The 53,475-nt window shown below is 69.2% G+C and carries 60 protein-coding genes and 1 tRNA gene (2 of these 61 cut by a window edge); 34 read left to right on the forward strand and 27 right to left on the reverse strand.

The genetic code is table 11. The features are described 5' to 3' along the window. The 4 genes from ACYVIO_RS17730 to ACYVIO_RS17745 all read right to left on the reverse strand — a co-directional run. Window positions 1-732, reverse strand: the 5' portion of a protein-coding gene (locus tag ACYVIO_RS17730) for a GntR family transcriptional regulator (RefSeq protein WP_460651879.1). 24 nt of this gene lie to the left of the window's left edge; only the first 732 of its 756 coding nucleotides appear in the window; the start codon lies at window positions 730-732; its stop codon lies off the left edge, out of view. Between the two features lie 238 nt (window positions 733-970). Beyond that, window positions 971-1,135 carry a hypothetical protein gene (locus ACYVIO_RS17735; RefSeq protein WP_460651880.1) on the reverse strand — a complete coding sequence of 55 codons (165 nt, stop codon included), beginning with the start codon at window positions 1,133-1,135 and terminating at the stop codon, window positions 971-973. Between the two features lie 128 nt (window positions 1,136-1,263). After that, window positions 1,264-2,424, reverse strand: coding sequence for an NAD-dependent formate dehydrogenase (locus tag ACYVIO_RS17740; RefSeq protein WP_460651881.1), 1,161 nt, complete (start codon window positions 2,422-2,424; stop codon window positions 1,264-1,266). A gap of 103 nt (window positions 2,425-2,527) precedes the next feature. Next, window positions 2,528-3,481, reverse strand: coding sequence for a LysR family transcriptional regulator (locus ACYVIO_RS17745; protein ID WP_460651882.1), 954 nt, complete (start codon window positions 3,479-3,481; stop codon window positions 2,528-2,530). 209 nt (window positions 3,482-3,690) lie between these two features. Between ACYVIO_RS17745 and ACYVIO_RS17750 the strand changes: the two genes are divergently transcribed. Continuing rightward, window positions 3,691-4,461 carry an alpha/beta fold hydrolase gene (locus ACYVIO_RS17750; protein ID WP_460651883.1) on the forward strand — a complete coding sequence of 257 codons (771 nt, stop codon included), beginning with the start codon at window positions 3,691-3,693 and terminating at the stop codon, window positions 4,459-4,461. Between the two features lie 12 nt (window positions 4,462-4,473). On the opposite strand, the gene ACYVIO_RS17755 is transcribed toward ACYVIO_RS17750, so the two are convergent. Continuing rightward, window positions 4,474-4,857 (reverse strand): winged helix-turn-helix transcriptional regulator, encoded by a 384-nt coding sequence (locus ACYVIO_RS17755; protein ID WP_460651884.1) that lies wholly within the window; start codon window positions 4,855-4,857, stop codon window positions 4,474-4,476. A gap of 85 nt (window positions 4,858-4,942) precedes the next feature. On the opposite strand from ACYVIO_RS17755, the gene ACYVIO_RS17760 reads away from it, so the two are divergent. Genes ACYVIO_RS17760 through ACYVIO_RS17770 form a run of 3 tightly spaced genes read left to right on the forward strand, consistent with a single transcriptional unit; the run spans window position 4,943 to window position 7,378 of the window. Next, on the forward strand, window positions 4,943-5,332 hold the full coding sequence (locus ACYVIO_RS17760; protein ID WP_460651885.1) for a nuclear transport factor 2 family protein: 390 nt from the start codon (window positions 4,943-4,945) through the stop codon (window positions 5,330-5,332). A gap of 60 nt (window positions 5,333-5,392) precedes the next feature. Next, on the forward strand, window positions 5,393-6,769 hold the full coding sequence (locus ACYVIO_RS17765; protein ID WP_460651886.1) for an NB-ARC domain-containing protein: 1,377 nt from the start codon (window positions 5,393-5,395) through the stop codon (window positions 6,767-6,769). A gap of 12 nt (window positions 6,770-6,781) precedes the next feature. Further along, window positions 6,782-7,378 (forward strand): dihydrofolate reductase family protein, encoded by a 597-nt coding sequence (locus ACYVIO_RS17770; protein WP_460651887.1) that lies wholly within the window; start codon window positions 6,782-6,784, stop codon window positions 7,376-7,378. On the opposite strand, the gene ACYVIO_RS17775 is transcribed toward ACYVIO_RS17770, so the two are convergent. Then, window positions 7,344-8,042: a winged helix-turn-helix transcriptional regulator gene (locus tag ACYVIO_RS17775; RefSeq protein WP_460651888.1), complete on the reverse strand. Its 699-nt coding sequence runs from the start codon at window positions 8,040-8,042 to the stop codon at window positions 7,344-7,346. The genes ACYVIO_RS17770 and ACYVIO_RS17775 overlap by 35 nt on opposite strands. 112 nt (window positions 8,043-8,154) lie before the next feature. Here ACYVIO_RS17775 and ACYVIO_RS17780 point away from each other — a divergent pair, with 112 nt between their 5' ends. Beyond that, entirely contained in the window at window positions 8,155-9,012 is an 858-nt protein-coding gene (locus ACYVIO_RS17780; RefSeq protein ID WP_460651889.1) for a class I SAM-dependent methyltransferase, read from the forward strand. 46 nt (window positions 9,013-9,058) lie between these two features. Here the strand turns inward: ACYVIO_RS17780 and ACYVIO_RS17785 are convergent, their stop codons facing one another. Next, window positions 9,059-9,286, reverse strand: coding sequence for a hypothetical protein (locus ACYVIO_RS17785; protein WP_184793264.1), 228 nt, complete (start codon window positions 9,284-9,286; stop codon window positions 9,059-9,061). 129 nt (window positions 9,287-9,415) lie between these two features. Beyond that, the gene (locus ACYVIO_RS17790; protein WP_460651890.1) at window positions 9,416-10,633 is read right to left on the reverse strand and encodes a serine hydrolase domain-containing protein; all 1,218 of its coding nucleotides are present in this window, start codon (window positions 10,631-10,633) and stop codon (window positions 9,416-9,418) included. A 171-nt stretch (window positions 10,634-10,804) separates the two neighbouring features. Between ACYVIO_RS17790 and ACYVIO_RS17795 the strand changes: the two genes are divergently transcribed. Continuing rightward, window positions 10,805-11,206, forward strand: a complete 402-nt coding sequence (locus ACYVIO_RS17795) for a hypothetical protein (RefSeq protein ID WP_460651891.1) — start codon at window positions 10,805-10,807, stop codon at window positions 11,204-11,206. Next, on the forward strand, window positions 11,193-13,127 hold the full coding sequence (locus ACYVIO_RS17800; RefSeq protein WP_460651892.1) for a caspase, EACC1-associated type: 1,935 nt from the start codon (window positions 11,193-11,195) through the stop codon (window positions 13,125-13,127). Before ACYVIO_RS17795 ends, ACYVIO_RS17800 begins: the two co-directional genes overlap by 14 nt. A gap of 150 nt (window positions 13,128-13,277) precedes the next feature. Here ACYVIO_RS17800 and ACYVIO_RS17805 read toward each other — a convergent pair. Further along, a tRNA-Arg gene (locus ACYVIO_RS17805) sits at window positions 13,278-13,354 on the reverse strand. Window positions 13,355-13,545: 191 nt separating this feature from the next. Between ACYVIO_RS17805 and ACYVIO_RS17810 the strand changes: the two genes are divergently transcribed. From ACYVIO_RS17810 to ACYVIO_RS17820, 3 genes are all read left to right on the forward strand, one after another. Further along, window positions 13,546-15,219 carry a PrsW family intramembrane metalloprotease gene (locus ACYVIO_RS17810; RefSeq protein WP_460651893.1) on the forward strand — a complete coding sequence of 558 codons (1,674 nt, stop codon included), beginning with the start codon at window positions 13,546-13,548 and terminating at the stop codon, window positions 15,217-15,219. A 174-nt stretch (window positions 15,220-15,393) separates the two neighbouring features. Continuing rightward, window positions 15,394-18,843, forward strand: coding sequence for a GTPase domain-containing protein (locus tag ACYVIO_RS17815; RefSeq protein ID WP_460651894.1), 3,450 nt, complete (start codon window positions 15,394-15,396; stop codon window positions 18,841-18,843). After that, complete coding sequence (locus tag ACYVIO_RS17820; protein WP_460651895.1) at window positions 18,840-20,519, forward strand: GTPase; 1,680 nt, start codon at window positions 18,840-18,842, stop codon at window positions 20,517-20,519. The genes ACYVIO_RS17815 and ACYVIO_RS17820 overlap by 4 nt, the downstream gene beginning before the upstream one ends. A 60-nt stretch (window positions 20,520-20,579) precedes the next feature. Here ACYVIO_RS17820 and ACYVIO_RS17825 read toward each other — a convergent pair whose 3' ends face one another. After that, window positions 20,580-21,200, reverse strand: coding sequence for an SRPBCC family protein (locus tag ACYVIO_RS17825; RefSeq protein WP_460651896.1), 621 nt, complete (start codon window positions 21,198-21,200; stop codon window positions 20,580-20,582). Between the two features lie 173 nt (window positions 21,201-21,373). Between ACYVIO_RS17825 and ACYVIO_RS17830 the strand changes: the two genes are divergently transcribed. The 4 genes from ACYVIO_RS17830 (at window position 21,374) to ettA (ending at window position 24,958) form a co-directional block, all read left to right on the forward strand. Then, window positions 21,374-21,817, forward strand: coding sequence for a single-stranded DNA-binding protein (locus ACYVIO_RS17830; protein ID WP_460651897.1), 444 nt, complete (start codon window positions 21,374-21,376; stop codon window positions 21,815-21,817). 40 nt (window positions 21,818-21,857) lie between these two features. After that, on the forward strand, window positions 21,858-22,628 hold the full coding sequence (locus ACYVIO_RS17835) for a DinB family protein (protein ID WP_460651898.1): 771 nt from the start codon (window positions 21,858-21,860) through the stop codon (window positions 22,626-22,628). Then, window positions 22,609-23,202: a hypothetical protein gene (locus ACYVIO_RS17840; RefSeq protein WP_460651899.1), complete on the forward strand. Its 594-nt coding sequence runs from the start codon at window positions 22,609-22,611 to the stop codon at window positions 23,200-23,202. Before ACYVIO_RS17835 ends, ACYVIO_RS17840 begins: the two co-directional genes overlap by 20 nt. A gap of 73 nt (window positions 23,203-23,275) precedes the next feature. Then, window positions 23,276-24,958 carry an energy-dependent translational throttle protein EttA gene (gene ettA, locus ACYVIO_RS17845; RefSeq protein ID WP_460651900.1) on the forward strand — a complete coding sequence of 561 codons (1,683 nt, stop codon included), beginning with the start codon at window positions 23,276-23,278 and terminating at the stop codon, window positions 24,956-24,958. An 82-nt stretch (window positions 24,959-25,040) separates the two neighbouring features. On the opposite strand, the gene ACYVIO_RS17850 is transcribed toward ettA, so the two are convergent. After that, window positions 25,041-25,313: a hypothetical protein gene (locus ACYVIO_RS17850; protein WP_460651901.1), complete on the reverse strand. Its 273-nt coding sequence runs from the start codon at window positions 25,311-25,313 to the stop codon at window positions 25,041-25,043. 101 nt (window positions 25,314-25,414) lie between these two features. On the opposite strand from ACYVIO_RS17850, the gene ACYVIO_RS17855 reads away from it, so the two are divergent. Genes ACYVIO_RS17855 through ACYVIO_RS17865 form a run of 3 tightly spaced genes read left to right on the forward strand, consistent with a single transcriptional unit; the run spans window position 25,415 to window position 26,849 of the window. Then, window positions 25,415-25,753: an ArsR/SmtB family transcription factor gene (locus tag ACYVIO_RS17855; protein ID WP_460651902.1), complete on the forward strand. Its 339-nt coding sequence runs from the start codon at window positions 25,415-25,417 to the stop codon at window positions 25,751-25,753. Then, a complete protein-coding gene (locus tag ACYVIO_RS17860) occupies window positions 25,750-26,226 on the forward strand; it encodes an SRPBCC domain-containing protein (RefSeq protein WP_460651903.1) in 477 nt (158 codons plus the stop codon). The genes ACYVIO_RS17855 and ACYVIO_RS17860 overlap by 4 nt, the downstream gene beginning before the upstream one ends. Then, window positions 26,223-26,849, forward strand: coding sequence for a dihydrofolate reductase family protein (locus ACYVIO_RS17865; protein WP_460651904.1), 627 nt, complete (start codon window positions 26,223-26,225; stop codon window positions 26,847-26,849). Before ACYVIO_RS17860 ends, ACYVIO_RS17865 begins: the two co-directional genes overlap by 4 nt. 36 nt (window positions 26,850-26,885) lie before the next feature. Here ACYVIO_RS17865 and map read toward each other — a convergent pair whose 3' ends face one another. Then, window positions 26,886-27,656, reverse strand: coding sequence for a type I methionyl aminopeptidase (gene map / locus ACYVIO_RS17870; RefSeq protein WP_460651905.1), 771 nt, complete (start codon window positions 27,654-27,656; stop codon window positions 26,886-26,888). Between the two features lie 64 nt (window positions 27,657-27,720). Here map and ACYVIO_RS17875 point away from each other — a divergent pair, with 64 nt between their 5' ends. Further along, entirely contained in the window at window positions 27,721-28,014 is a 294-nt protein-coding gene (locus ACYVIO_RS17875; RefSeq protein WP_460651906.1) for a helix-turn-helix domain-containing protein, read from the forward strand. 3 nt (window positions 28,015-28,017) lie between these two features. Here ACYVIO_RS17875 and ACYVIO_RS17880 read toward each other — a convergent pair whose 3' ends face one another. Further along, entirely contained in the window at window positions 28,018-28,989 is a 972-nt protein-coding gene (locus ACYVIO_RS17880; protein WP_460651907.1) for a helix-turn-helix transcriptional regulator, read from the reverse strand. 97 nt (window positions 28,990-29,086) lie between these two features. Here ACYVIO_RS17880 and ACYVIO_RS17885 point away from each other — a divergent pair, with 97 nt between their 5' ends. Then, window positions 29,087-29,482, forward strand: a complete 396-nt coding sequence (locus tag ACYVIO_RS17885; RefSeq protein ID WP_460652091.1) for a RidA family protein — start codon at window positions 29,087-29,089, stop codon at window positions 29,480-29,482. Window positions 29,483-29,525: 43 nt separating this feature from the next. On the opposite strand, the gene ACYVIO_RS17890 is transcribed toward ACYVIO_RS17885, so the two are convergent. After that, window positions 29,526-29,867 (reverse strand): hypothetical protein, encoded by a 342-nt coding sequence (locus ACYVIO_RS17890; RefSeq protein WP_460651908.1) that lies wholly within the window; start codon window positions 29,865-29,867, stop codon window positions 29,526-29,528. Window positions 29,868-30,023: 156 nt separating this feature from the next. Between ACYVIO_RS17890 and ACYVIO_RS17895 the strand changes: the two genes are divergently transcribed. Beyond that, on the forward strand, window positions 30,024-30,707 hold the full coding sequence (locus tag ACYVIO_RS17895) for a class I SAM-dependent methyltransferase (protein WP_460651909.1): 684 nt from the start codon (window positions 30,024-30,026) through the stop codon (window positions 30,705-30,707). 252 nt (window positions 30,708-30,959) lie between these two features. Here ACYVIO_RS17895 and ACYVIO_RS17900 read toward each other — a convergent pair whose 3' ends face one another. Then, window positions 30,960-31,418, reverse strand: a complete 459-nt coding sequence (locus tag ACYVIO_RS17900; RefSeq protein WP_460652092.1) for a MarR family winged helix-turn-helix transcriptional regulator — start codon at window positions 31,416-31,418, stop codon at window positions 30,960-30,962. Between the two features lie 98 nt (window positions 31,419-31,516). Here ACYVIO_RS17900 and ACYVIO_RS17905 point away from each other — a divergent pair, with 98 nt between their 5' ends. Beyond that, on the forward strand, window positions 31,517-32,086 hold the full coding sequence (locus ACYVIO_RS17905) for a YceI family protein (RefSeq protein WP_460651910.1): 570 nt from the start codon (window positions 31,517-31,519) through the stop codon (window positions 32,084-32,086). 58 nt (window positions 32,087-32,144) lie between these two features. On the opposite strand, the gene ACYVIO_RS17910 is transcribed toward ACYVIO_RS17905, so the two are convergent. Continuing rightward, window positions 32,145-32,744: a TetR/AcrR family transcriptional regulator gene (locus tag ACYVIO_RS17910; RefSeq protein ID WP_460651911.1), complete on the reverse strand. Its 600-nt coding sequence runs from the start codon at window positions 32,742-32,744 to the stop codon at window positions 32,145-32,147. A gap of 108 nt (window positions 32,745-32,852) precedes the next feature. Here ACYVIO_RS17910 and ACYVIO_RS17915 point away from each other — a divergent pair, with 108 nt between their 5' ends. Genes ACYVIO_RS17915 through ACYVIO_RS17925 form a run of 3 tightly spaced genes read left to right on the forward strand, consistent with a single transcriptional unit; the run spans window position 32,853 to window position 36,004 of the window. Next, window positions 32,853-33,998 carry an acyl-CoA dehydrogenase family protein gene (locus ACYVIO_RS17915; RefSeq protein ID WP_460651912.1) on the forward strand — a complete coding sequence of 382 codons (1,146 nt, stop codon included), beginning with the start codon at window positions 32,853-32,855 and terminating at the stop codon, window positions 33,996-33,998. Between the two features lie 30 nt (window positions 33,999-34,028). After that, on the forward strand, window positions 34,029-35,249 hold the full coding sequence (locus ACYVIO_RS17920; protein WP_460651913.1) for an acetyl-CoA C-acetyltransferase: 1,221 nt from the start codon (window positions 34,029-34,031) through the stop codon (window positions 35,247-35,249). Continuing rightward, entirely contained in the window at window positions 35,249-36,004 is a 756-nt protein-coding gene (locus tag ACYVIO_RS17925; protein WP_460651914.1) for an SDR family oxidoreductase, read from the forward strand. The genes ACYVIO_RS17920 and ACYVIO_RS17925 overlap by 1 nt, the downstream gene beginning before the upstream one ends. Here ACYVIO_RS17925 and ACYVIO_RS17930 read toward each other — a convergent pair whose 3' ends face one another. The 6 genes from ACYVIO_RS17930 to ACYVIO_RS17955 all read right to left on the reverse strand — a co-directional run bounded on the left by ACYVIO_RS17930 (window position 36,005) and on the right by ACYVIO_RS17955 (window position 41,061). After that, complete coding sequence (locus ACYVIO_RS17930) at window positions 36,005-36,709, reverse strand: hypothetical protein (protein WP_460651915.1); 705 nt, start codon at window positions 36,707-36,709, stop codon at window positions 36,005-36,007. Between the two features lie 32 nt (window positions 36,710-36,741). Further along, window positions 36,742-37,278 carry a hypothetical protein gene (locus tag ACYVIO_RS17935; protein WP_460651916.1) on the reverse strand — a complete coding sequence of 179 codons (537 nt, stop codon included), beginning with the start codon at window positions 37,276-37,278 and terminating at the stop codon, window positions 36,742-36,744. 361 nt (window positions 37,279-37,639) lie between these two features. Further along, window positions 37,640-38,359 (reverse strand): ABC transporter permease, encoded by a 720-nt coding sequence (locus ACYVIO_RS17940; RefSeq protein WP_460651917.1) that lies wholly within the window; start codon window positions 38,357-38,359, stop codon window positions 37,640-37,642. Continuing rightward, on the reverse strand, window positions 38,359-39,273 hold the full coding sequence (locus ACYVIO_RS17945) for an ABC transporter ATP-binding protein (RefSeq protein ID WP_460651918.1): 915 nt from the start codon (window positions 39,271-39,273) through the stop codon (window positions 38,359-38,361). The genes ACYVIO_RS17940 and ACYVIO_RS17945 overlap by 1 nt, the downstream gene beginning before the upstream one ends. Continuing rightward, on the reverse strand, window positions 39,270-40,169 hold the full coding sequence (locus ACYVIO_RS17950) for an ABC transporter permease subunit (protein ID WP_460651919.1): 900 nt from the start codon (window positions 40,167-40,169) through the stop codon (window positions 39,270-39,272). Before ACYVIO_RS17950 ends, ACYVIO_RS17945 begins: the two co-directional genes overlap by 4 nt. Continuing rightward, a complete protein-coding gene (locus ACYVIO_RS17955) occupies window positions 40,162-41,061 on the reverse strand; it encodes an ABC transporter ATP-binding protein (protein WP_460651920.1) in 900 nt (299 codons plus the stop codon). Before ACYVIO_RS17955 ends, ACYVIO_RS17950 begins: the two co-directional genes overlap by 8 nt. A 106-nt stretch (window positions 41,062-41,167) precedes the next feature. On the opposite strand from ACYVIO_RS17955, the gene ACYVIO_RS17960 reads away from it, so the two are divergent. The 3 genes from ACYVIO_RS17960 to ACYVIO_RS17970 all read left to right on the forward strand — a co-directional run bounded on the left by ACYVIO_RS17960 (window position 41,168) and on the right by ACYVIO_RS17970 (window position 43,780). Then, window positions 41,168-42,061, forward strand: a complete 894-nt coding sequence (locus ACYVIO_RS17960; protein WP_460651921.1) for a GNAT family N-acetyltransferase — start codon at window positions 41,168-41,170, stop codon at window positions 42,059-42,061. A 118-nt stretch (window positions 42,062-42,179) separates the two neighbouring features. Continuing rightward, window positions 42,180-43,070: a GNAT family N-acetyltransferase gene (locus ACYVIO_RS17965; RefSeq protein ID WP_460651922.1), complete on the forward strand. Its 891-nt coding sequence runs from the start codon at window positions 42,180-42,182 to the stop codon at window positions 43,068-43,070. Beyond that, window positions 43,070-43,780, forward strand: a complete 711-nt coding sequence (locus ACYVIO_RS17970; RefSeq protein ID WP_460651923.1) for a Type 1 glutamine amidotransferase-like domain-containing protein — start codon at window positions 43,070-43,072, stop codon at window positions 43,778-43,780. Before ACYVIO_RS17965 ends, ACYVIO_RS17970 begins: the two co-directional genes overlap by 1 nt. Here ACYVIO_RS17970 and ACYVIO_RS17975 read toward each other — a convergent pair. Further along, a complete protein-coding gene (locus ACYVIO_RS17975) occupies window positions 43,766-44,221 on the reverse strand; it encodes a MaoC family dehydratase (RefSeq protein WP_460651924.1) in 456 nt (151 codons plus the stop codon). The two genes, ACYVIO_RS17970 and ACYVIO_RS17975, sit on opposite strands and share 15 nt — an antisense overlap. A gap of 14 nt (window positions 44,222-44,235) precedes the next feature. After that, window positions 44,236-44,994, reverse strand: coding sequence for an SDR family oxidoreductase (locus ACYVIO_RS17980; protein WP_460651925.1), 759 nt, complete (start codon window positions 44,992-44,994; stop codon window positions 44,236-44,238). Between the two features lie 89 nt (window positions 44,995-45,083). Between ACYVIO_RS17980 and ACYVIO_RS17985 the strand changes: the two genes are divergently transcribed. Genes ACYVIO_RS17985 through ACYVIO_RS18000 form a run of 4 tightly spaced genes read left to right on the forward strand, consistent with a single transcriptional unit; the run spans window position 45,084 to window position 46,805 of the window. After that, on the forward strand, window positions 45,084-45,509 hold the full coding sequence (locus ACYVIO_RS17985; protein ID WP_460651926.1) for an acyl-CoA thioesterase: 426 nt from the start codon (window positions 45,084-45,086) through the stop codon (window positions 45,507-45,509). Beyond that, a complete protein-coding gene (locus ACYVIO_RS17990) occupies window positions 45,506-45,922 on the forward strand; it encodes an acyl-CoA thioesterase (RefSeq protein ID WP_460651927.1) in 417 nt (138 codons plus the stop codon). Before ACYVIO_RS17985 ends, ACYVIO_RS17990 begins: the two co-directional genes overlap by 4 nt. A 13-nt stretch (window positions 45,923-45,935) precedes the next feature. Beyond that, a complete protein-coding gene (locus tag ACYVIO_RS17995) occupies window positions 45,936-46,355 on the forward strand; it encodes a globin (protein ID WP_184793380.1) in 420 nt (139 codons plus the stop codon). A 21-nt stretch (window positions 46,356-46,376) separates the two neighbouring features. Next, window positions 46,377-46,805, forward strand: a complete 429-nt coding sequence (locus ACYVIO_RS18000; RefSeq protein WP_460651928.1) for an OsmC family protein — start codon at window positions 46,377-46,379, stop codon at window positions 46,803-46,805. Window positions 46,806-46,877: 72 nt separating this feature from the next. Here ACYVIO_RS18000 and ACYVIO_RS18005 read toward each other — a convergent pair whose 3' ends face one another. Beyond that, window positions 46,878-47,462, reverse strand: a complete 585-nt coding sequence (locus tag ACYVIO_RS18005; RefSeq protein ID WP_460651929.1) for a hypothetical protein — start codon at window positions 47,460-47,462, stop codon at window positions 46,878-46,880. Between the two features lie 233 nt (window positions 47,463-47,695). After that, window positions 47,696-48,511, reverse strand: a complete 816-nt coding sequence (locus ACYVIO_RS18010; RefSeq protein WP_460651930.1) for a mechanosensitive ion channel family protein — start codon at window positions 48,509-48,511, stop codon at window positions 47,696-47,698. A 68-nt stretch (window positions 48,512-48,579) separates the two neighbouring features. Here ACYVIO_RS18010 and ACYVIO_RS18015 point away from each other — a divergent pair, with 68 nt between their 5' ends. Next, window positions 48,580-49,578, forward strand: a complete 999-nt coding sequence (locus ACYVIO_RS18015) for a hypothetical protein (RefSeq protein WP_460651931.1) — start codon at window positions 48,580-48,582, stop codon at window positions 49,576-49,578. After that, window positions 49,575-50,516 (forward strand): FAD-dependent oxidoreductase, encoded by a 942-nt coding sequence (locus ACYVIO_RS18020; RefSeq protein WP_460651932.1) that lies wholly within the window; start codon window positions 49,575-49,577, stop codon window positions 50,514-50,516. The genes ACYVIO_RS18015 and ACYVIO_RS18020 overlap by 4 nt, the downstream gene beginning before the upstream one ends. On the opposite strand, the gene ACYVIO_RS18025 is transcribed toward ACYVIO_RS18020, so the two are convergent. Continuing rightward, window positions 50,503-51,975, reverse strand: a complete 1,473-nt coding sequence (locus tag ACYVIO_RS18025; RefSeq protein WP_460651933.1) for a glycerophosphodiester phosphodiesterase — start codon at window positions 51,973-51,975, stop codon at window positions 50,503-50,505. The genes ACYVIO_RS18020 and ACYVIO_RS18025 overlap by 14 nt on opposite strands. Window positions 51,976-52,123: 148 nt before the next feature. Between ACYVIO_RS18025 and malQ the strand changes: the two genes are divergently transcribed. Next, window positions 52,124-53,475, forward strand: partial view of a 4-alpha-glucanotransferase gene (gene malQ / locus ACYVIO_RS18030; RefSeq protein ID WP_460651934.1) — the 5' portion only. It continues 763 nt past the right edge of the window; the window shows 1,352 of its 2,115 coding nt (coding positions 1-1,352); it begins with the start codon at window positions 52,124-52,126; the stop codon falls past the right edge of the window.

The following is a 53,475-nucleotide window of genomic DNA, read 5'->3' on the forward strand; positions in this document are numbered from 1 at the left end:
TGTCGCGGGCTTCTTCTCCGGGGCCGGCGTGGGGGCCTGGCCGGACTGGAGCTCGTGGTACGCCGTACGGGTGTGTTCGGTGTGCTCGCGCATGATCTGGGCGGCCTTGTCCTCGTCGGCCTCGCTGATCGCCTTGACCAGGCGGGCGTGCTCGCGCCAGGAGGCGGCGCCGCGGACGGGGGCGACGGGCGTGTAGTACCAGCGGACGCGGCGGTCGACCTGGCCGGCGAAGTCGACCAGGAAGCGGTTGCCGGACATCTCGGTGATCATCGAGTGCAGCTCGCCGTTGGTGCGGACCGCGCCGTCGATGTCACCGGACTCCTGGAACGCCGTACCGACCTTGCAGAGCTCCCTGAGCTGCGCGACCGCCTCCTTGGTGGCGTGCCGGGCCGCGAGCCGCGCCGACTCCGACTCCAGCGCGGCGCGGGCGGCCAGGAGCTGGTCGACCTCGTCCTCGGCCGGGACGTGGACCATCGCGCCGAAACCGGGGCGCAGGTCCACCCAGCCCTCGTTGTTGAGCCGCTGGAGGGCTTCGCGGACGGGCTGGCGGGAGACGCCGAGCATGCCGGCCAGCTCCACCTCGACCAGGTGCCGGCCGCGCTCCAGCGTCCCGTCGATGATCATCTCGGTCAGGGCCTCGTAGACCGACTCGCGCAGCGGTGTCGGCCGCTTGACGTGCCGTACGCCGGGGGAGTCGGCGGAGGAGTCCGGGCCCGCGCTGATGGTGGTCATGAGGTCCTTCCCGAAAAACGTAATGGCACTTGGTAGACAGTCTACCAAGTGCCAGGTCTGTTGCCACGCTCTTCGTTGAGCTAGCAGTTTCTTTTTGTTCGAGCCTGAGGGTTTCGCCCTGCTCCCGGTGCTCCGGATCCATGGATCGTGTCCCGCGGGGAGTCCGCCGCCGCGGTCCGGATCCAGGTGCCGGCGGATGCCGGTCATCCGTGTCCGGAGCACCGATTCGGGGTGTCGGTCAGGCTGCCGTCGTCTCGCGTACGGGCTGCTGGTGCTCGTCGTCGCGCCGGGTCTCGTCGGTCCGGTCGAGGTCGACGTCGAGGTTCAGTTCCCGCTGCAGCTCCGGGGAGTCCGGGAACTGCCGGCGAGCCGCAAGAGCGCCGAACCTACGGGTGAAGATCATTTCTGCCTCTCTGTTTCTCGGGGGTAATACTGCCTACTGCATACATTCAACCAGGCGTACTGACCGGTTATGCCCACGTCTCACGTGATCCCGCTAACACACGGTGCCCACGAGTACGCAAAGTACTGCTACGACTTCGCCGAGTAGGAGTGGGCGCCGGTCCCGGCCAGGCGGCCGCCGTCGACGATCAGGTACTCGTCCCGGATCGGCGCCTGCGCGAACCACGACTCGAGGATCTCGCGCGTCCCCGCGGCGTACCGGGCCTGCGCCGACAGCGACGAGCCGGAGATGTGTGGCGTCATGCCGTGGTTGGGCATGGTCCGCCACGGGTGGTCGGCCGGAGCGGGCTGCGGGTACCAGACGTCCCCGGCGTACCCGGCGAGCTGACCGCTCTCCAGGGCCCGTACGACGGCGTCCAGGTCGACGATCTTCGCCCGGGCGGTGTTGATCAGGTACGCGCCGCGCTTCATCGTCCCGAGCAGCTTGTCGTCGAACAGTCCCTCGGTCTCCGGATGCAGCGGCGCGTTGATCGTGACCACATCGCAGTGCGGCACCATGCTCGCGGTGTCGGGGTGGAACGTGAGGTTGAGCTCGCGCTCGACCGACTCCGGCAGCCGGTGCCGGTCGGTGTAGTGCAGCTTCATGTCGAACGGCGCGAGCCGGCGCAGCACGGCCAGGCCGATCCGGCCGGCGGCGACCGTACCGACGTGCATGCCCTCGACGTCGTACGAGCGAGCGACGCAGTCCGCGATGTTCCAGCCGCCGTCGACGACGACCTGGTACGACGGGAGGTAGTTGCGGACCAGGCCGAGCGTCATCATCACCACGTGCTCGGCGACGCTGATGCTGTTGGAGTAGGTGACCTCGGCAACGGTCACGCCGGCCGCGATCGCGGCGTCCAGGTCGACGTGGTCCGAGCCGATGCCGGCGGTGATCGCCAGCTTCAGGTTCGGCGCCTTCGCGATCCGCTCGGCGGTCAGGTACGCGGGCCAGAACGGCTGCGAGATGACGATGTCGGTGTCGGGCAGCTCCCGGTCGAGCACCGAGTCGTCGCCCTCCTTGGACGAGGTGACGACCAACGTGTGGCCCTGGCTCTCCAAGAAGTTCCGCAGGCCGAGCTCACCGGACACGCTGCCGAGCAGCGCGCCGGGCTGGAAGTCGATCGCCTTCGGGGACGGCGCGGTCTGTCCGCCCGGGTAGGACTCGATGACCGGTACGTCGTCACGCGCGTACGACGTCGGGTAGCCGTCGGTCGGGTCGTCGTACAGCACGCAGAGGACCTTCGCCATGGTGAGCAACTCCTTGTTCTGAAGGGGTTTCCGTCCCCTTCAGCCTGGCGGTGACAGCGTCGCCAGGTCCAAGACTTGCTCGCTATGTCGGGATAGTGGGCAACTATCCGGCCAGCTCCGGCGAATAGCCGGAACCCATCAGGTGCACGTCCAGCAGTTCGTCGAGAGCGGTGTGTACGCCGGCCTGCCGTGCGACGTCGAGCAGTGCGCGAGCGAGCACCGGCTCAGGGCTGCGGGCGGCGATCACCAGTCCCACCCGCGGGCCGTGCGCCGGACTCTTCAGCGGTACGACGCGCATCCCGTCCGGTACGCCGAACATGTGCAGCCAGGCGTGCGAGATGACGGTCGACCAGTGGTTGCCGTGCAGGTGGCTGTAGAGCCCGGAGACGGTGTCGCTCTCGATCGCGGGCTCGGCGCTGACGCCGTCGTCGGTGAAGTAGCCGTTCATGATCCGGCGGTTGCGCATCTGCGGCGAGAGCAGGCACAGCGGCTGCTCGGCGACCTGCGCCCAGGTGGCGACCGGCAGGTTGGCCAGCTCGCTCTCCTGCGGCGTGAGCAGCAGGTAGCGCTCCTCGTACAAGGGCGTCTTGCGCACGCTGCCGAGGGTGTCGTCGTCCAGGTAAGTCATCGCGACGTCGAGCTCGAAGCCGGCCAGCTTCTGGGTGATGTCGCGGGACGACAGCGACTCCAGCGTCACCCGGGCCTGGTCGTGCCGCTCGCAGAACGGCGTCGTCAGCAGGGAGACGACCGGCATCGCGGTCGGGATCGCGCCGAGCCGCAGCGTGCCGGTGAGGCCGCCGCGCATCACCGACAGCTCGTGCCGGAGGGCGTCGCGTTCGGCGAGGATGCGCTGGGCCCAGAGCAGGACGCGATCGCCCTCGGGGGTGAGGCCTTCGAAGCGGCGGCCGCGGCGCACGATCGGGACGTCGAGCTCCTGCTCGAGCTTGCGAATGGCGGCCGACAGCGACGGCTGCGAGACGTAGCAGGCGTCGGCGGCCCGGGCGAAGTGGCGTTCCCGGGCGAGGGCGACGAGGTACTCGAGCTGGCGGAGCAACATGGATCAGCCTCGTTCCGGCCGGACGGAATACCGATCGCTTGTATACATAATCCAGTATTACACGCAGGTGAAGTGGGCTGGAAGACCGAGGATGCCGCCGAGTGAGCGGGTAATGTGACCTGGATCACACCTCGTGCGATGTCTGCCCGGCAGCACTCTGTACGACGCGTTGGTACAGGCACCAGTCAGGCGACGCAAAGGACAGCGACATGGACAAGGTCATCTCCTCCGACGGCACCGAGATCGCGTACGACATGGTTGGCTCCGGCCCCGCTCTGGTCCTGGTGGCCGGCGCGATGACCAACCGTTCGTCGTACGGGCCGAGGGCGGCTGTGCTCGGTGAGCACTTCACGGTTGTCACCTACGACCGGCGGGGACGCGGCGACTCGGGCGATCAGCCGGAGTACGCGGTCGAGCGGGAGGTCGAGGACCTGGAGGCGGTCCGGGCGGCCACCGGTGCGACGTACGGGTCCGCTGATTCCTCGGGGGTGATGGTGCTGCTCCGGGCGGCCGCGGCCGGATCGTCGTTCGACAAGCTGTCGATCATGGAGCCGCCGTTCCGCGTGGAGGGCGCGCCGCCGGTCCCGCACCGGTACCTCGAGCGGTTGCAGGAGTTCGTCGCGGCGGGCAATCCCGGCGGAGCCGCGGAGCTGTTCATGGTCGAGGCGGTGGGGCAGCCGCAGGAGATGGTCGACGAGATGAAGTCCGCGCCGTTCTGGGCGGGGCTCGAGGCGATCGCGCCGACGCTGGTCTACGACGCGCTGCAGCTGGACGGCGAGCTGCCGAAGGATCTGCTCGCGACGGTCGCGCAGCCAACGCTGGCGATCCACAGTACGTCCAGCCCGGACTGGCTTCAGCGGGCTACGGCGGCGGCTGCTGAGGCGCTGCCGAACAGCACGCTGGTCGGGCTCGAGGGGAGCTTCCACGATGTCGCGCCGGAGGTGCTGGCGCAGGCGTTGGTGAAGCACTTCTTGGGATAGTCACAGGTTTGGTTAGCGGTCGTCGTACGCGTCTCTGGCCGCGAGGACCTCGGGAATGTGCTGCTCGGCCCAGCGGACCAGGATGCTGACGGGCTCGATCAGGGTGCGGCCGAGCGCAGTGAGTTCGTACTCGACGCGCGGCGGGATCTCGGCGTACGCCGTGCGCGTCAGCATGCCGTCGCGTTCGAGGTCGCGCAGGGTCTCGGTGAGGACCTTGCCGCTGACGCCGTCGAGGGCGGTCCGCAGGTCGCCGAAGCGCTGCGGGCCGTCGGCGAGCACGGTGACGACCATCGCGGTCCACTTGTTGGCGATCCTGGCCAGCGAGGTGCGGGACGGGCAGGTCCGGTACAGGACGCTCCAGTCGCGGCCGGGCGGCGGTTCGTACTTCGTTGCCATGATCTCCATTAGTTACGTTGAGGTTATTGGTCACTAATCGTAAGTATTGGAGCCAGCAACAGCAAACGAGCCGAGGGAGAGCACGATGAGCGACGCCGTGAAGATCGTCCAGGAGTACTTCGACGCGCTGGCCGCCAAGGACTTCGCCAAGGTCGGCGGGTACCTGGCCGACGGGATCGTCTGGCACCAGCCGGGCGCCAACCAGCTGTCCGGGGTGAAGGAGGGCGCCGGCGCGGTGAACGCGATGATCGGCCGGATGATGGAGATCAGTCAGGGCAGCTTCGAGCTCGTGCTGACCGCCCCGCCGATGGGCAACGGCGACCTGGTGGCCGCGAGCATCCACTTCAGCGCGCGCCGCGAGGGTGCGGTGCTGGACCAGGACGGCGTCGACCTGCTGAAGGTCGCCGACGGACAGATCGTCGAGGCCTGGCTGTTCTCGTCCGACCAGCCGGGTGAAGACAACTTCTGGGGCTGAACTTTTTCGGTACGGCGGGCGTCCAACCTCGGCTGACCAGTCCTTGCCGGGGAGGTTGAGGTGCGCGTTCTTGCCGTGGGCTCGCCCCCGGATCCGGGGGAGGCGGGCACGCTCGCGGAGTTGGTCGAGCGGTTGCGGGCGCTGAAGGTCTGGGCCGGCGACCCGTCGTACGACGTGATCACGACGCGGATCAACGCTGCCTGGCAGGCCGACGGGAAGCCCGCGGGCGAGCTGGCTCGCCGTACGACGGTCGCCGACTGCTTCCGGCAGGGACGCCGCCGGGTGAACACCGAGCTGGTCGCCGCCATCGTCAGGGCCCTGCACCCGGACCCGGGTGCGATGGCGCACTGGCGGCAGGCGCTGCGGGTGATCACCGGTGAGGTCGAGGCGGCGGCGCAGGTCCGGGTGCAGGACGAGCTGCCGGGCCAGCTGGCCGAGTTCACCGGGCGTACGGCGGAGCTGGACCGGCTGGCCAAGCTGCTGACCCGTCCGGAGCCGGTGGCGATCGTGGGGATGGCTGGAGTCGGCAAGAGCCAGCTGGCGACGCGGACCGGGCATCTGCTGCGGGGGACGGTCGAGCGGGTGCTGTTCGTGAACCTGCGGGGCTTCCACGCGGACGAGAGCCAGCCGCCTGCCGAGCCGGGCGCCGTACTGGACGGCTTCCTCCGGCTGCTCGGCGTACCGGGTCACAAGGTGCCGCACGGACTCGTCGAGCGAGCTGAGCTCTACCGGCAGCGGCTGCAGGACCGCAGCACGCTGGTGATCCTGGACAACGCGGCCGACGAACTGCAGATCGAGTACCTGCTGCCGGCTGTGCCCAGCAGCCGCACTCTGGTCACCAGCAGGCGTGATCTGAACTTCCGGAGCTCTGTCACGGTCGACAGCTTCAGTCCGGCCGAAGCAGCCGAGTACCTGGCGCTCGCTGTGCCAGGTGTCGAGGTCGGCTCGGACCCGGACGCTGCCGAGCGCATTGCTCGCCGGTGCGGACACCTGCCGCTGGCACTCGGTCTGGTGGCCGGCCACATGCGGAGCATGGCTGGCTGGACCCTGACCGATCACGCGGACCGGCTGGACGAGCGGCACGGCGACCGGCGGCTCGACACCGAGGTGACGCTGGCGCTCGACCTGTCGTACCGGCGGCTGCCGGACGGGCTGCAGCGGCTGCTGCGGTTGCTGGCTCTGCATCCCGGGCTGGACTTCGACCTGTACGACGCTGCCGCGCTGGGTGATCTGGATCCTGATGGGGCCTCGTCGGCCTTGGAGGAGCTGCGCCGGAACCACTTGCTGGAGGCCGCTGGGCCTGGTCGCTACAGGTACCACAGTCTCGTGCTGGCGTACGCCCACCTGCGGGCGGCCGATCTGGACCCGCCACGGCTCCGGCGGGCTGCGCTCGGGCGTCTTTCGGCCGCTTCCGGGACGGCCGTAAAGAAGTCGTAAGCGGGTCGGGCGATGCTTCTCGACATCAACTCGATCCGTTCGAAAGGCACTCCGATGCGCAAGCTCAAGCTCCAGGTCCAGACCACCGTCGACGGCTTCATGGCCGGCCCGAACCACGAGATGGACTGGATGCGCTTTCCCTGGACCGACGACCTGAGCGCGTACGTCGACGCGCTGACCACGCCGGTCGACACGATCGTGCTCGGCCGCAAGCTGGCCGAGGGCTTCATCCCGGCCTGGGCCTCGCGCCCGGAGCACGAGGACGAGGCGTCGATCGACTGGATGAACAACACCCCCAAGGTGGTCGTCAGCCAGAGCCTGACCGAGTCGCCGTGGGACAACGCCGTCGTCGCGAACGACCTGGTCAAGGCCGTCACCGAGCTCAAGTCCCGGCCGGGCGGCGACCTGATCGCGTACGGCGGCAGCACGCTGGTCACCGGGCTGATCGCCGAGGGCCTGGTCGACGACATCTACCTCTTCGTCAACCCGACCGCGATCGGCGCCGGGCTGCCGGTGTTCCCGGTCGGTGCTCAGCCGCTGGAGCTGGTCGAGGCCGTCGGGTTCGAGTGCGGGATCACGGCACTGCACTTCGTACCGCAGAAGGCCTAGCCCGTACGGCGGGAGCGAACGGGCTCCACAGGAACCAGGTCGGCAGCGCACGCAGGAGACGAGGCGGCCCTGCCAGTACGACACTGCCCTCAGCTGTCGCCTGGGCCAGCGTGACGATGCCGGCGAAGACGCGCATCAGCGCGACCGGCTCGGTGGTGATGACGACGTCGGACACGAAGCCCGGGTGCTCGGTGCAGACCGAGGCCTCCCGCTGGTCGAGGACCAGCCAGATCCGTGTCGGGTCGTCGCCGCGGTAGTCGAACTCGATGTTCACGCGCTGACTGGGCAGCTCCTGCTCGTCGATCCGGCGCGACATCCACCACGTCAGCGTGACCGGGTCGACCTCGCGCGGCTCCGGCTCGGTGAACATCCACCGCACGGCCCACTCGCCGATCGCCATGATCACCGTCTCGAGATCGCGGCCGGCGGGGGTGAGCTGGTACTCGTGACCGCGCGCGACCGGTACGCGGTCCAGCACGCCCTTGCGCTCCAGATGTTCGAGGCGCTGCTTGAGCAGTGTGCGCGAGATGCCGGGCAGGCCGCGGTCGATGTCGTTGAACCGGCGGCTGCCGAGGACGAGCTCGCGCACGATCAGCGGCATCCACCGATCGGCGAGCACAGCGCTGGCCAGTGCCACCGGGCAGTACTGGGCGTACTCGCGCATGGCTCATTGTGCGCTCGGTCCAGGCTTTGTACCACTGAGGTCCAGAAGCTGTACTAGGAGCGGCGTTCTCGTTGCTGGTGGTCTGGAACCCTCATCGAACAAGGGGGACATCATGACCGTCGCATTCGACCCGATCGTGTTCAAGAGGACCACGCGGGCCCAGTGGGAGGACGCCGCCGAGGCGTGGCACCGGTGGGGACCGGCGATCGAGAACTGGCTGGGCGACGCCACCGCGACCATGCTGGAGGCGGCACAGGTCGGCGAGGGGGATCACGTTCTCGACGTCGCCGCCGGTGCGGGCGGGCAGACCGTGGCCGCTGCGCGGTTGGCCGGACCCAGCGGTCGGGTGCTGGCGACCGACATCTCGCCGGCGATTCTTGCGTACGCCGCCGAGGAGGCCGCGCGGGCCGGCGTACGGACTGTCGAGACTCTCGAGGCGGACGGCGAGGACCTGTCGGCGCTCGCGGAAGGCAGCTTCGACGCGGCGATCTCGCGGGTCGGGCTGATCTACTTCCCGGACCAGCAGGCCGCGCTGCGCGGCATCCACCGGGCGCTGCGCCCAGGTGGCCGGCTGTCCGCAGTGGTCTACTCCACGCCGGACCGCAACGGCTTCTTCTCGGTTCCCGTCGGCATCATCCGCCGCCGGGCCGAACTACCGCCGCCGCTGCCCGGTCAGCCAGGGCCGTTCAGCCTCGGGGCGCCCGGCGCCGCCGAGCAGGCCTTCACCGACGCGGGCTTCCGGGACGTCACGGTCGCGACGGTCGTGTCGCCGGTGCGGATGGCCACGGCGGCGGACTGCGTGCGCTTCGAGCGCGAGTCGTTCGGGGCGCTGCACCAGATGCTCTCCCGGCTCGACGAGGCCGGGCGAGCCGAGGCGTGGCAGGAGATCACCGAGCAGCTCACGCAGTACCAGACGCAGGCCGGCTTCGTCGGCCCGTGCGAGATGCTGGTCGTCACGGGGACACGCTGACGTCGGCGCCGGCCTTCCGCGGAAGGCCGGTCAGCCGTGAGTCAGGTCAGAGAACGTGCAGCTTGTCGAAGGGGGCGAGGACCCGGAGCAGCTTGCCGCCGCCCAGATCGACCACCACCGCGTGCGTACCCTCGACGGCGCTGATCCGGCCCATCCCCTCCTTGTCGTGGGAGACCCGGTCGCCCTCCTCGAACGTCTTGATCGGCTTGGGTTCCCTGGGCTTGAAGGGACTCGTGGACAGGTGACGACGCGTCGTCGCGCGAGAAGGCTCCATCAGACCTCAAGTATGCGCCTCTTTGCCCGGTCGCGTCTCGGTCGGGCTCGGGAGACGTCGAAAGGTTATTCGCAGTCAGTGACAGCGCGATCACTGTCGGTGTCGCCGGGCAGGGCTTCGTCGTACGGCTCAGTCGGTGAGGGCCGCGTAGACCGCTGCGCGGAGTTCACGGCGGATCGGATAGCTGGCGGACGGGCGGAGCTGGGTGAGGAAGACGACGACCAGGTCGTCGGCGGGGGAGACGAAGAAGGCGGTGGAGGCGGCGCCGCCCCAGAAGTACTCGCCGGGAGTGCCGACGGTCTGCGCGACCGTCGGATCGAGCAGTACTCCGAACCCGAGGCCGAAGCCCTGCCCGGCGCGCTTGGTCTCGCCGCCGGTGTCGGCCATCGCGACGAGGTCCTTGCCGCCGGGGAGGTGGTTGGTGGTCATGAAGTCGACCGTCCGCGGGCCGAGGACGCGGACGCCGTCGAGGGTGCCGCGGTTCGCGAGCATGCGGGCGAAGCGCAGGTAGTCGCCCGCGGTCGAGACGAGCCCCGCGACGCCGGAGAGGAAGGACCGCGGCTGGGCGTAGGCGCTGGTGCGTGGGTCGTCGGCCAGCTCGTACGACGGGTCCTTGGAGGTGTAGCCGGCCGCGAAGCGATCGATGGTTGCCTCGGGCACCGAAAAGCCGGTGTCGGGCATCTGCAGCGGCTGGAAGATCCTTTGGTCGAGGTACTCGTCGAGCGGCCGTCCGTCGATGACCTCGATCAGCCGGCCGACCAGGTCGGTGGAGATCCCGTAGATCCACCGCGCCCCGGGATCGGCCTGCAACGGGATCCCCGCGAGCAGCCCCGGCAGGTCGGCCAGCGTGTGCGTCGAGTCCATCCCCGACAGTCCGGCCCGCCGGTACAGCTCGCTCACCGGGCCTCGCCCGTTGAGCGCCGCCAGCCCGGACGTGTGCATCAGCAGGTCCCGCACGGTCATCGCCCGGGTCGGTTCGCGTACGTCGTACCGGTCGGCATCCCCGCCGGCGAACACCTTCAACTCGGCCAACTCAGGCAGGTACCGCGCGACCGGATCGTCGAGCTGGAACCGGCCCTCCTCGTACAGCTGCATCAGACCGAGGCTCACGACCGGCTTGGTCATCGAGAAGATCCGGAAGATCGTGTCGTCGCGCATCGGCAGTCCGCGCTCGGCGTCCATCGAGCCTTGGGCCTCGAAGTGCACCACTCGGTCCCGCCGCGCGACGACGCAGACCGCTCCGGCGTACCGGCCGCTGTCGACGTACCGGCGTACGAGCGCGGACACCCGCTCCAGTCCCGCGGCCGAAACGCCTACGCTCTCCGGTTCCACGTCGACGCGGCCCATGGCGACTCCTGTAGCGATCGTTTCTGAATCAGCTTTGATGAGGCGAACGTTACAGTGTGAGAGGGGTTCTGGGGAGCTTCCGTCCACTTCACGGGAGGGTGATCGAGGAGCACAATACGTAGCAGCGGAGGCGCAGTGGGGTGACTGTTCCGCGACGACGGAGGTGGGGCGTTGGACGCCGAAGTGACGCTGTCACTGAGCGAGCCGGGGGAGTCGGGAGAGCGGCTGGAGGCAGCCGGCGATCTGTTGCGCGAGGAGCTTCTGGCGCTGGACGTGACCGCTGTGCGTGCTGTGCCGGTCGGTGCTGCTCCGGAGGGCACGCGTGGGCTCGACGCGATGGCGGTCGGCGCGATGCTGGTGAGCCTTCCGGCGACGCCGCCGCTGCTGGCGGCCGTGGTCGACGTGGCGCGCGGCTGGATCCGGCGTTCCGACGGCCGGTCCGTGAAGATCGAGATCGACGGGGACTCGCTCGAGCTCGGCCAGGTGAGCGCCGACGAGCAGACCCGCCTGATCGAGGACTGGCTGCGCCGGCGCGGTCCTGGTGGGGAGAGCGGCGGCGGTGGGGACTCGTAGGGCGCTGGTCGTAGCGAACGACGAGTACCGCGATCCCGGACTGCAGAGCCTGCGGAGCCCGGCCACCGACGCGGCCGCGCTCGCGGAGGTGCTCGGCGACCCGGACATCGGCCAGTTCGACCTCAACGTGGTCCGGAACGCGAACGTCCAGGAACTGCGCGAACAGCTGGACCGGTTCTTCGGTACGGCGAGCCGCGACGACGAGCTGCTGGTCCACTTCTCCTGCCACGGGCTGAAGGACGACGCCAACGACCTGTACCTCGCGGCCAGCGACACCCGCCCGGGGCTGCTCGCCTCCACCGGCCTGCCGGCCGACTTCATCGCCCGCCGGATGCGGGCCAGCCGTGCCCGCAGCGTCGCGCTACTCCTGGACTGTTGCTACGGCGGCGCCTTCGAGCGCGGCATGCTCGCCAGGGCCGCCGGGGAAGTCTCGGTTCTCGACTCGTTCGGCCCGGGCCAGCTCGCCGAGGGGTCCGGCCGGGTCGTGATCACGGCGTCGAGCGCCGTTGAGTACGCCTTCGAGGGCAACCACCTGGCCGACAGCGGCGAGACCTCGCCGTCGGTGTTCACCTCAGCCATCGTCGAGGGCATCGGCACCGGTGAGGCGGACACGGGTGGGACGGGCCGGATCGGTGTTCACGAGCTGTTCGCGTACGCCGAGGAGCACGTCCGCCGGACGAATCCGCGGCAGACGCCGCATTTGTGGTCGTTCGGCACGCGGGGCGACATCCTGGTGGCGCGTACTCCGCTGCGCCGGGTGGTCCCGGCGGCTTTGCCGGTTGCGGTCCAGACTGCGCTGGCTGGTGATCGGATCAGCCGGTTGGGTGCTGTGCATGAGTTGTCGCAGCTGCTTGGTCGCGAGGACCCGACGGTGGTGCTGGCCGCCGTACAGGCTCTTGGGTTCCTCGTCGACGACGACAGCCGGTCGCTGTCCGAGGCGGCGTCGAGTGCGCTGGGTCGGGTCACGCTTACTGCTTCGCCGGCTGTGCTGGAGGTGCCGGTGGGGGAGCAGGTGGAGGTGGAGCTCGACGGGTCGGCTCTTGCGGTGGCTGCTCGGGTCACTGCTGCGCCGGATTGGGCGCATGTTCGTCAGATCGGTAGTCGGTTGCTGATCACCGGCTCGCCGGATGGGACCAGCACGGGCACGGTTGCTGTCGAGGGGCCGACTGGGTCGGTCGAGATCGCGCTGACGGTCACAGTGCCGGAGCCGGAGCCGGTGGTGGAGCCCGAGCCGGAGCCGGTGGTGGTGCCGGAGCCGACGTCGCGGCCCGAGCTGGATCCTGTCGTGGCCTCCGGGCCCACTCCTCAAGTGGTGCCGGATGCTGCAGCGGGGGCCGAGTCGGCCCCGCGAGCCGAGTTCGAGGCGGCCGCGACGCCGGAGGCGATCACGGCACCAGGCACGGAGCCGACGTCCGCCGCTGGCAGACGGACGGAGGCAGAGCCTGCGCCGGTCGGGCTCCTGTCCACCTTCGCAGCGGCGGACGCTCCGGCGTCACCGCGAGAGGTCTCGGACAGGCCGTCTGCGAGTACGGCGACCAGGGTGTGCTGGGGGATCGCGGGCGGGCTGCTGCTGTTGGGCTTCGGTCTTCCGATGGACGGCGACGGTCTCGACCAGATCATCTCCGACGACTCGGCGGGCGACTTCCAGCCGCCACTCACGGCCGTCTGGGCAGTCGTGGTGCTGCTGGCGGGCGGCCTGCTGATCGCCGGCGCCGCACGCTGGCGCGCACGGGGATCGGTGACGGCGCTCGGCATCGTGGCGTCCGTTCTCGCCGCGGGCGCCGGCGTACTGGCCATCGCCGCCGCGATGTCGGACGAGCCCGCGGCCGGGACCTTCGCCGCCCTGACCGCCGTCGCTCTCGCGATCGCGGGCACCGTGATCGCCGCCTGGCCGCGCAGGACCGAGCCCACGCCGCAGTAGCCGGGCAGGACAGAGGCGATACCGCGGTAGCCGCGGCGGACCGAGCTGACGCCGCCTGGCCGCGCGGGACAAGCCGAGGCAGTAGTAGCCGCGCAGGACAGCGCCGAGGCCGCCTGGCCGTGCAGGGGCGAGGCCACGCGGTAGCCGCGGTGGCGCGCCCGGCAGGATTCGAACCTGCGACCAACGGATTAGAAGTCCGACGCTCTATCCAGCTGAGCTACGGGCGCATGTGCCGGTGGCACGGGGAAGAGTGTCTCAGATCGGGGGCCGATCACGCTCGTGGGTTCCCCGGTGCGGCGTGACGGGGCGTACGCCGTACGGGAACAGCGGGTGGAGAAGTACAGGCCTGTCGTTCCATCCCGGTAACGCCGAGTGGCCGGTTCTGCCGTGCTGACTGGACTCCAACTAGGCTGCGGGCATGAGTTACCCCTCAGGAGGCCCTGCCGACGCGCCGCAACCGGTGGCGACCGGCACGGTCGGCGCGCCGTACCCGCAGCCGAACACGCTCGGACCGCACCCGGTCCCGGGGCAGCGGCGCAACCGGGGCCTGCTGATCGGCATCGTCATCGCGGTCGTGTTCGCGATCGCCGGGCTGCTGATCTTCGGCATCGTGGCCAAGTCGGTCGGCTCGACCGGCTTCGCCTGGGGGATGGGGCTCGCGTTCGTCCCGATCGTGATCATCATCCCGCTGTACCTGTGGCTGGACCGCTACGAGCCGGAGCCGCTCAAGTACCTCGTGTTCGCGCTCTGCTGGGGCGCGTTCATCGCGACCCTGGCCGCGATCTTCATCAACACCCGCGCCGCGGACCTGCTGCACGAGACGACCAGCGGCGGCAACCGGGCCGCGGTCTTCGTCGCGCCGCCGGTCGAGGAGTTCGCCAAGGGCTCGGTGATCCTGCTGCTGGCGCTGGTGCGGAAGAAGGAGTTCGACGGGATCATCGACGGACTCGTGTACGCCGGCATGGTCGGCATCGGGTTCGCCTTCACCGAGAACATCCTCTACTTCGGCCGGATCTTCGACCAGCTGTCCGAGGAGGGCGGCAACGAGGCCGGCGTCAAGGGCGTCATCGGGCTGTTCGTCCTGCGCGGGCTGATCACACCGTTCGCCCATCCACTCTTCACCTCCTGTACGGCGATCGGCATCGGCATCGCCGTACGACATCGAAGTACGGCGGTCCGCTTCCTCGCGCCCGTGGTCGGGTATCTGACCGCGGTGCTGCTGCACGGCCTGTGGAACGGCGGTGCGAGCTGGGCGGGCGGCAGCGGCTTCCTGACCGTGTACCTGTTCCTGATGGCGCCGCTGTTCATCGCGATGGTGGTGTTCGCGCTGGTGATGCGGTCCCGCGAGGGACAGATGATCGCGTCCAGGCTTTACGACTACGTGCGCTTCGGCTGGATGAACGGCCAGGACGTCCCACTGATCGCGACGCTGCGCGGCCGCAAGGCACTGCGCCAGAACGCGAAGCGGTACGGACCGCAGGCCGAGGCCGCCGCGAAGGCGTTCCAGCACACCGCGACCGAGCTCGCGTACCTGCGCGACAAGATCGTCCGCCAGGTGATCGGCGCCGACGCGCTGGACAGCGAGAAGAAGCTCCTGGACGAGCTGCGGGCGCGGAGGCCTTCTGTTCCGTTCCCGCCGATGCCTGCTTTTGCTACGGCCGTGCCTGCGTTCGCGCCGGCTGGGCCGGGGGCGCCGTACGGCGGTGCGCCTGGTCCGCAGCAGGGTCCTGGGTACGGCGGGCCGCAGCAGGGTGGACCTGGATATGGCGGTGGACCGGCGTACCCGGGTGGACCTCAGCAGCACCCGGGCGGGCCGCAGCAGGCGGCGTATCCGGGTGGGCCTGGGTACCAGGGTGGGGCGGCGCAGCAGAACGGGGCACCGTACCAGCCGCAGGACGCACCTCGGGGGCCGGAGCAGGGCGGTGGTCCGGGGGCTCCTGGAGGACAACAGCCGGGTGGTTATCCGGACGGTCAGCAGGCGTATCCGCCGGGGCAACCCGGCTACCCAGCGGGCCGACCCGGTTACCCACCGGGACCCACTGGAACCCCGGGACCGCCGGGAGGATACGGTCCCTATCCACCGTCGCAGTGACTTGCCCCCCGTCCACGCCGCCACACGGGATGAAGATGACTTTGCTTCTGCGCTGTCCGACCGGGCACTCTGTGCTCGTGGACGGACACCGTGGCTGACATCAGGTCAGCAGCTGGTGAGGGTTCGGAGCGCTCGGATGAGCCGCAGGTTCCGGACCAGGCGGAGCCTGCCCGGATGACAACCGACACCGGTGCCAAAGGCAAAGGCTTCTGGCGCCGCCGCAGGCGCAAGACGGACCCCGAGCCCACGCCCGCCGCGGAGCCGAAGTCTGCCTCCGAGTCGACGCCGGCCGACGCCGACGCGACCGCGCCGACTGCTGACGCGGAGTCGACCGCCAAGTCGAGCGAGCCAGCTACCGCCGACGCGAAGCCCGCCTCCGAGTCGACCCCGGCCGACGCCGAGGCGACGGCCGCGCCTGCTGCTGACGCGAAGTCGGCCGCCGAGTCGAGCGACCCGGCCACTGCCGACGCGAAGCGCGCCCCCGAGTCGGCGTCCGCTGATGCCGAGGCAACCGCGCCTGCTGCTGACGTGAAGCCTGCCTCCGAGTCGACGCCAGCCGATGCCGAGGCGAGTACGCCTGCTGACGCGAAGCATGCCGCCGAGCCGACGCCAGCCGATGCCGACCCGAAGCAGGAGTCGGCCTCCGAGTCGACCCCGGATGCTGCCGAGGCGAAGCCTGCCGCCGATGGGTCGACGGATGCCTCTACCGAGTCTTCGCCGGAGGCTGCCGCGGCGTCTTCGAACAAGTCGGCGGAAGGCGACGAGGCCAAGCCGACCGACGCGGTTGAGCCCGACAAGTCTGAGCCGGTTGACGAGAGCAAGGACAAGCCCGCCGACGAGAACAAGTCCGAGCCGTCCGAGAACGAGGGCTCTGGGGACGACCGTCCGGCAGTTGGCGTCACGTACGCGCCGGAGGAGTCGCCGGACGGATTCCCGTTGGAGTTCGGCGAGATCATCATCGGTCTCCCCAAGGGCGAGGTACCGGAGTCCGAGCGGATGGTCGACCCGCTGACGGTCGCCGCCGACGTACCGGACGACAAGCCCAAGAAGTCCTCGAAGAAGACCGCCGCGAAGAAGCCCCCGGTAGTTGCCGAGACCCCCGAAGAGCCGGCAGCAGAAGACGCCCCCACCGACGAGAAGGTCAAGGACGGGACTCCGGCGGCCGACGTACCGGATGAGCCGGCAACTGCCGAGACCACGCCGGACACCGAAGAGCCGACGGACGAAGCCGAAGCCAAGGACGAACCCGCAGCCGACGTCGAGGAAGCCGCCACTCCGGCAGCCACCGAGGCCGAGGAAGCCACCGAGGCAAAGGCCGAAGCCAAGGACGAGCCCGAAGCCACTGAGGCAAAGGATGAGCCCGAGGCTGCCGAGGTAGAGGAAGAGCCGGCGGTAGTTGAGGCGAAGGACGAGCCTGAGGTCGCCGAGGCGAAGGACGAGCCCGAGGCTGCCGAGGACGAGCCTGCGGCGGTTGAGGCTGTTGAAGAGCCGGTAGTTGCCGAGGAGTCGGCGAAGGCGGACGAGCCTGCTGACGAGACTCCGACTGAAGACTCTGCGGCGGACGAGCCTGCGAGTGAAGATGTCGCGGACGACAAGGCAGAGTCTGTTGCATCGGCTGCAGATGAGTCTGCGGAGGAGCCGACGTCCGAGGACGCCGAAGCTTCTGACACCGACGAGGCTTCGGACGAAGCTGACTCGGACAGCGAGGCTGCTGAGGGTGCGAGCGCTGCCGAGGGCGTGAGCGCCGACGAGGCCGCTGACTCCGCCGAGGCCGACAGCGATTCCGCCGAGGCCGACAGCGACTCGGCTGAGGCCGACGCAGACGACGCCGGCAGCGACTCGGCTGAGGCCGAGGAGGCCGACGACGCCGAGCCTGAGGTTGTGCTTTCGGCTGAGGAGCTGGCGGCGAAGGCTGCCGAGCAGCAGGCGGCGATGGCCTTGATCACCGCGCTGATGAAGCTGCGTGGAGCGCTTGCCGACAGCAAGCTTCCGCTCGACGTGGTGGGGGCCGACGAGGCCCGTCAGCAGCGGAAGGCGATGCTCGACCAGCTTGACGACTACGTGCTCCCGCGTCTCGTGCAGCTCGAAGCGCCCGTCCTCGCGGTGGTCGGCGGATCCACTGGCGCCGGCAAGTCGACGCTGGTCAACAGCCTGATCGGCCAGGTCGTCAGCGAGCCCGGCGTACTCCGCCCGACGACCAGGTCCCCGGTCCTCATCCACCACCCGGCCGACGCCGAGTGGTTCGCGGGCGACCGTGTCCTCCCAGGGATGGCACGCTCGAGCGGTGACAGCCCGGGCGGCATGGAAGACCCGGGCCAGATCCGTTTGGTTGCCGCGGACACCATTCCGCGCGGCCTCGCCGTACTGGACGCCCCGGACATCGACTCCGTCGTCGAGGCCAACCGTGACCTCGCGACGCAGCTCCTCGCGGCGGCGGACCTCTGGCTGTTCGTCACGACCGCCGCCCGGTACGCCGACGCGGTGCCGTGGGAGTTCCTGCAGAGCGCCTCGGACCGCAGTACGGCGGTTGCCGTCGTACTGGATCGCGCCCCGGCCGACACCATCGACGACATCACCGGCCACCTGGCCCAGATGCTGCTCGAGCGTGGGCTCGGCGACTCGCCGTTGTTCAGCATCAAGGAGACCGTGGTCGACGACCGCGGCATGCTGCCGAACGAGACAGTTGCCTCGATCAAGGACTGGCTGATCGACCTGGCCGCCGACGCGGAGGCGCGTTCGGCCGTCGTACGGCGGACGCTGCAGGGTGCGGTCACCGCGATGACGAAGAAGACGCCGGCGTTCTCGAAGGCGGTCCGGGACCAGGCCGACACGTTCGTCGAGCTGCGTGCGAACGCCGAGACGGCGTACGAGCGGGCTGTGAAGGACATCGCGAAGGCGACGCAGGACGGCACGATGCTGCGCGGCGAGGTGCTGGCCCGCTGGCAGGAGTTCGTCGGGACCGGCGAGCTGCTGAAGGGCCTGCAGACGAACGTCGGACGCATGCGCGACAAGGTCCGTGCGTCGATCGTCGGCAAGCCGCCGCCGACCCGCGATCTCAACGACGCCGTCGAGTCCGGGCTGGAGTCGTTGCTGCGCGAGCACGCGGAGGCCGCGGCCGAACGGGCCGAGGAGTCGTGGCAGTCGACCGCGGCCGGACGGCAACTGCTCGCCGCCGGTGAGCGCGACCTGGGCCGGATGTCGAAGGACTTCCCGGCGGCTGCCGGCCGCGCGGTGCGCGAGTGGCAGGGCTACGTGCTCGACCTGGTCCGCAAGGAAGGCGCGGACAAGCGGTCGACGGCACGCATCCTGGCGTACGGCGTGAACGGCCTGGGCCTGTCGCTGATGGTCGTGATCTTCGCCAGCACCGCGGGCATCACCGGTGCCGAGGTCGGCGTCGGTGCGGGCACCGCGGTGGTCGGGCAGAAGCTGCTGGAGGCGGTGTTCGGCGACCAGGCGGTGCGTAGCCTGGCGGCGAAGGCCCGCCAGGACCTGGACGATAGGGTTCATGCGTTGATGGATGCCGAATTCGCCCGCTACCTGGCTGTGCTCGACCAGCATCCGGTCGACCCCGAAGCACCCAGGCAACTGACCGAGGCCGCGCGCGCGGTGGAGGACTGCACGTGACGGGAATTGTGGATACGGTCAAGGGCCTCGTACGCGGCTCTTCCGATGTCCTGACCAAGATCGAGGCCCTGGAGGACGCGGCCGAGGCCGGCAAGGGCCGCCTCGACCAGGTCGTGCTCAGTGAGGCCGAGCAGATCGTCGACCGGGCCGGGCAACGGCTGCGGATGTCCGGCGACCTGACGGTGGTCGCGCTCGCCGGTGCGACCGGCTCCGGCAAGTCGTCGCTGTTCAACGCGCTCACCGGGCTGGACCTGGCCGCGATCGGTACGCGCCGGCCGACCAGTTCGATGCCGCTGGCCTGTGTGTGGGGTGAGGAGCCGGCCGGTGAGGTGCTGAACTGGCTGGGCATCCCGCGTCGTCACCAGGTGCAGCACCGCAGCTCGCTGGAGGAGGCGCAGTCGGAGGACCTGGACGGACTGGTCCTCCTGGACCTGCCCGACCACGACTCGACCGAGGTCGAGCACCGGCTGATCGTCGACCGGCTGGTCGAGCTGGTGGACCTGCTGATCTGGGTGGTCGACCCGCAGAAGTACGCCGACGCCGCGCTGCACAACCGCTACATCAAGCCGTTCGCGTCGCACTCGTCGGTGATGGTGTTCGCGCTGAACCACATCGACAAGCTCACCGAGGAGCAGCGCAAGAGCTGCCTGACCGACCTCGACCGGCTGCTGAAGGCCGACGGGCTGAAGAACCCGACCGTCGTCGGTACGTCGGCGGTCAGCGGCGACGGTCTGGCCGAGATGCGCGGCCTGCTGGTCAAGCGGGTCAGCAACAAGCGTGCCGCGCGTGAGCGGCTCGCGGCCGATGTCGACCGCGTCGCGGACCGGATGGCCAGCCAGTGCGGTTCGGCGAAGACGCCGGAGATCGCCAAGTCGGACATCAGCGAGCTGGTCGACGCGCTGTCGGATGCTTCCGGCGTACCGGTTGTTGTCGACGCCGTACGGCGTTCGTACCTGCAGCGCGCTCGCGCGGCGACCGGATGGCCGGTGACCAAGTGGCTCGGCCGTTTCCGGCCGGACCCACTGCGGCGGCTGCACCTGGACAGCGGCGCACGCCAGCAGGGCAAGGCGGCGCGCAAGTCCGCGTCCACCGAGGTGTCGATCGCCCGCTCTTCGTTGCCTGCGGCAACACCGGTGCAGCGGGCCCGGATGGACACCGCCGTACGGACGATCACGAACAAGGCGGCCGAGGGACTGTCGCGGCCGTGGGCGGACTCGGTGCGTACGGCGGTTCGCAAGCGCGAGGAGTCGCTGGGCGACGAGCTGGACCAGGCCGTCGCGCGCACCGACCTCGGCGCGACGTCGACGCCCGGCTGGTGGGGCGCGGCACGGTTCCTGCAGTGGCTGCTGTTCCTGGTGGCGCTGGGCGGCGCGGTGTGGCTGGCCGTTCTGGCCGTCGTCGGGTACCTGCAGCTGGAGGATCCGCCGCTGCCGCGGTGGAACGGGATCCCGTACGCGACGCTGATGCTGATCGGTGGCGTCGTGATCGGCGTACTGGTGTCGCTGGCTTGCCGCCTGTTCGCCACGAACGGCGCGAACCGACGGGCCCGACTGGTGGCGCGGGCGCTGCGTTCGGAGCTGGAAAAGGTTGCCGACAGCCACGTTGTCGACCCGGCCCGCACCGAGCTGGACGCATACACGATCTGTCGCGACAAGCTGGCGATCGCCCGGCGCTGAACCGCCCGTAGAACAAGAAGAAGCCGGGACCGCTGGAGGCGGTCCCGGCTTCTTTGTGCACTAGTTCTCGGGCGGGGTCTCAGGGACGTACTGGGCCATCGCGATCGCGATCGCCTCGTCGAGTTCCTGCTCGGTCGTCGTACCGGAGGCTCGGATCACCTCGATCCACTCCTTGATGCAGGCCTCGTTGTACTCGACGACCTCGGGGGAGTTGGCCATCTCCACCGGGTCCGCGTCCTCGGGGAGATCTCCGTCCAGGTAGAGCGCGAGTCCGGCGACGGCGCCGTCCCAGCCCGGGCCGACGTACAGGGCGCCGGCGCCGCCGGGAGCGGGCGGGCCCTCCATCGAGTGCTCGAGCACGAACTCGGTGGTGTCACCGGTTCCAGGCGTCAGCTGGACCTCGAGCACGCTGGTCGGTCCGCCGAAGGTCACCTTGTAGCGCGTGGGCGGCTCGCACTCGAGGATTTCGCCGCCGGCGTTGCCCTGGATCTGGAAGCTGCCGCCCACCTTGAGCTCGCCGGTGACGGGGGAGAACCAGCGGGCCATCCGCGCCGGGTCGGTCAGCGCGTCCCAGACCTCCTCGGGCGTTCCCTGGTAGGTGCGGCGCATCCGCACCGTCGCCGTCTCGCCGGTCCGGGTGACCTCGCGCTGGACCGCGGTGATGTGTTCCAGGATGTCCATCGGTGTGCTGCCGCCTCTCGTGAAGTGCTTGCCGGGCTCCAGAATGCCGGGGTCCGCTTATATAAGTCAAGGCTAAGGCTTTGAGGTTGTCCCCAGCCTCGGAAGTCGTACGCCGCAGCGGCTCGGTCGCGGGCATCTTCTCTGGTGACAGCACATCCGCGATCGGAGGAATCATGAGCAATGACGCGTACTTGACCCTGACCGGCTGGGTCGGCAGTGAGGTCGAGCTGAAGAAGTTGGACGGCGGATCGACGGTGGCGTCGTTCCGGATCGGCTCGACGCCGCGGACCTTCGACAAGGGCCAGAACCTGTGGGTGGACCGCCCGACGACCTGGTTCACCGTCGACTGCTGGCGTTCACTGGCCCAGAACGTCGCCGACTCGATCAACCGCGGCGATCCCGTCGTGGTCTACGGCCGCCTCAAGACCAGCGAGTGGACCGAGAACGGCGAACCCCGCTCCCGCACGCTGATCGAGGCCTTCTCGGTCGGCCACGACCTGTCCCGCGGCACGACGACCTTCCGCAAGCAGCTGCCCCAGACGCTCGGCTCGCAGTCGTCGCCGTACGACGACCTCCCGGTCGAGGCGAACCCGTTCAGCGCCGAGGAGGCGGCATGAGAAGTGGACTGTTCGGGAGCGGCCGGGGCAGGGTGAGCGGGTGAACGAATTCGTCAAGCAGAACCTGACCGGCGCCCGGTTCGAGGACGTCTACCTGACCGGCGCGAGCTTCCACGACGTCGACCTGTCCGGTGCGCGGTTCCAGTTGGTCGACCTGAGTGGCGTCACGATCCGCGGCGCCGCGCTGGTGAACGTGGAGATCGACGCCCAGATCGAGAACCTGCGGATCAACGGGGTGGACGTCGTACCGCTGGTGGAGGCGGAGCTGGATCGTCAGCAGCCTGAGCGGGCGAAGATGCGGCCGACGGATGCTGACGGTTATCGGGAGGCGTGGGCCGCGCTCGAGCGGTTGTGGGAGGAGACCGTTGAGCGGGCTCGGGCCTTGCCGGCTGAGCGGTTGCACGAGCGGGTCGACGGCGAGTGGTCGTTCATCGAGACGTTGCGGCACCTGGTGTTCGCGACGGACGCCTGGTTCAACCGCGCCGTTCTCGGCGACCCCGCGCCGTGGGATCCGCTCGATCTCCCACACGAGGAGATGCCCGAATCGCCTTCCGTTCCTCGCGATCCGGACGCCCGTCCGAGCCTGGACGAGATCCTCGCGGTGCGCGCCGAACGCCAGGCGGCGGTCCGGGGTTTCTTTGCGGACCTGACCGACGAACAGCTCGCCGGCTCGACGACGCCTGTGGTCGAACCGGGGTATCCGGAGTCCGAGAGCTTCCCGGTGACCCGGTGCCTGCGGGCCGTCGTACAGGAGGAATGGCTCCACCGCCTGTACGCCGAACGAGACCTGGATGCGCTCATGGTCCGTTGATCGCTGGTGGGGCTGCTGTGTCGAGGGTGGGTACGGGGTCGGTATGTACTGGAAGCTGCTGGCCGCACCCCGGTGGATCGTCGGTGGTTCTGCGGCACTGATCGTCTTCGTGGGGTACTCGATCGCGTTCAAGCTGACCAAGGACCTCTCGTGGACGAGCGCTCTGCTGATCGGCTCTGGTGGGGCTCTGGTGGTGTTCCTGGCGACCGTGGCGGGGCTCAGCCTGCGCCTGCGCGAGCTGAGGGCCGTCGAGGCTGATCAGTTGGTACCTGGTCAGCAGGCGGAGGCCTATCGGGCGGCCCAGCGTGGCGAGGTCCATCCCGATCCGGTGATTCGTGCCGCTGCGCTGCGGATCGCCAACCATCGGGTGACGGGAGGGGTGCGGCAACGCAGGGTTCTCGTGGGGGTGGGCGTTCTGGCCGCGGTCTCGGCTGTCGTCAATCTCCTGGCTGGGAACGTGTCGAGTGCGGTGGTCGGGTTCGTGGGGGTGGTTGCGTTCGGGGTCCTCGTTCGGCAGTTGACCACCGCTCGGCGGCGAGCTGTTGAGCTGGTGAGGGCTTCTGACCGGACCTGAGCGGGGCTGACCGGGCGGTGAGCGTGGACGGCCGGTTGGGATTGGGTGGGGGGCAGCGCATAGGCTCTGGAGCATGGCGGAATTCATCTACACGCTTCGTAGTGTCCGGAAGGCGCACGGGGACAAGGTCGTGCTCGACAACGTCACCTTGAACTTCCTGACCGGGGCGAAGATCGGCGTGGTCGGGCCGAACGGCACCGGCAAGTCCTCGCTGTTCAAGATCATGGCGGGACTGGACCAGGCCTCCAACGGTGAGGCGCGCCTCGCCGAGGGCGCCACGGTGGGGATCCTGCTCCAGGAGCCGCCGCTGACCGAGGGCAAGACGGTCCTGGAGAACGTCGAGGAAGGTGTCGGCGACACCAAGAAGAAGCTCGACCGGTTCAACGAGATCAGCGCCGAGCTGGCCGATCCCGACGCCGACTACGACACGCTGCTGGCCGAGATGGGTGACCTGCAGACCGAGCTCGACCACCGCAACGCGTGGGACGTCGACGCTCAGCTGGAGCAGGCGATGGACGCGCTGCGCTGCCCGCCGGCCGACGCGATCGTCGACAACCTGTCCGGTGGTGAGCGCCGCCGGGTCGCGCTGTGCAAGCTCCTGCTGCAGCAGCCCGACCTGCTCCTGCTCGACGAGCCCACCAACCACCTGGACGCCGAGTCGGTGCTCTGGCTGGAGCAGCACCTGCAGAAGTACCCGGGCGCCGTCCTGGCGATCACCCACGACCGGTACTTCCTGGACAACGTCGCCGAGTGGATCCTGGAAATGGACCGCGGCAAGACCTACGGGTACGAGGGCAACTACTCCAAGTACCTCGAGACCAAGCAGCAGCGGCTCGTCGTCGAAGGCGCGAAGGACGCGAAGCGGGCGAAGATCCTGGAGCGCGAGCTCGAGTGGGTCCGGTCGAACGCGAAGGCCCGCCAGACCAAGAGCAAGTCCCGCCTGGCCCGGTACGAGGAGCTCGCCGCCGAGGCCGAGCGCTCCAAGAAGCTCGACATCGACGAGATCAACATCCCGGCGGGCCCGCGCCTGGGCAGCACCGTGCTCGAGGTCAGCAAGCTGGAGAAGGGCTTCGGCGACCGCAAGCTGATCGACGGCTTGAGCTTCTCGCTGCCGCGGGCCGGCATCGTCGGCATCGTCGGCCCGAACGGTGTCGGCAAGTCGACGCTGTTCCGGATGATCGTCGGCGAGGAGACGCCCGACAAGGGATCGCTGAAGCTCGGCGAGACCGTGCGGATCTCGTACGTCGACCAGTCCCGCGGCGGCCTGGACCCGAAGAAGACGGTCTGGCAGATGGTCTCCGACGAGCTCGACTACATCAAGGTCGCGAACTTCGAGATGCCGAGCCGCGCGTACGTCGCGTCGTTCGGATTCAAGGGCCCCGATCAGCAGAAGCCGACCGGCGTCCTGTCCGGCGGTGAGCGCAACCGGCTGAACCTCGCGCTGACCCTGAAGATGGGCGGCAACCTGCTGCTGCTCGACGAACCGACCAACGACCTGGACGTCGAGACCCTGCAGTCGCTCGAGGACGCCCTGCTCGAGTTCCCCGGCTGCGCCGTGGTGATCTCCCACGACCGGTGGTTCCTCGACCGCGTCGCCACCCACATCCTCGCCTGGGAAGGCAACGACGAGGACCCGTCCGCGTGGTTCTGGTTCGAAGGCAACTTCGCGTCGTACGAGGCCAACAAGATCGAACGCCTCGGCGCCGAAGCGGCCCGCCCCCACCGCGTCACCCACCGCAAGCTGACCCGCGACTGAGACAGGTCACCCGAGTCCCCGAAGCCCCACTTCCCTAGCGGGAGGTGGGGCTTTGGCGTGCACCGCGGATGCGCCCTCGGGCTTACTCGTAGAGCGACGGGCCGCCGGCATCGGCGGCGTCGGCCGCTTCGCTGAGCCACGCGGCGAACCCTCGTGCCTCGTTCGCTGTGATGAGCAGAGTCGCGCTCGCGCCACCGTCATCGATCGGGCTGAAGAAGCCGTCGGGAACCCGCATGGTGAAGGTCACCGCCGTCCGTTCACGACCGGCCACCCGAAACGCGGCCGCCCGGACCATGCCGCTACCACCGGACTGCACGCCGTCCTGGTCTTCCCACAAGGTCCTCGGCTGACTCATCCGTGCAGGGTAAGACGGCTGCGCGGTCGCGGCCACACGGGGCCTGCCGCCTGAGCCGCAATAGTTTGCTTCTGGGCTTAGTGTGGGTAATACTTAGCCTTATGGCTCAGTATTTGGCGGAGGTCGACGGGGTGTTTGTCGCGTTGGCCGATCCGACTCGGCGGGGTGTGATCCGGCGGCTGGGGCGGGGGCCGACGAGTGTGGGGGAGCTGGCCGGTGAGTTTCCGATGACGTTGCCGTCGTTCATGAAGCACGTTCGGACGTTGGAGTCGAACGGGCTGATTCGGACGGTCAAGGTCGGGCGGGTTCGGACGTGTGTGCTGAACCGGGAACGGCTTGCGGTGGTGGACGACTGGCTCGCGGAGCAGCGGGCGGTGTGGGAAGAGCGGACTGATCGGCTGGAGAGTCTGGTCGACGAACTGATGGAGGAGGAGCGATGAATCCGGAGCTCGATCTTGTGGTGGAGCGGGTGATTCGCGCGCCTCGGGCGGTGGTCTGGAGTGCGTGGACAGAGCCGTCGCGGTTTGCGCGGTGGTGGGTGCCGGCACCGACGGTGTGCCGGGTCGATCGGCTCGAGGTGCGGCCCGGCGGTGCGCTGGTGACGCGGATGAGCGACGACGGCGAGACGTTCGTTCCCCATCTCGACGCGAGTTTCGTGGTGGCCGAGGAGCTGGAGCGGATCGTGTTCACGAACACGATCGACAGCTCGTGGCGGCCGACGAATCCCGAGCCGATCGCGATGACGGCTGAGGTCACGTTCGCCGATCACGCGGACGGGACGGCGTACCGGATCGTCGTACGGCATGGTGATCCGGCCTCGCGCAAGCTGCACGAGGAGATGGGGTTCGCTGACGGCTGGGGTTCGGTCACCGCGCAGCTGGCTGAGGTTGCCGAGAGCGAGGCGGCGAGATGAAGCTTGTCCTCACGGAGTTCATCACGCTCGACGGCGTCAGTCAGGGGCCTGGGTCGCCGACCGAGGATCCGAGCGACGGGTTCACCCAGGGCGGCTGGCTGATTCCCTTCCTGGACGAGACGTTCGTACGGCGTACGTCGGAATGGCTCGACCTGGCCGATGGGCTGCTGTTCGGTCGACGCACGTACGAGGCGTTCGCGCGGGACTGGCCGGAGATCACTGACCCGGACGATCCGTACACCGGGCGGATGAACGCGCTGCCGAAGTACGTCGTCACCAGCACGCTGACCGAGGGCTCGTGGAATCCGACGACGATCCTCGAAGGTGACCCGGTCGAGTCGGTGGCGAAGCTCAAGACCGAGCCGGGGCGGGAGTTGCAGATCCATGGCAGTGGGCGGTTGGGCAACGCGCTGCTCGCCGCTGGGCTCGTTGACACGCTTCGTCTGGCGGTTGCTCCGACGGTCGTTGGGTCCGGTCGTCGGCTGCTCGATCACCCCGGTGCGCCCGTCGGTCTTCAACTGACCAAGCACGAGGTGACCGGCACGGGCCTGCTGTTGCTCGAGTACGACGCGACGGGCACGGCTGAGGTCGGCGAGTACGAGGGAGTCGGCGCGTTCGTCTGACTCGTCGGCGCACAGCGCGCCGACGAGCGAGCGGGACTACCTCGGCAGGGTGAGGATCTCCGCTCCGTTGTCGGTGATGGCGATGGTGTGTTCGCTGTGCGCCGTACGGCAGCCGGTGGCGCTGCGGAGAGTCCAACCGTCGTCGTCGGTGACGAGCTCGGCGGTGTCGGCCATGATCCAGGGCTCGAGAGCCAGCAGCAGGCCGGGGCGGAGTTTGTAGCCGCGGCCGGGACGGCCGGTGTTGGAGATGTGGGGGTCCTGGTGCATCGTCGAGCCGATGCCGTGGCCGCCGAACTCGGTGTTGATCTCGTACCCGGCGTCGCTGAGGACCGTGCCGATCGCGTGCGAGAGGTCGCCGATGCGGGCGCCCGGGCCGGCGGCGGCAATGCCGGCCTTCAGGGCGCGTTCGGTCGTGTCGATCAGCGCGACGCTCTCCGCGTCCTTCGACTCGCCGACGATGAAGCTGATCGCGGAGTCGGCGGCGACGCCGCCCTTGAGGACGGCGAGGTCGAGGCTGAGCAGGTCGCCGTCGGCCAGCGTGTAGTCGTGCGGCAGGCCGTGCAGTACGGCGTCGTTGACGCCCGTGCAGATGTAGTGGCCGAACGGTCCGCGCCCGAACGACGGCGCGTAGTCGACGTAGCAGGACTCGGCGCCGGCCTCGAGGATCATCGCCTTGGTCCACTCGTCGATGTCGAGCAGGTTCGTGCCGACCGTGGCCCGGCTCTTCATGGTCTGCAGGATCTCCGCGACCAGGGCGCCGGTCTCCTGCGCGCGAGGCAGTTCGGAGGGGCTGAGGATCTCGATCATGCGGCGCCTTTCGTGCGTACCAATAACTATCCCGGCCATATTATCCCGGGACTAGAATCGGTTCATGGTCAGGTTGCCGCTCACCCCCGCGGAGGTCGAACGCGGGCAGCGCCTCGGCGCGCTGCTGCGCCTCGCCCGGGGCGAGCGCTCGATGCTCGAGGTCGCTCTGGATGCGCGGGTCTCGCCGGAGACGCTACGCAAGATCGAGTCCGGTCGCGTGGCGACTCCCGCGTTTCCGACGATCGCCGCGATCGCGGATGTGCTCGGGCTGTCGCTCGATGCGGTGTGGGCCGAGATCAGCGAGCCCGAGGGTGCGGCCGGTCGCGGGCGCAACGCGCGGGAGTGGCTGGCGTCCTAGGGCTCAGGACTCGGCGTAGTGCTTGAGCATGGCAGCCGCGCGGTCGTGCAGCGTCGTACGGAGCCACTGCGGCTCCAGGACTTCCGCGTTCGTCGCGAGCTGCCAGAGCGCCCAGACGGCGTGGCGCGAGTCCTGGAACGTCGCCTCCATCAGCAGCCAGCCGTCCTCGGTGGGCTCTTCGGAGAGTACGGCGAGCGCCGTACCGACCACGTCCTTGCGTCGTACCGGATTAACGCGTGCCAGTACGGCGACCTGGTCGCCGCCGGTGCGGAACCGTGTACTGCGGTCCTGCCACGCCTGGTCGAGGTCGACCTGGTCCGGCCGCTCGGCGGGCTCCGTGAGCTCCTCGGCGTCGAGCACTCGGGACAGGCGGTAGGTGCGGTCCTCACCTGACTTCGTGGCCAGCAGGTAGCCCTGCCCGCGGACCGTGACGAGGCCGACTGGGTCCACCGTGCGCCACTCGGGTTCCTGGTCGGCGGCGGCGTAGTGGATCCGCAGCCGGTGCCCGGTCAGCACAGCACGCCGTACGGCGGCCATGACTGTGTCGGGGACCTCCTCCGTGTCGTGGCGGCGCGACAAAAGGTCGATCTCAGGCTCGAGCAGCAGGCGCTGGGCGGCGCCGGTAGCGGTGTCGCGGTAGCTGTCGGGGAGCGCGTCGACGACCTTGAGCATGGCCGACGCGAGCGCCGAGCCGAGGCCGAACGCCTGCGCACCACGCCGCGACCCGGCGACCAGGAGGGCGAGGGCCTCGTCGTGGCCGAGCCCGGTGAGCTCGGTCTGGAAACCGGGCAGCAGGGTGAAGCCGCCGTGGCGGCCGCGCTCGGCGTACACGGGTACGCCGGCTGCGGACAGGGCCTCGATGTCGCGCAGCACGGTGCGTGTGGAGACCTCCAGCTCGCGGGCGAGCGTGGTCGCGGAGAGCTGGCCGCGCTGGCGGAGCAGGAGCACCAGCGATACCAACCGGTCGGCGCGCACGTTCGGAACCGTACCGGAATACATGACCAAGGGTGTCGTGAATTGTTGGCAGGCTCGTCGAGGTACATCCGACGAGGCGAATGGAGCTGAAGTGGCAGTGGAGCGAACGGCGGTCAACCCGGTGACGTGGTCGGTGGGGATGGGCTTCAACCAGGGGGAGCTCGTCTCCGGGCACACGCGGACGTTGTACTGCTCCGGGCAGACCGCGATGAACGCCGACGGCAAGCCCGAGCACGACGGCGACATGGCCGGGCAGCTGGCGCTGAGTCTCAGCAACTTGGAGGCGGTGCTTGCTGAGGCGGGGATGTCGCTGGGGGATCTGGTGCGGCTCAACGTGTACACCACGGACGTGGACTTGCTGTTCCAGCACTACGGCGTACTGGCGTCGCGGCTGGGTGCGGCGAGGGTGGCGCCGACCACGACGATGCTGGGGGTGACCCGGCTGGCGATCCCTGGCCAGCTGGTCGAGCTGGAGGGGACTGCGGTCGCGTAGTGCTTACTCGCCGCCTCCCTTGTGTTGCTGGGAGGCGGCGGGCCTACATGAGCCAGTGCGCGCTGTGGCGGTGCTGGTGGTTGGAGAAGTCGTAGTCGCCGAGCGGGTCGCCGGCGTTCCAGGCACCGAGCAGCCGGCGCAGCTCGTCGCGCTCGCGACGGCGTTCGGGTACGTGGTGCAGCTGGTGGATCTCCTCGGCGTCTGGCCCGAACCGGCCGTGCGGGTGGCGATCAGTGCCGTCGCTGCGCGTCGGCTTGCAGGTCGCGCGAGGGTCGAACGTGAGGGTCTGCTCGATGCAGTTTCCGTGGCGGTGGTCGTGCTGGATCGGGTGGTTCTCGACCTGCCGGATCACCCAGTTCGGGCGGTCCTTGTCGGTGCGGCTCATGCATGCTCCCGGCACGCATCCGTGCGCGGCCTCTACCGCGTCAGCTCCCGGATGCCTAAGGCTCCGGGGCGCGGCAATGCGGGGAGTGAGGCACGCGGGCAACGGTACGACGGCCGGAGGGCTTTGGGGAGAATGGAGCCAAGGGGGACGCTCGCCATGACGCTCACATCGAAGCAGCCCGCACGGTACGACGGGCTCGCCGACTGGTACGACGCGCACAACGCCGACGCGGCCGACTCGAACCGTGAGCCTCTGGTGGAGCTGCTCGGACCGGGCGATGGGCTCTGCCTGGATCTCGGCTGTGGGACCGGACTGAATCTGCCGACCTTGCGCAGCACCGGCCGCACTGTTGTCGGGCTCGAGTACTCCTCGGATCAGTTGCGGCTCGCCCGGCGGCGGGCTGTGCGGGGCGAGGCGCTGGTCCAGGGCGATGCCGGCGCGCTGCCGTTCGCCGACGCGGTCTTCTCGACCGTCGCTGCTCTGTGGATCTCCACCGACCTCGACGACTTGGCCGCTGTTCTACGCGAGGCGTCCCGCGTACTGCGGGTGGGTGGGGTGCTGGTCTTCTACGGGGCTCACCCGTGTTTCAACGGCCCCCACACCGAATCGCGTCCCGACGGCGGGCGGATCGTGCATCCGACCTACCGCCTCGACGGTCAGCATCGGCCGGCGCCTTGGTGGGGTGAGGGCGGCATTCGGGAGCGCCTCGGTATGCGCCATGTGCCACTCGGCGAGCTGCTCAACTCGTTCGTCGAGGCGGGGCTGGCGATCACTCGGGCGGTGGAGCCGCGCAGTGATCCGGTGCCCTGGGTGCTGGCGCTGCGCGCCGAGAAGCGATAGCGCCTCTGGCTCAATTGCTTCAACGGGCGCCAGCGCGTACTGCGGCGCTAGCCGGGTGCATTGAAGCGGGCGCCAGCACGCGTACTCGGCGCGCGCCACCGTGCACGCTGCGGGCGCTAGCCCGCCTCTGAAGCGGGCGCTAGCACGCGCGCCTCAACTGGGTGGGCGGGAGCCGGGCGCTGGAGTGAGCGCTAGCAACGGAAGGGCCCGCGTGGGAGAGGCAATTCCTGCCTTCCCACGCGGGCCCAGCGGTCAGCGTTGGCCGATTTGTTCGGAGACGGCGTCGAAGACTCGGCCTACGGCGGCGAAGTCTTCGGGGGAGGCCAGGTCGACGAGGTTTTCGCGGACGCCTTCGACGTGGGAGGGGGCGGCCTGCTCGAGCAGGGTGAAGCCGGCTTCGGTGAGTTCGGCCCAGACGCCGCGCTTGTCGCTCTTGCACGACGTACGGCGTACTAGGTCAGCTGCCTCGAGACGCCCTACAGTGTGGGTGAGTCGGGAACGGCTCTGGTGCAGGCGGTCGGCCAGGTCGGCCATCCGCAGGCGCCGGTCGGGCGCCTCGGAGAGGCGGACCAGGATCTCGTAGTCGTTGATGCCCAGGCCGAACTGCCGCAGGTCGTCGTCCAGCTTGGCCATCAGGCGCGCCGTGCCCAGCAGGTACGCGCGCCACGCCACCTGCTGCTCGGAGTCCAGCCACCGGGTGCCAGTCGTCATCGTCACCCGGACAGTGTACCGGGAATGTAGTTCAGATTTAAACCGTTACAGCTCATCAGAATCGGTTGAAAGTTTAACTATATCCCCGAGAGGACCCCATGAGCAGCACCGGTACGACCACCGCGACCAGCACGATCCCCGGCCTGGTGGCCGGCACCTACGCCCTCGACACGGCGCACAGCGAGATCGGCTTCACCGTCCGCCACCTGATGACCAAGGTGCGCGGCACCTTCCAGGAATTCGCCGGCGAGATCGTCGTCAAGGACTCGCTGGAGGAGTCGACCGCGGCCGTCGAGGTCGAGCTCGCCTCCGTGCACACCCGCAGCGAGCAGCGCGACGGGCACCTGCGCTCCGGCGACTTCTTCGACGCGGAGAACAGCCCGAAGATGACCTTCAGCAGCACCGCGCTCAAGCCGGAGGGTGACGACTTCGTCCTGGCCGGCGAGCTGACGATCAAGGGCGTCACCAAGCCGATCGAGTTCGCGGTCGAGTTCCTCGGCGTCGAGCAGAACGCGTACGGCCAGAAGATCATCGGCTTCGAGGGTTCCACCTCGATCAGCCGCAAGGAGTGGGGGATCGACTTCAACGTCCCGCTGGAGGGCGGCAAGCTCCTGATCGGCGACAAGGTGGACATCCACCTCGACGTCCAGGCCGCGCTGCAGGACTAGTCGGTACGCCGAAAGGCCCCGGACCCTCGTCGAGAGGGTTGCGGGGCCTTTGGTGCGTTCAGGCCTGGACCATCCGCAGCGCCAGGTCGCCGTATAGGGCGCCAAGCGACTGGGGCTTGGTGCGGTGTGGTGTGTACCAGCGGGCGACGTCGATCGACAGCGACAGTACGGCGAGCGTCGTACCGGGAAGATCCTCGACGGCGAACGAGCCGTCGGCGACGCCGTCCGCCAGCACCTGCTCGATCAGGGCGGAGATCGCACGGCGGATCGTCGCGACCTCGGCGAAGTGCTCCGGGGAGAGCGCGGCCAGCTCGTACTGGACGACGCGCGCGATCGTGTGGTGCTCTGCGTGCCAGGCGGTGAAGGCCGACACCATCGAGCGCAGACGCTCGGTCGGAGAAGGCTGATCGCCCGCTTCCTGCAGTACGGCGAGCGCCGCCTGGTGGCCGTACAGGCTGATCTCGAAGAGCAGCCGCTCCTTCGAGGGGTAGTGCACGTAGAGCGCCGCCGGTGACATCCCGGCGCGGGAGGCGATGTCGCGGGTGGTGGTCGCCTGGAAGCCGCGCTCGGCGAACGCGTCGATGGCGCCGGTGAGCAGCCGGCGAGCGGCGGCCGGCTGGACGTGTTCCCACACGAGGGGACTGGTGACTGCGGACACGTTGACACTCTGCACCGGATTCGCGAAGCTAAGCAAGCGCTTAGCCATGCGTGAGACTCAGCGGCTGGTGCAAGATCACACTCCAAGACCTCGGGGAAGGACCCAGCGATGCAACGGATCATCTTCGGCGAGGACCACCACGCGTTCCGGGCCAGTGCGAAGGAGTTCTGCGACCGCTCGCTGGTCCCGCGGATGGAGCAGTTCCTCGAGGAGAAGACGATCGACCGCGCGGTCTGGCTGGAGGCCGGCAAGCAGGGCTTCCTCGGGCTCGACGTCCCCGAGGAGTACGGCGGCTCGAGCGTCGGCGACTACCGGTTCAACGCGGTGTTCGCCGAGGAGGTCTCGAAGGTCTCGGCCTCGCTGTCGAGCTGCTTCGGGATCCACTACGACTGCGCCGCGCCGTACCTGGTCGACCTCGGCACCGAGGAGCAGAAGCAGCGCTGGCTGCCGAAGTTCAGCTCCGGCGAGCTCGTCGCGGCGATCGGGATGACCGAGCCGTCCGGCGGTTCCGACCTGGCCGGGCTGAAGACCAGCGCGAAGAAGGTCGACGGCGGCTGGGTGCTCAACGGGTCGAAGACGTTCATCACCAACGGCGACATGGCCGACCTGACCGTCACCGCCGCGCGGACCGACCCGAGCAAGGGCGCCAAGGGCATCACGCTGTTCGCGGTCGAGGAGGGCATGGACGGGTTCGCCCGCGGCCGCAAGCTCGACAAGGTCGGGCAGACCGAGTCCGGCACATCGGAGCTGTTCTTCGAGGACGTGTTCGTCCCGGACGAGAACGTGCTCGGCGAGATCGACCGCGGCTTCATCCACATGATGGAGCGGCTGGCCCAGGAGCGCGTCGGGGCAGCGGTCTCGAACATCGCGCACGCCGTACAGATCCTCGACGAGACGATCGAGTACGTGAAGCAGCGCAAGGCCTTCGGTCAGGCGGTCGGATCCTTCCAGTACAACAAGTTCCTGATCGCCGAGCTGGTCACCAAGGCCGAGGTGACGCAGGCGTACGTCGACAACGCGATCGTGGCGCACGACGAGGACCGGCTGTCCGCGGTCGACGCCGCGAAGGCCAAGTGGTGGAGCGCGCAGGTGCAGAACGAGATCCTGGACGCGTGCGTTCAGCTGCACGGCGGCTACGGCTACATGAACGAGTACCGGGTGGCCCGCGCCTGGCGCGACGCCCGGGTGACCAAGATCTGGGCCGGCAGCAACGAGATCATGAAGGAACTCATCGGCCGCGACCTCGGCCTGTGACCGTGGCGTTTTCCAGAAGGGACCCCCGCAATGCCTGAAGCAGTCATCGTCTCCACCGCGCGGTCGCCGATCGGCCGGGCCAACAAGGGGTCCCTGAAGGACATCCGGCCCGACGACCTGGCCGTGCAGATGATCCAGGCCGCGGTCGAGAAGGCCGGGCTGACCGGCGACCAGATCGAGGACCTGATGCTCGGGTGCGCCGAGCCGCACGACGAGCACGGCGGCAACATGGCCCGTCGCGTCGCCGTACAGCTCGGGTGGGACAACACGCCCGCGACGACGGTCAACCGGTTCTGCGCGTCGTCGACGCAGACCGCGCGGATGGCGTACCACGCGATCAAGTCCGGTGAGGGCGACATCTTCGTCAGCGCGGGCGTCGAGTGCGTCTCGCGGTACAAGAACTTCGGATCGGCCGGGGTCGGCGACCCGAGCTCGTTCAACCAGGCCTTCACCGACGCCGTCCAGCGGACCGAGAAGTACGCCGAGACGAACGACGTCTGGCACGACCCGCGCGAGGACGGGCTGCTCCCGGACATCTACATCTCGATGGGTCAGACCGCCGAGAACGTCGCGACGCTGCGAGGGATCAGCCGCGCCGACCAGGACGCGTTCGGCGTACGGTCGCAGAACCTGGCCGAGAAGGCGATCAACAACGGCTTCTTCGAGCGCGAGATCACGCCGGTGACGCTCCCGGACGGCACGGTCGTGAGCAAGGACGACGGACCGCGTGCCGGTACGACGCTGGAGAAGGTCAGCCAGCTGCAGCCGGTGTTCCGTCCTGACGGGACCGTGACGGCGGGGAACTGCTGCCCGCTGAACGACGGCGCGGCGGCCGTGGTGATCATGAGCGACACCAAGGCGCGCGAGCTCGGGCTGACGCCGCTGGCGCGGATCGTGTCGACCGGGGTCAGTGGGCTGTCGCCGGAGATCATGGGCCTCGGACCGGTCGAGGCGTCGAAGCAGGCGCTGGCGCGGGCCGGGATGAGCATCTCGGACATCGACCTGGTCGAGATCAACGAGGCCTTCGCCGTCCAGGTGATCGGGTCCGCGCGTGAGCTCGGGATCGACGAGGACCGGCTGAACGTGCACGGCGGCGCGATCGCGCTGGGCCACCCGTTCGGGTCGACCGGTGCGCGGATCATGACGACGCTGGTCAACGGGCTGCAGTTCGAGGACAAGCAGTTCGGCCTGGAGACGATGTGCGTCGGCGGCGGCCAGGGCATGGCGATCGTGCTGGAGCGACTCAGCTGATGAGCTTGAAGAACCGTACGGCGATCGTCACGGGTGCGTCGCGTGGGATCGGGTTGGCTGTTGCGCAGCGGCTGGTGGCCGACGGCGCTCGGGTCGTGATCACCGGGCGCACGCAGGAGACGCTGGACGCTGCGGTCGAGACGCTCGGCGGTTCGGAGAACGCGCTCGCCGTCGCCGGCAAGGCGGCCGATCCCGACCACCGGACGCAGGTGATCGAGAGCGCGCTGTCGACGTACGGGTCGGTGGATCTGCTCGTCAACAACACGGGGATCAACCCGATCTACGGCTCGCTGCTTGATGTCGACGCCGCGGTCGCGGCCAAGATGGTCGACACGAACGTGCTCGCCGCGATCGCGTGGGTGAAGGCCTGCCGCGACGCGTGGATGGGCGATCACGGGGGATCGGTCGTCAACCTGTCGTCGGTCGCCGGCCTGGCGCCGTCGCCCGGCATCGGCTGGTACGGCGCGACGAAGGCGATGCTGTCCCGGGTCACGATGGAGCTGGCCGTTGAGCTGGCGCCGACGATCCGGGTGAACGCGGTCGCGCCTGCCGTGGTGAAGACCAAGTTCGCCGGCGCGCTGTTCGAGGGCCGCGAGGCCGAGGTCGCGGAGACGTACCCGATGAAGCGGCTGGGGCGCCCGGAGGATGTGGGGTCGCTGGTGTGGTTCCTGCTGTCGGACGAGGCGTCGTGGATCACCGGGCAGACGTTGACGATCGACGGCGGGCTGACGCTGAACGGCGGGATGGTTCAGTAGCTAGACCCTCGGGATGGTCGGGCTCGCGGATCCCCAGGTGTCGGCTGTGTCGGGGACGACGAGTCGGAAGTCGTAGCGGGCGGCGAGGTCGAAGGCTTCGGTTGCCTCGCCGCGGCTGTTCGTCGTGACCTGCTTGAAGGTGGACCAGATGCGGTCGCCTGGTTCGCGCAGTTGCAGTTCGCCCAGGGCGTTGGGCCAGGGTTCGGCGGTGTAGGTCGCGGGGTTGAAGCGGCGGATCGTGCCGGTGAGCGTGATGCGGCGATCGTCGCGGTGGCCGGTCAGACCGGCGGTCGAGCCGAGGCGAAGGTCGGTGACCGGCGTGTTCTGCGGGACGAGTGGGCGGTCGGTCTGGAGGTCGGTCTCCGCTCCGGCCGGACGCCAGATCCAGGTGCCTCGCTCGGTGGGAGCGAAAACACTCCACTCGGCGGGGAAGTCCCAGTTGAAGTAGAGACGCGACCCGACGGCGCCCGTCGGCGTGTAGGCGGTCCAGCTGGCCTCCTGGACACCTGCGGCGGCGCAGTCGGCGCCTCGGCGTACGGGCGGGGTCAGGTAGGGCCGATCAATGCTCACTCGCGCTGGTACGTCGAGCGAGCAGGTTGCTTTCTCGAGCTCGTGGGCCGACGACCAGGCGACGGTCGCCCCACCGGCGAGTACGGCGACGGCAACGGAGACGGCGATGACGGTTCGCAGTCGGCGGAAGAACACGTGGACCCCCAGTTACGCGAGGGGTCATTGGATCACGCGGGGTGGTCCATTCTGGTGGCGGCGAAGGTTTGGCGGAGGGTGATGGTGCCGTCTTCGGCTTCGTCCTCGTTGCGCCAGTCGAAGGTGGTGGGGGTGAGGTTCGTGAAGCCCCAGCGGGTCTTGTACGCCGTGGGTTCGCGGGCTTCGAGGGTGATCCAGTTGTCGCCGGAGCGGCCGATGAAGGTCTGCACGAAGGCGGCCTTCGGGCCCATCCAGGTTGAGCGGAAGGCTTTCAGTTCCGGGTCGTAGAGGCGGATCGACAGACCCCACTCGCCGTCGCCGTCGAGGGGTCGGCGGGCGCGGCTCGGCGTGATCCAGATGTCGGCGACGGCGCGACCGTCGAGCGCGTACCCGAAGTGCCACTCGCCGTGGGTCTGACGGGTGACGGCGCCGGCTTCGTCGTACCAGCGAACGTCGAGATCCCAGCTGCCGATGAGCGGTTGGAAGACCTGGAAGTGCTCGGCGTACTCGGGGCGCGGGGCGTCCGCGACGAAGAGTTCGGCGAGGAGGTCGCGCGGGTTGGTGGTCATGGGATTGAGGTTAGGCAGGTGAGGTGGGCGCTGCCAGGGGTTTCGGCAGAGGCTCGTACGCCGAGGAGTCCTGTTGCGCCAAAGGACGCGGCACGCCCAAGCGGTCACGCGGACGCCAGCGCAGGTGGCAGGTGAGTGAGCGGTTGCACGCGAGGGTGGGCACCCTTGAGTGCGGCAGCGTGTGGCTCAGCGCGCTAGCGCGTAGGCGAGCGCGCCAGCGCTGCCTCGCGCGATAAGCGCGTACTTGAAGCGCGCCAGCGCGCAAAGGAAGCGGGCGCTAGCACGCGCACCCCTTGCAAAGGGTGGGTGGGAGCGGGCACTGGAGTGAGCGCCAGCGAACGGAAGGGCCTGCGTGGGGGAACTACTCGGCGGTGGAGAGGATCAGGGAGCGGAGTTTGGTGATCGCCAAGGTTAGAGCGGTGATCGTGACGGCCAGCAGGAGGATGGTGGCGATGGGGAGTTTGACGGCTGACTCCACGTGCGGCGCGTCGGTGAGTTTGCTGATCAGCGCTAGCGACCACTGCTGGACCGAGAGGACCTTGGCGCCGTCGACGTACTGGCCCATGACGCTTTCCCAGAGGAGGGAGTAGATGAGGCCGATGGTGACGGCGTTGCCGGAGAGGACGGACAGGGCGATGAAGATCGCGATGTAGGCGATGCCGGCGACCAGGGCGCCGGTGCCGAACGCGACGGCTGTGGTGAGGTCACCCGGGTCCAGGATGATTCCGGCCAGCAAGATAGGGAGGGCGCCCAGCGCCAGGACGACGCCGACGGCGACAGCGGCTTTGGTGAGGATGATCGTCGAGCGCTTGATGGGCTTGCTGAGCAGGTAGACGATCGAGCCGTCGTCGATCTCCGAGGCGATCGCGCCGGTGCCGGCGACCAACGCGACGAGCGGCAGGATGACGGCGAGGCCGAACTGCTGCAGCAGCGCGACCTGCAGGCCGGACTTGTCGTCGACGGTCAGCGCGAGCAGCACGCACAGGCCGACGAAGACGGCGGGCAGGATGTAGAGCAACAGCCCGCGCCGGCTGCCGAACAGCGTGGCCAGGGTCAGGCGGACGATCGTGCGCACGACCATCAGTGCCTCCCGACCAGGTAGGAGAAGACGCTCTCGAGCGACTCGTCGGTGGGGGAGACCTCGAGCAGCCGGATGCCGAGATCACGGGCGAGCCCGGGCACGAGCCGGCTGAAGCGTTCGAAGTCGACGACCCGGATCTGCAGAGCAGCAGCGTCCAGATCAGCACCCGCGGTCGACGGGTCGGCGATCAGCGCGGACGCGAGGCGCCGGTTGTCGCTGGAGCGCAGCCGGTACAGCATCGGCCGGTCCACCATCAGCGTGCGGATCGCGCGGTAGTCACCCGAGGCCGCGTGCCGTCCGGACACCACGACCTCGATGTGGGTGGCGACCTGCTGCACCTCCTCCAGGATGTGCGAGCTGAACAGCACCGTGCGCCCGTCGCTGCCCATCTTGCGCAGCAGTTCCATCAGGTGCAGCCGTTGCCGCGGATCCATGCCGTTGAAGGGTTCGTCGAGCAGCAGCACCGACGGCTCGTGCACGAGTGCGGCGGCCATCTTGATCCGCTGCTTCATGCCCTTCGAGTACGTCGAGATGCGCCGCCCCGCCGCATCCTCCATCGCCACCACACCGATCGCGGCGGCCGCAGCGGCGCCGGGCGCAGCCAGCCCGTGCAGCTCAGCGTTGGCCTGCACGAAGGCAGCACCAGTCAGTACGTCGTACACAGCCTCGGTCTCCGGGACCAGACCGATCGCCGAGTACGCCTTCTCGTTCCGCCACACCGGTACGCCGTCCAGCGTGACCGTGCCGACCGACGGCGGCAGGAAGCCCGCCATCATCGTGATCAGCGTGGACTTGCCGGCGCCGTTCGGGCCGAGCAGGCCGGTGACGCCGGGGCCGATGGTCATCGTGACGTCGTTGACCGCGACGACGTTGCCGTACCAGCGGGAGACCTTGTCGATCTGGATCACGCTCACCCGCGGGCCACCTTCGCGTACCGGCGGTTGAGGCCCCAGACGCACAGCCCGACCACGATCAGCCAGACCGCCAGGAACACCAGTCCCTGCGCGGTGGTCGGGATCCAGCCGTCGGTGTCGTCGCGGAACAGGAACGTGCTCAGCGTGCGCGACAGCGTGAACGGTGAACCCAGGTTGGCGAACCGGGCCGCCGTACTGGTCATCTTCTGGTCGGTGTCGAGGATCGCGGTGGTGGTGATCGTCGCGGTGAACGACACGATCAGCACGGTGATGATCGCGGCGACGGCGAACCCGCGCCGCGGTGTCGCGGCCGCGATCAGGCCACCGATCGCCGCGAGCATGATCGACAGCAGCAGCCCACCCGCGAGCCCGGTGCCGAACTCGCGGGTCATGTCGGTGAAGTCGAACTTCGCGAGCACCGCGCCGACGTACAGGACGAACAGCGGGATGCCGATCAGGATCAGTAGCGCGATGATCAGGGCGCCGAGCTTGGCCAGCGCATAGTCCGTACGCCGGGGAGGCCGCGCCAGGTACAGCACGATCGAGCCGTACCGCAGGTCGCGCGAGAACAGCTGCGGGGCCTGCGCCGCAAGGTAGAGCGCGATCACCGGCTGCATGTAGAAGACGTAATGCGCCGGGATCACCGGCGGACTGTCGAGCTGCAGCGAGATCTCGATGCCGACGATGATCGCGACCGGCACCACCATCACGGCGAGCAGCAGGATCGGCATCACCTTGGACTTGCCGGACCGGCCCATTCCATACGCGTGCCGGACGCTTGCCACCAGCAACGCCTGGCTGATCGCGAACCGGCCGAGCCGCGGGCCGTCGTAGTGCCGGTACCCGATGTCGTGGATCACGCCGGTCCGCTGAGGCGGGGGGACCTGCTCAGACACTGAAGACCTCTTCCAGCCGGTGCCGGTGCGGTTCGACCCGGACGAGTCCCAGCCCGAGCTCGGCCACGGTGTCGCGCACCAGGTCGTACGTCTCCTCGCCGCTGATCTCCACCAGCACGAGCGGTCCCTCGGCGCGAGCCCGCGCACCCGCGCGAGCGAGTGCGGCACCAAGGCGATCGCGACCACTCAGGTCACGCACCTCGACAGCCAGTACGCCGGTCTCGCCGGTCAGCGCGGCCTTCGATTCCGAACGCAGCAAGCGCCCACCGTCCAGTACGACGATGTGGTCGCAGACCGACTCCAGTTCGCCGAGCAGGTGCGAGGTGATCAGCACCGGAATGCCGAACTCCGTGCCGATGCGCCGTACCAGCGCGAGCATCTCGTCGCGACCGGCCGGGTCGAGACCGTTGGTCGGTTCGTCCAGCAGCACGAGCTTCGGGTCGTGGGTCAACGCCTGCGCGAGCTTCACGCGCTGCTTCATGCCGGTCGAGTAGCCGCCCATCGGCCGGTAGCGGGCCTCGTCGAGACCGACGTGCCGCAGGACGTCGGCCGCGCGTTCACGGGCCGCGGTCGCGGGCAGTCCGGACATCTGGCCGAGGTGCACGACGAACTCGGTCGCGGAGACGTCGGGCGGCAGACAGTCGTGCTCGGGCATGTAGCCGACGAGCGCCCGGACCGCCTCGCCGCCGGTGACCACGTCGTGTCCCAGCACGATGGCGCTTCCGGCGGTCGGGGCGATCAGTCCGAGCAGGATCTTCAGCAGGGTCGACTTGCCGGCACCATTGGCTCCGACCAGCCCGGTCACGCCGGACCCCACCTCGACGGTCAGCTCGTCCAGTGCCGTCACGCGGGGGTAGCGCTTGGTCAGCGCGGTGGTCGCGATCACGGGCACCCGCCAACCCTAGTGGTTGACGGGCTCGTCGCAGAATCGCCGGCCGTTGCGATACCGTCCCAAAACCATTGGCCGGTACGACGGCCGCCTGGCTATCGTCGCGCGCATGGAGATCAGGCCCGCTCGACCCGACGACGCCGAGGCGCTGGCCGCCGTACGCCGGGACGTCTTCCCCTTCGCCGTGCTGTCGCCCGCGACGATCGCGCACATGATCACCTCCGAGGGCGCGGGCGAGAAACCGTTGCACCTGGTCGGTCTCGACGACGGTCAGGTGGTCGCCTGGGGATCCGCGTCGATGAACACGTGGACCAGTGAGGTGGGCCAGGCCGGCCTCAACGTCCACGTGCATCCCGACCATCGTCTGCGGGGGATCGGTGGCGCGCTGGCCGAGCGGCTGCACGAACATCTCGGCGAGATCGACGCGATCCGTGTGCGCGTGTTCGCGTCGCCGTCCGGCGTCGAGTTCGCCAAGCGTCGCGGGTACGACGGGACGCGGCAGATGCACTACTCCGGCGTCGACCTGCGGCAGCCGTTGCCCGAGCAGCCGCCGACGCCGGAGGGAATCGAGCTGGTCAGCCTGGAGCAGGTGACCGCCCGGCAGGCGTACGACGCCGACTCCATCTCGAGCCGGGACGAACCGGGCGACTCGCCGATCGACGCGGTCGACTTCGACGAGTGGGTGCGCGAGATCTGGGAGAGCCCCGCGCTGGACAAGGCGTTGTCGGTCGCGGCCGTGGCCGGTGACGAGATCGCGTCGTTCACCGCGGTCGAGACGGCCGGTGACCGGGCCTGGGCGGGGATGACCGGCACGCTTCCGGCGTACCGGGGTCAGGGCCTGGCGAAGCTGGTGAAGTCGGTGGCGTTGCGGCGGGCGGCGGCGGCTGGGATCGTCGGAGCGTTCACGTCGAACGACGACGAGAACGGTCCGATGCTTGCCGTCAACAACTGGCTCGGCTACCGCCGGGTGGAGACCCAGACAGGGCTGTTACGCACGCTGTGACGGGGTACCGGGGGCTTCGCTCACGCAGCGAAGTTTGCCCGCGTGTTTACACCGGTCCAGCCCAGATCGGCCCGGCCCAGGCGATATCTTCCCCAGTACTTCGGTGGAAGGAGTTCCGATGGAGATCAGGCCTGCCCAGGTGGGCGACGCCGAATCTGCGCTGGTGCTGCACGACCTGGTCGCGCCTTTCCTGGCGACCACCGGGTCGGGGTTGCGCCGGCGCCTGAGTGATCCGACCTACGGGCCCGGAGCCGGGGTGTTCGCCGCGGTCGACGGCGACCAGGTGATCGGCTGGACCAGTACCGGCTTGATCGCCGGGTCGGATCCCCTGGACGGGCAGCTGCGGTTGATCGTCCATCCGGAGCACCGCGGGCGCGGCGTCGGTACGGCGTTGCTCGACGCGGCGCACGAGCGGCTGAAGGAAGGCGGGGCCGTCACGGCCCGGGTGTTCGCGGATCCCGCGTCGGGCGGCTGGGCCTCGCAGTGGGGCTATCGCGAGACCCGCCGCGTGCACTACGCGAGCATGGCGCCGGGTGACGCGCCGGAGCTCCCGCCGTTGCCGGACGGCCTGCGGCTGTCGCCGGTGAACGAGCTGGATCCGCGGCGGTTGTACGAGGCCGACGAGATCGCCCAGCAGACCAAGCCGGGCGACGCGAAGATCACCTCGCGGCCGTACGAGAACTGGCTGGCCGCGATCTGGAACTCGCCCGCGATGGTGCTCGACCTGAGCATGGCGCTGGTCGAGCCCGACGGCCGGGTCGTCGGCTTCACGCTGGGCAACGGCGACCACGAGAAGATCTGGTCCCAGATGACGGCAACGTTGCCAGAGCTTCGCGGCCAGGGGCTCGCCAAGCTGGTCAAGTGCGCGACGCTGCACCGCGCCGCCGCGGCCGGCGTCACCGGCATGTACACCGCGAACTACGACGGGAACGGACCGATGATCGCCGTCAACGAGTGGCTCGGCTACACCCGCACCGCCACCCACACCGTCCTGATCTGTCCGCTCTGATGGGCCAGATCCTCGCGCTCGGCGGCGGTGGATTCTCGATGGAGCCGGACAACCCGTTGCTCGACGACTTCCTGCTGTCGTTGGCCGCGGTCACCGGAAGGCTGCCGCGCGTCTGCTTCGTCCCGACGGCCAGCGGCGACGCCGACCTTTACAGCGAACGCTTCCTGGACGCCTTCGGTGCAACCCGTGCCGACGCGTCGGTGCTCTCACTGTTCAACCGGTCGGTCACCGACCTGGACGCCTTCGTACGCAGCCAGGACGTGGTCTACGTCGGCGGCGGCAGTACGGCGAACCTGCTGGCGGTCTGGCGCGTGCACGGGCTCGACCGCGCGCTGAAGAACGCGTACGACGACGGCGTGGTGCTGGCCGGGATCAGCGCGGGGATGAACTGCTGGTTCGAGGCGTCGGTCACCGACTCGTTCGACGTCAACAGCCTGGCGCCGTTGGAGGACGGGCTCGGGTTCCTGCGCGGGAGCGCCTGCCCGCACTACGACGGCGAGGAGCTCCGCCGGGGCACGTACCTCGGTCTCGTCGGCGACGGGTTCCCGGGCGGCTACGCGGCCGAGGACGGCGTCGGGCTGCACTTCCGCGACGGCGAGCTGGTCGAAGCGGTGACCTCGTCGCCAGGCAAGGCCGCGTACGTCGTACGGGCTGCTGACGGCGAGGTCGTCGAGGAGCGGCTGGACGCGCGGTACCTAGGGGACGAGTAGGACGACGGTCTCGGCGACGCAGGCGGGCTTGGTCGAGTTCTCCAGCTCGATGACCCACTGCAGCGAGACCTGTACGCCGGCCGGAGTCTCCTGCGCGCCGGAGATCGACGCGCCGGCGCGGACCCGGGAGCCGACCGGGACCGGAGTGGGGAAGCGGACCTTGTTGACGCCGTAGTTGAGCTTGGCCGAGACGCCGTCGACGTCGAAGAGCTCCCCGCCGAAGCGGGCGATCAGGCTGAGCGTCAGGTAGCCGTGGGCGATCGTGCCGCCGTACGGGCCACTGGCCGCACGCTCGACGTCGACGTGGATCCACTGGTGGTCACCGGTCGCCTCGGCGAACTGGTTGACCTGTTCCTGGGTGATCTCCAGCCACTCGGTCTCGCCGAGCTGGGTGCCGACGGCGCCGACCACTGCGTCGACGCCGGTGAAGGTGCGGGGCATTGGGTTCTCCAGCCTCAGTTGCGGGGTCCGCCGGCGACGTACAGGACCTGACCGGAGACGAAGCCCGACTCCTCCGAGCAGAAGAACGACGCGGCGGCGGCGATGTCCTGCGGCGTACCGGTGCGCTGGACCGGGATGGCCGCGGCGGTCGCCTTCTTGAACTCCTCGAAGTCGATCCCGACCCGGGCCGCGGTGGCCGCCGTCATGTCGGTCTCGATGAAGCCCGGCGCGATCGCGTTCGCGGTGACGCCGAACTTGCCCAGCTCGAAGGCCAGCGTCTTGGCCAGGCCCTGCAGGCCGGCCTTCGCGGAAGCGTAGTTGGCCTGGCCGCGGTTGCCCAGCGCGGAGGTCGACGACAGGAAGACCATCCGGCCGTAGCCCGCCTCGACCATGTGCGCCTGGCAGGCCTTCGACATCAGGAAGCTGCCCTTGAGGTGCACCGACATCACGGTGTCCCAGTCGTCCTCGGACATCTTGAACAGCAGGTTGTCGCGCAGTACGCCGGCGTTGTTGACCAGGATCGTCGGGGCGCCGAGCTCGGCCACCACCCGCTCGACCGCGGCGGTCACCTGGTCGGACTTGCTGACGTCGCAACCGATCGCGACGGCCTTGCCGCCCGCGGCGGTGATCGCCTCGACGGTGCCGGCGCAGGCCGCCTCGTCCAGGTCCAGTACGGCGACGGCGTTGCCGTCGGCGGCGAGCCGCTGCGCCACGGCGGCGCCGATTCCCCGGGCCGCCCCGGTCACGATCGCCACCCGCTGCTGCTCGCTCATCGCACCTACTCCTGAGTTCGGTTGATATCCGGGATGACATTACCCACGTTGCGCCCGCTCGCGCGTGGTCCGGATGGGATGATCCTGGTGTGGATCATCACAACCGGCACGTCTACCACTGCCCGCTGCGCTGGGGGGACATGGACGCGCTCGGCCACGTGAACAACGGCCGGTACGTCGACTACCTGCAGGACGCGCGCGTCGACTTCCTGTTCCGGACCGCCAAAGAGCTCGGCGCCGACGACCTGGAGACCGGCCTGCTGGTCGCCCGGCACGAGGTGCAGTACCGGGCGCCGCTGCGCTTCCGGCCCGAGCCGGTCCGGATCGAGCTGTGGATCTCCGAGATCAAGGCGGCGTCGTTCACCGTCGACTACGAGATCCTGGACGTCGCGCCGGAGCGCACGACGTACCTCGAGGCGAAGACCCGGCTGGTCCCGTTCGACTTCACCGCGAACCGGCTGCGGCGGATCACGCCGGTCGAGCGCGAGGCGCTGTCGAAGTTGGTGGGCGCATGACCTTCAGCCATCCTGTGCTGGTCCGTTGGTCCGACATCGACTCGTACGACCACGTGAACAACGTGCGCTACTTCGACTACCTGCAGGAGGCGCGGGTCGCGTTCCTGGCGGACGTGTTCGGGGTCGGCGCGGACGAGTTCTTCGGGCGGTCGCCGGTGGTGCTGGTCAGCCAGACCGTCGACTACCTGCGGCCGATCCTGCTGCGGCACCCGCCGTACGACGTGGACGTGTGGGTCTCGGCGGTCGGTACGTCGTCGTACACGCTGCAGTCGCGGATCGTGGACCACGCCGAAGGGCTCGTCTACTGCAAGGCGACCTCGGTGCTGGTCACGGTGACCGCGGACACGCACGCCAAGCGGCCGCTCGACGAGGCCGAGCGGGCAGCCCTCGGCCGGCACGTTTCGGCGGCTTGAGACACTGAAACCGATGAGTGAGCCACAGAGCTTCTACGACGCCGTCGGCGGGGCCGAGACGTTCCACCGGCTGATCGCCGCCTTCTACCGTGGCGTCGCGGCCGACCCGGAGCTGCGCCCGATGTACCCGGAGGAGGACCTCGGCCCGGCCGAGGTGCGGTTCCGGATGTTCCTGGAGCAGTACTGGGGCGGACCGCGGACCTACTCCGAGCAGCGCGGGCACCCCCGGCTGCGGATGCGGCACCACCCGTTCGCCGTCACCCCGAGCGCGCGGGACCGGTGGCTGGGCCACATGCGGGCCGCCCTGGACGAGATCGCCCTGTCCCCGGAACGGGACGAGGAGATCTGGAAGTACATGGTGATGGCCGCGCACAGCATGGTGAACACCGACGAACCGACCTACCCCGGCGCGATCGACGTGTCCGGGCACTGAGCACCTAGGAGACACCACAGCATGGCAACAGTTCGCACTGCCAAGGCCCACTGGGAAGGCTCGCTGATGGAGGGCGCCGGTCAGGTCGCCCTCGAGTCGTCCGGGATCGGCACGTACGACGTGTCCTGGGCGTCGCGCGCCAACGACGCGAACGGCAAGACCAGCCCGGAGGAGCTGATCGCGGCGGCGCACTCGACCTGCTTCTCGATGGCGCTGTCGCACGCGCTCGCCGGCGCCGGCAACGCGCCGGAGTCGATCGACACCACCGCCGACGTCACCTTCCAGCCGGGTGAGGGCATCACCGGCATCAAGCTCTCGGTCAACGGCAAGGTCCCCGGCCTGACCGCCGAGCAGTTCGCCGAGTTCGCCGAAGAGGCCAAGAAGAACTGCCCGGTCTCCCAGGCCCTCGCCGCGGTGAACATCACCCTGGACGTCACCTTCACGGCCTGAGTACGACGAACGGCGCCGGTTCCCCTGTGGGGGACCGGCGCCGTTTGCTGTCCGGGGCGTTGTCTCCGAACCTCAGGCAGCGCTCCAGGGGATGAACCCGGTGGTGTCACTGATCCGGGTGTACGGCTGGCCGACCACCTCACCGCGCTTCGGAGCGGCGACCAACCAGTCGTCGCCGACCCATTCAAGCGTCCAGCGCGACGACACGTACGCGTCTCCGACGTGAGCGGCGAGCACGACGATCGCACGATTGGCAGTGGCCGTCACGAAGTAGAAACCGATCAGTTGCATGCGGAGGCCAGTATCTGGTTGGTCCTCTGCCGAGCGTAGATAGTCGAAGTAGTGCTCACGGTCGGGCCCTGCTGCGATGACTCTTCGCAGGACCGAGAACTCCTGCTCGTCGCCGACCTCGTCGGGCGGCGACATCGCCACCAGGTAGTTGTAGGCCGCTGTGACTGCTCCGGCAGGCGAGTGTGCAAAGCAGCGCCGGAGCCCATCGGAGTCCTTGGTCCAAGGACCGAACTGCGTAGTCGACGGCACCGCGACGCCGTAGACCTCGCTCCACTCCGTGTTCGGGATCGGCGTGGTCGGGATGTCGTCTTCTACCGCCGACGACTTGCACGGCGCTCCGGAGGAGACGCTGGCTTTCGGCTCCAACGGCCGCGTCGTGCGGTCGAACGGGCCGCTCGACGCCGAGGCAGTCTCGAAAGGTCCGGGTAGGTCCTCGGCGGTTGGGGGAGAGTCCGAGCAAGAGGAAGCCGTGAGCAGGACGACCGCGGCGATTCCACAAGTCCACCGTCGGTGCCGTCGCTGCCCGGAGTCGCGAAGAAGCATTGAGTCATTATCGGTGATCCGAAGGCCAGCGATGGACCTGTTCTTGGCCGTCGTGTTCAGTCGGGTGGGGTGTGGCCGCCGTACGGGCGGGACGTGGACTCGGAGGTTGTGGCGGTGGCGGGTTGTTCGGCTGGGGCGTCGACCACGTGCTGCTCTTCTTCCTTCTCGGCGGCGGATCCCACGCCTGACGGGCCGGCGTTCGGGTCGCGGTTGGTCAGGTTGCCGATCCGCAGCACCTCGCCGTTGCGGACGTACCAGATCGTGCCGTCCTCGCCGCGCAGGCGGGTGACCCGCAGGCCGACCGCCTCGACCACGCCGGTGGCCTTCTCCATGTCGATCAGGTCGCCGACGCCGTACTGGTCCTCGAAGATCATGAAGATGCCGGCCAGGAAGTCCTTGACGAGCGTCTGCGCGCCGAAGCCGAGCGCGACACCGATGATGGACGCCGACGCGACCACCGGCAGGATGTTGAAGCCGAGCTCCGCGAGCACCATCACCACGGTGACGGCGGTCAGCACGATCGTCACCGCGCTGCACAGCAGCGACGCGATCGTCTCGGCACGCTGGGCACGGCGGTCGTTGGACAGGGTGTTCTCGACGAACTCCTGACCACGCTTGGACTTGGCCAGGACGCCGGCCACGGCGCCGGTGCCGGTCCGCCGGGCGAACCGCCGGATCGCCTTGTGCAGCAGCCAGCGCAGCACGAAGAACGCCAGGACCAGCCCGACGATCCGGGCCGGGACCATGACGATCTGATCCGTCACCTCGAGCTTGCCGTCGTTGCCGCGGCGGAAGAAGGTCGGGAACTGTTCAGGCAGTGAAAGCAGGGGGTGACTGAGCAGGGACACGGGGTAGCTGAGCAGAATAGGCATCTCGCCGCCCTACTGTAGTGACCCACCGCCTGAACTCACGAACCAACGCTGAGGAGGAAAGACGGTCTATGCCGAGCAGGCTGGATGACGAGCTCAAGCGCCTGGTGAGTGCCGGAGTGCTGCGTCAGTACCAGGCGGATGCCCTTCGTGACGCGGCCGATGCGGACAGTGCGGCCCCGGCGCCCAGTACGCCTGGTACGGCGGTCAAGCAGGCCGAGGCGCCCGCGCCCAAGCAGCCCCGCCCGGCTCCACCCCACAGCTCGGCACTGATGGAAGTCCTCGGCTACATCGGCGGCGCCCTGCTCCTGGGCGCAGTGGCCCTTCTCACGGTGGCCAACTGGGGTGAGATGGGCCGAGCGGCCCGCATCACCACCGGTACGAGTGCAGCCGTGCTCCTCCTCGCCGCAGCCGTCGTACTGGCCCTGTTCCGCCGCCGCGAGCAGCTGAGCTCCGCACTGGCCTCACTCGGTTGCTGCGTCGCGGGCTTCGCCACGTACGTCGCGATCGAGGGCGCGACCGGCCGGATCGCCGGTGTCGCTGTCGCCCTTGCCCTGGCCGCGATAGGTGTCTGGTGGCTGCAGGGGTCGTCCCTGCTGGTGGCGACGTTCGCCATCCTCGCCGTCGGGGTGCTGGTGATCACCTCCGACGTGCTGACGCCCGCGGACAGCGTGCACACCAACAGCGCGGGCATCGCCGGCACCGGGTTCATCCTGGTCGCCTTCGTGCTGGCCATGGTCGGTCTGGTCCGCGACCAGGTGACGTCGTGGTCGCTGGCCGGTGCGGCGATGTTCAGCTCGTCCATCTGCTGGCTGATCCAGGACCGCGGCGAGGTGATGGCGCTGGCCGTCGGTACGGCGGGTCCGGCCGCGCTGCTGGTCGCGTACGGCCGGGTGCACGCGTCGGCGTACGCGGTGGTCGGCTGCTCGATCCTGCTGGTGATCTGGCCGACCGCGCTCTACCAGCTGACGGACAACGTGGCCGGCGTGGCCATCGGTCTGGTGGTCGCCAGTGCAGGCCTGCTGGTCGCCGTACTCGTGCTGTCTCGTCGTCAGCGGAGGACGACGTGAGAGTCGTCGTACTGGGTGCGGGCGTCAGCGGCCTGTCCACTGCGCTCCTGCTGCGTGAGCGTGGCGACGACGTCGTCGTGGTGAGCGCTGACGCCACCGAAGCGACCACCTCCCACCTGGCGGCAGCAGTCTGGTTCCCCACCTCGGCCGGACCGGCCGACAAGGTCGCAGCCTGGGGCAGTACGACGTACGACGTGCTCGCTGGTGAGGCAGAGCGTGGCGTGCCCGGTGTGGTGATGCGTGAGTCCCTCGTGGTCTACCGCGAAGAGCCCGGCCCACAGCCCTGGGCCGACGCCGTCGGCGACGTCCGACCAGCAAGGCCGGACGAGCTCCCGGCCGGCTACTCCCACGGCCTGCGCTTCGCCGTACCCCTGGTCGAGATGCCGACGTACCTGCCACGCCTCCACCAGCGCTACCTCGACACCGGCGGCCAGCACCTCGTACGACGAGTAGCCGCTCTCACCGACCTGCTCGACCTGTCCCCGGACGTCATCGTCAACTGCGCCGGCCTGGCCGCCGGACAGCTGGTCGGCGACAGTACGACGTACCCGATCCGCGGCCAGATCGTCCGGGTCCGCAACCCCGGCCTCAGCCTGTCCGTCCGCGACGAGCACCACCCTGCCGGCCGGGCCTACATCCACCCGCGCACGGACGACTGCATCCTCGGCGGCACGCTGGACCAGGGCAGTTGGGACACCGCCGTCGACGACGCGACCACCGCCTCGATCGTCGCGCGCTGCACCGACCTGGTCCCCGCACTGGCTGACGCCGAGGTCATCGAGGCCCTGGTCGGCCTACGCCCCGGCCGGCCCGAAATACGGCTGGAGCGGGACGAGCAGCTCGTCGAAGGCGTGCCGGTCGTGCACAACTACGGCCACGGCGGCAGCGGCATCACGCTGGGCTGGGGATGCGCTCAGGACGCGGTCACGCTCGTGTGACCTTCAGGCCGCGCAGCGACAGCGTCCCGTCGACCGAGCCGCGGCCCAGGTGCAGGTAGCCGCCGCGGAACGTGTTGTCCTCCACTGTGACGCGCGCCGGCCGGTCCAGCCGGCTCCAGGTCAGTCGGGTCGGCGTCACCTCCAGCCGGAACTTCATCCACCGCCCGGGGACCGGCTCCGCCGTCACCTCCGAGCCGAGCAGCGTCCCGGTCGTCTTGCCCACCTGGTGCTGGTAGAGACCGACTTCGCCGTCGCGCTGCATGATCGCGTGGTAGCCGTTGGACAGCCCCTGCCGGTGCTCGTAGTAGCGGTCGTCGGTGTGCCCGAACGCCAGCGTCAGGTTGGCCGTCGGGTCCTTCGGCAGTACGTCGTACGACGCCTCGAACTCGATCGAGTACGTCGTTGCGGTGATCGGCCCGAGGTTGCCCAGCGTGAGGAAGTGCTGCGCCTTGCTCGCGGCCAGCCGGATCGAGCCGCTCGGTCCCCACTGCAGCGCGAAGCGGTCGTCGTACGGGTCTCTGGTCAGTTCGCCCGCGACGGCGATGCCGTGCGCCCACTGGTCGGCCACACCGACCTCGGTCTTGCCCTGCAGGTAGCTGATGTTGGACGTGACCGCTCCGGCCATGCCCAGCGCGGCGTAGTGGGTCAGGTCGGACCGCCGGTGCAGCGGGTAGGGCCAGATCGGCATGCCGGTCGCCACGGCGTTGTCCACCAGTTCAGCGGCCAGGTAGCCACCCGGCCCGGAGTTCGGTACGACGATCGCGTCGCTGCGCGGAGACAGCAGGCTGGCCACGGTCTGCACCGACTCGAGGGTCAGCTCGGCGGGGGTCGTGTAGTAGGCGAACACCCCGAGCCCCTGGCTCTTCGCCTCGGTGATCCGCTTGCTCTTGAAGTACGTCTTCAGCATCACCGACGTCTCCAGCCGGTGCTTGGCGACCATCGACATCATCGGCGCGTGCGCCCGGTCGTCCTTGGCCTCCACGCAGAGGATCACCCGGCCACCGAACCGCTTGAGCACCTCCTCGAACAGCGGCACCCGAGCCTTCGTGGTCTGCCAGTACGGGCCCAGCCTGGCCACGTCGATCCAGCCCTTCTGCAGGTCGGCGTAGCTGATGCGGCTGAGCAGGCCGGCCAGGTTGGTGGTCCGCTCGAGGCTCTGGTCGTGCAGGCAGACCAGCACGTTGTCGGACGTCATGCCGACGCTGATCTCCAGCGCCTGGGCGCCGGCCTCGAAGGCCGCCTGGTACGACTCCATGCTGTGCTCGGGGAACAGGTCGCCGATCCCGCGGTGGGCGATCAGGTACTTGTCGCCGCGGTCGGCTACCCAGTCGTTCAGGTTGACGGTGCCCGGCGGCTTCGACGACCCGTCGGCCGCGTCGGCTCCGCGACAGCCGGTAGCCACGGCACCTACTGTCAGTGCGCCGAGCCAGCTCATCGCCGTACGACGTGTGATCTCCATAGTTGTCCCTCGGCCCCCGCCTGTCGCTCTCCCACCCGCAGAGTAAAGGCATCCGGCGCCTGGTGGCACAGGCGATCCACGAGCTTGACCAACTTCTGCGGCGCGCTGCGTTCTGCTCAGGGCCCGGTCATACGGCAGACTCGCACGCGTGACTGCTCCCACCCCAGCCCTTGTCGAGCTAGCGGTAGCCCACGGCGTTGCGACGGAGTACTGGGACTGGCAGGGCAGACATGTGCAGGTCTCTACCGAGGTGGTGTCGGCTGTGCTCGCCGCACTCGGTGTGGACGCGTCGACGCCGGTCAAGGCTGCCGAGGCCCTCGACGAGTACCAGGTGACCCGCTGGCGCCGAGTGCTGCCCGCGACGCTGGTGATGCGCGAGGGCTGGACCCCCTGGTTCCCGCTGCACGTGCCGCACGGCTTGACCGTCGAGGTGTGGGTCGACCTGGAGGACGGCGGCCAGCGGCGCGACATCCCGCAGCAGGAGAAGTGGGTCGAGCCGGAGTGGGTGGACGGCGTACAGATCGGTGAGGCGACGTTCCAGCTGCCGGGCGACCTGCCGATCGGCTACCACCGGCTCTGCGCGCGCATCGGCAGCAGCCCGGAAGTCTTCACCGGCACGGTGATCGTCACGCCCCAGCGACTCGAGCCGCAGCAGCTGGACCGCACGTGGGGCTGGGTGCTGCAGCTGTACTCGGTCCGCTCGCGCCGGTCGTGGGGGATCGGTGACCTGCACGACCTGGCCGACCTCGCCGCCTGGTCGGCCGGTGACCTGGGTGCCGGGTTCGTCCTGATCAACCCGCTGCACGCCGCCGAGACCGCCGGCCGGATGGAGCCTTCGCCGTACCTGCCGGCCTCGCGCAGGTTCGCGAACCCGATCTACCTGCGGATCGAGGACATCGACGAGTACGGCGACCTCGCGCCGGCCGAGCGCGACCGGGTCCGCGCGCTCGGGCTGCAGTCGCGCGCACTGAACGAGGACGCCGACTGGATCGACCGGGACACCGTCTGGGCCGCCAAGCGGGAAGCGCTGCAGATGCTGTTCGGCGTCCGCCCGTCGATCGGCCGGATCGCCGAGTACGGCGCGTACTGCGACCGTGAGGGCCACGGCCTGATCGACTTCGCCACGTGGGCCGCGATCGCGGACGTGCACGGGCCGGAGTGGAGCAAGTGGCCCGAGGAGCTGCGCGACCCGGCCGCTCCGGAGGTTGTTGCCTTCCGCAACGACAATCCCGACGCCGTGGAGTTCCACTGCTGGTTGCAGTGGCAGCTCGACGAGCAGCTGGCGCGGACGCAGGCCCGGGCCGAGAACGCGGGGATGCAGCTGGGCGTCGTACACGACCTTGCTGTTGGCGTGCACCCGGACGGTGCCGACGCCTGGGCGCTGCAGAAGGTGCTGGCGGCCGGCATCCACGTCGGTGCACCACCGGACGCGTTCAACCAGCAGGGGCAGGACTGGTCGCAGCCGCCGTGGCGGCCCGATGCACTGGCCGAGACCGGGTA

This window comes from Kribbella endophytica, assembly GCF_054781295.1.

Bases quoted from the DNA above. Each gene is read 5' to 3' on its own strand.
- ACYVIO_RS17735 (WP_460651880.1), bottom strand. From the start codon at position 1,135: ATGATCTTCACCCGTAGGTTCGGCGCTCTTGCGGCTCGCCGGCAGTTC.
- ACYVIO_RS17740 (WP_460651881.1), bottom strand. From the start codon at position 2,424: ATGGCGAAGGTCCTCTGCGTGCTGTACGACGACCCGACCGACGGCTAC.
- ACYVIO_RS17745 (WP_460651882.1), bottom strand. From the start codon at position 3,481: ATGTTGCTCCGCCAGCTCGAGTACCTCGTCGCCCTCGCCCGGGAACGC.
- ACYVIO_RS17750 (WP_460651883.1), top strand. From the start codon at position 3,691: ATGGACAAGGTCATCTCCTCCGACGGCACCGAGATCGCGTACGACATG.
- ACYVIO_RS17755 (WP_460651884.1), bottom strand. From the start codon at position 4,857: ATGGCAACGAAGTACGAACCGCCGCCCGGCCGCGACTGGAGCGTCCTG.
- ACYVIO_RS17760 (WP_460651885.1), top strand. From the start codon at position 4,943: ATGAGCGACGCCGTGAAGATCGTCCAGGAGTACTTCGACGCGCTGGCC.
- ACYVIO_RS17770 (WP_460651887.1), top strand. From the start codon at position 6,782: ATGCTTCTCGACATCAACTCGATCCGTTCGAAAGGCACTCCGATGCGC.
- ACYVIO_RS17775 (WP_460651888.1), bottom strand. From the start codon at position 8,042: ATGCGCGAGTACGCCCAGTACTGCCCGGTGGCACTGGCCAGCGCTGTG.
- ACYVIO_RS17780 (WP_460651889.1), top strand. From the start codon at position 8,155: ATGACCGTCGCATTCGACCCGATCGTGTTCAAGAGGACCACGCGGGCC.
- ACYVIO_RS17785 (WP_184793264.1), bottom strand. From the start codon at position 9,286: ATGGAGCCTTCTCGCGCGACGACGCGTCGTCACCTGTCCACGAGTCCC.
- ACYVIO_RS17790 (WP_460651890.1), bottom strand. From the start codon at position 10,633: ATGGGCCGCGTCGACGTGGAACCGGAGAGCGTAGGCGTTTCGGCCGCG.
- ACYVIO_RS17810 (WP_460651893.1), top strand. From the start codon at position 13,546: ATGAGTTACCCCTCAGGAGGCCCTGCCGACGCGCCGCAACCGGTGGCG.
- ACYVIO_RS17815 (WP_460651894.1), top strand. From the start codon at position 15,394: ATGACAACCGACACCGGTGCCAAAGGCAAAGGCTTCTGGCGCCGCCGC.
- ACYVIO_RS17825 (WP_460651896.1), bottom strand. From the start codon at position 21,200: ATGGACATCCTGGAACACATCACCGCGGTCCAGCGCGAGGTCACCCGG.
- ACYVIO_RS17830 (WP_460651897.1), top strand. From the start codon at position 21,374: ATGAGCAATGACGCGTACTTGACCCTGACCGGCTGGGTCGGCAGTGAG.
- ACYVIO_RS17840 (WP_460651899.1), top strand. From the start codon at position 22,609: ATGCGCTCATGGTCCGTTGATCGCTGGTGGGGCTGCTGTGTCGAGGGT.
- ettA (WP_460651900.1), top strand. From the start codon at position 23,276: ATGGCGGAATTCATCTACACGCTTCGTAGTGTCCGGAAGGCGCACGGG.
- ACYVIO_RS17850 (WP_460651901.1), bottom strand. From the start codon at position 25,313: ATGAGTCAGCCGAGGACCTTGTGGGAAGACCAGGACGGCGTGCAGTCC.
- ACYVIO_RS17855 (WP_460651902.1), top strand. From the start codon at position 25,415: ATGGCTCAGTATTTGGCGGAGGTCGACGGGGTGTTTGTCGCGTTGGCC.
- ACYVIO_RS17860 (WP_460651903.1), top strand. From the start codon at position 25,750: ATGAATCCGGAGCTCGATCTTGTGGTGGAGCGGGTGATTCGCGCGCCT.
- ACYVIO_RS17865 (WP_460651904.1), top strand. From the start codon at position 26,223: ATGAAGCTTGTCCTCACGGAGTTCATCACGCTCGACGGCGTCAGTCAG.
- map (WP_460651905.1), bottom strand. From the start codon at position 27,656: ATGATCGAGATCCTCAGCCCCTCCGAACTGCCTCGCGCGCAGGAGACC.
- ACYVIO_RS17875 (WP_460651906.1), top strand. From the start codon at position 27,721: ATGGTCAGGTTGCCGCTCACCCCCGCGGAGGTCGAACGCGGGCAGCGC.
- ACYVIO_RS17890 (WP_460651908.1), bottom strand. From the start codon at position 29,867: ATGAGCCGCACCGACAAGGACCGCCCGAACTGGGTGATCCGGCAGGTC.
- ACYVIO_RS17895 (WP_460651909.1), top strand. From the start codon at position 30,024: ATGACGCTCACATCGAAGCAGCCCGCACGGTACGACGGGCTCGCCGAC.
- ACYVIO_RS17900 (WP_460652092.1), bottom strand. From the start codon at position 31,418: ATGACGACTGGCACCCGGTGGCTGGACTCCGAGCAGCAGGTGGCGTGG.
- ACYVIO_RS17905 (WP_460651910.1), top strand. From the start codon at position 31,517: ATGAGCAGCACCGGTACGACCACCGCGACCAGCACGATCCCCGGCCTG.
- ACYVIO_RS17915 (WP_460651912.1), top strand. From the start codon at position 32,853: ATGCAACGGATCATCTTCGGCGAGGACCACCACGCGTTCCGGGCCAGT.
- ACYVIO_RS17920 (WP_460651913.1), top strand. From the start codon at position 34,029: ATGCCTGAAGCAGTCATCGTCTCCACCGCGCGGTCGCCGATCGGCCGG.
- ACYVIO_RS17925 (WP_460651914.1), top strand. From the start codon at position 35,249: ATGAGCTTGAAGAACCGTACGGCGATCGTCACGGGTGCGTCGCGTGGG.
- ACYVIO_RS17935 (WP_460651916.1), bottom strand. From the start codon at position 37,278: ATGACCACCAACCCGCGCGACCTCCTCGCCGAACTCTTCGTCGCGGAC.
- ACYVIO_RS17940 (WP_460651917.1), bottom strand. From the start codon at position 38,359: ATGGTCGTGCGCACGATCGTCCGCCTGACCCTGGCCACGCTGTTCGGC.
- ACYVIO_RS17960 (WP_460651921.1), top strand. From the start codon at position 41,168: ATGGAGATCAGGCCCGCTCGACCCGACGACGCCGAGGCGCTGGCCGCC.
- ACYVIO_RS17965 (WP_460651922.1), top strand. From the start codon at position 42,180: ATGGAGATCAGGCCTGCCCAGGTGGGCGACGCCGAATCTGCGCTGGTG.
- ACYVIO_RS17970 (WP_460651923.1), top strand. From the start codon at position 43,070: ATGGGCCAGATCCTCGCGCTCGGCGGCGGTGGATTCTCGATGGAGCCG.
- ACYVIO_RS17975 (WP_460651924.1), bottom strand. From the start codon at position 44,221: ATGCCCCGCACCTTCACCGGCGTCGACGCAGTGGTCGGCGCCGTCGGC.
- ACYVIO_RS17980 (WP_460651925.1), bottom strand. From the start codon at position 44,994: ATGAGCGAGCAGCAGCGGGTGGCGATCGTGACCGGGGCGGCCCGGGGA.
- ACYVIO_RS17990 (WP_460651927.1), top strand. From the start codon at position 45,506: ATGACCTTCAGCCATCCTGTGCTGGTCCGTTGGTCCGACATCGACTCG.
- ACYVIO_RS17995 (WP_184793380.1), top strand. From the start codon at position 45,936: ATGAGTGAGCCACAGAGCTTCTACGACGCCGTCGGCGGGGCCGAGACG.
- ACYVIO_RS18000 (WP_460651928.1), top strand. From the start codon at position 46,377: ATGGCAACAGTTCGCACTGCCAAGGCCCACTGGGAAGGCTCGCTGATG.
- ACYVIO_RS18010 (WP_460651930.1), bottom strand. From the start codon at position 48,511: ATGCCTATTCTGCTCAGCTACCCCGTGTCCCTGCTCAGTCACCCCCTG.
- ACYVIO_RS18015 (WP_460651931.1), top strand. From the start codon at position 48,580: ATGCCGAGCAGGCTGGATGACGAGCTCAAGCGCCTGGTGAGTGCCGGA.
- ACYVIO_RS18025 (WP_460651933.1), bottom strand. From the start codon at position 51,975: ATGGAGATCACACGTCGTACGGCGATGAGCTGGCTCGGCGCACTGACA.